49 protein-coding genes and 1 tRNA gene (1 of these 50 running past the window's edge) are annotated in these 57,671 nt (G+C 72.1%); 35 read left to right on the top strand and 15 right to left on the bottom strand.

What is annotated here, in order from left to right:
* A partial coding sequence (locus tag T328_RS03320; protein ID WP_496494317.1) for a transposase occupies positions 1–496 on the bottom strand: 496 nt, incomplete at its 3' end.
* Between the two features lie 301 nt (positions 497–797).
* On the opposite strand from T328_RS03320, the gene T328_RS03325 reads away from it, so the two are divergent.
* On the top strand, positions 798–1,100 hold the full coding sequence (locus T328_RS03325) for an SPW repeat protein (protein ID WP_496494318.1): 303 nt from the start codon (positions 798–800) through the stop codon (positions 1,098–1,100).
* 598 nt (positions 1,101–1,698) lie between these two features.
* On the opposite strand, the gene T328_RS03330 is transcribed toward T328_RS03325, so the two are convergent.
* Positions 1,699–1,782: transfer RNA gene (locus tag T328_RS03330), tRNA-Leu, on the bottom strand.
* 108 nt (positions 1,783–1,890) lie between these two features.
* On the opposite strand from T328_RS03330, the gene T328_RS03335 reads away from it, so the two are divergent.
* The 3 genes from T328_RS03335 (at position 1,891) to T328_RS03345 (ending at position 4,678) form a co-directional block, all read left to right on the top strand.
* Complete coding sequence (locus T328_RS03335) at positions 1,891–3,261, top strand: M20/M25/M40 family metallo-hydrolase (RefSeq protein WP_496494319.1); 1,371 nt, start codon at positions 1,891–1,893, stop codon at positions 3,259–3,261.
* A 183-nt stretch (positions 3,262–3,444) separates the two neighbouring features.
* The gene (locus tag T328_RS03340) at positions 3,445–3,678 is read left to right on the top strand and encodes a chaplin (RefSeq protein ID WP_496494320.1); all 234 of its coding nucleotides are present in this window, start codon (positions 3,445–3,447) and stop codon (positions 3,676–3,678) included.
* A gap of 139 nt (positions 3,679–3,817) precedes the next feature.
* Positions 3,818–4,678 carry a chaplin gene (locus T328_RS03345; protein WP_496494321.1) on the top strand — a complete coding sequence of 287 codons (861 nt, stop codon included), beginning with the start codon at positions 3,818–3,820 and terminating at the stop codon, positions 4,676–4,678.
* Between the two features lie 90 nt (positions 4,679–4,768).
* Here the strand turns inward: T328_RS03345 and T328_RS03350 are convergent, their stop codons facing one another.
* On the bottom strand, positions 4,769–4,957 hold the full coding sequence (locus T328_RS03350; protein WP_026276372.1) for a DUF5703 family protein: 189 nt from the start codon (positions 4,955–4,957) through the stop codon (positions 4,769–4,771).
* A gap of 47 nt (positions 4,958–5,004) precedes the next feature.
* Between T328_RS03350 and T328_RS03355 the strand changes: the two genes are divergently transcribed.
* Entirely contained in the window at positions 5,005–5,778 is a 774-nt protein-coding gene (locus T328_RS03355) for a hypothetical protein (RefSeq protein ID WP_496494322.1), read from the top strand.
* A 79-nt stretch (positions 5,779–5,857) separates the two neighbouring features.
* Here T328_RS03355 and T328_RS03360 read toward each other — a convergent pair whose 3' ends face one another.
* Positions 5,858–8,557, bottom strand: a complete 2,700-nt coding sequence (locus T328_RS03360; RefSeq protein WP_496494323.1) for a helix-hairpin-helix domain-containing protein — start codon at positions 8,555–8,557, stop codon at positions 5,858–5,860.
* Positions 8,558–8,808: 251 nt separating this feature from the next.
* Positions 8,809–9,816 (bottom strand): aldo/keto reductase, encoded by a 1,008-nt coding sequence (locus tag T328_RS03365; protein WP_496494324.1) that lies wholly within the window; start codon positions 9,814–9,816, stop codon positions 8,809–8,811.
* Positions 9,817–9,940: 124 nt separating this feature from the next.
* Between T328_RS03365 and T328_RS03370 the strand changes: the two genes are divergently transcribed.
* On the top strand, positions 9,941–10,990 hold the full coding sequence (locus T328_RS03370) for an LLM class F420-dependent oxidoreductase (RefSeq protein WP_496494325.1): 1,050 nt from the start codon (positions 9,941–9,943) through the stop codon (positions 10,988–10,990).
* A gap of 300 nt (positions 10,991–11,290) precedes the next feature.
* Positions 11,291–12,082 carry a ferritin-like domain-containing protein gene (locus tag T328_RS03375; RefSeq protein WP_496494326.1) on the top strand — a complete coding sequence of 264 codons (792 nt, stop codon included), beginning with the start codon at positions 11,291–11,293 and terminating at the stop codon, positions 12,080–12,082.
* A gap of 19 nt (positions 12,083–12,101) precedes the next feature.
* On the opposite strand, the gene corA is transcribed toward T328_RS03375, so the two are convergent.
* Positions 12,102–13,100, bottom strand: a complete 999-nt coding sequence (gene corA, locus T328_RS03380) for a magnesium/cobalt transporter CorA (protein ID WP_496494327.1) — start codon at positions 13,098–13,100, stop codon at positions 12,102–12,104.
* 56 nt (positions 13,101–13,156) lie between these two features.
* On the opposite strand from corA, the gene T328_RS03385 reads away from it, so the two are divergent.
* From T328_RS03385 to mshC, 4 genes are all read left to right on the top strand, one after another.
* Complete coding sequence (locus T328_RS03385; protein ID WP_496494328.1) at positions 13,157–13,873, top strand: histidine phosphatase family protein; 717 nt, start codon at positions 13,157–13,159, stop codon at positions 13,871–13,873.
* 85 nt (positions 13,874–13,958) lie between these two features.
* The gene (locus T328_RS03390) at positions 13,959–14,549 is read left to right on the top strand and encodes a DUF3090 domain-containing protein (protein ID WP_496494329.1); all 591 of its coding nucleotides are present in this window, start codon (positions 13,959–13,961) and stop codon (positions 14,547–14,549) included.
* On the top strand, positions 14,513–15,436 hold the full coding sequence (locus T328_RS03395; RefSeq protein WP_496494330.1) for an SCO1664 family protein: 924 nt from the start codon (positions 14,513–14,515) through the stop codon (positions 15,434–15,436). Before T328_RS03390 ends, T328_RS03395 begins: the two co-directional genes overlap by 37 nt.
* A 132-nt stretch (positions 15,437–15,568) precedes the next feature.
* Entirely contained in the window at positions 15,569–16,798 is a 1,230-nt protein-coding gene (mshC, locus tag T328_RS03400) for a cysteine--1-D-myo-inosityl 2-amino-2-deoxy-alpha-D-glucopyranoside ligase (RefSeq protein ID WP_496494331.1), read from the top strand.
* A gap of 22 nt (positions 16,799–16,820) precedes the next feature.
* On the opposite strand, the gene T328_RS03405 is transcribed toward mshC, so the two are convergent.
* Complete coding sequence (locus tag T328_RS03405) at positions 16,821–18,008, bottom strand: PAC2 family protein (protein WP_496494332.1); 1,188 nt, start codon at positions 18,006–18,008, stop codon at positions 16,821–16,823.
* Between the two features lie 261 nt (positions 18,009–18,269).
* Here T328_RS03405 and T328_RS03410 point away from each other — a divergent pair, with 261 nt between their 5' ends.
* From T328_RS03410 to T328_RS03435, 6 genes are read left to right on the top strand one after another with little or no spacing between them, the layout of a single operon-like run.
* The gene (locus tag T328_RS03410; RefSeq protein WP_496494333.1) at positions 18,270–19,679 is read left to right on the top strand and encodes an enolase C-terminal domain-like protein; all 1,410 of its coding nucleotides are present in this window, start codon (positions 18,270–18,272) and stop codon (positions 19,677–19,679) included.
* Positions 19,673–20,719 (top strand): sugar ABC transporter substrate-binding protein, encoded by a 1,047-nt coding sequence (locus T328_RS03415; protein WP_496494334.1) that lies wholly within the window; start codon positions 19,673–19,675, stop codon positions 20,717–20,719. Before T328_RS03410 ends, T328_RS03415 begins: the two co-directional genes overlap by 7 nt.
* A 3-nt stretch (positions 20,720–20,722) precedes the next feature.
* On the top strand, positions 20,723–22,369 hold the full coding sequence (locus tag T328_RS03420) for a sugar ABC transporter ATP-binding protein (protein ID WP_496494335.1): 1,647 nt from the start codon (positions 20,723–20,725) through the stop codon (positions 22,367–22,369).
* The gene (locus T328_RS03425) at positions 22,366–23,427 is read left to right on the top strand and encodes an ABC transporter permease (protein WP_496494336.1); all 1,062 of its coding nucleotides are present in this window, start codon (positions 22,366–22,368) and stop codon (positions 23,425–23,427) included. The genes T328_RS03420 and T328_RS03425 overlap by 4 nt, the downstream gene beginning before the upstream one ends.
* Positions 23,428–23,437: 10 nt before the next feature.
* Positions 23,438–24,403 carry an aldo/keto reductase gene (locus T328_RS03430; protein WP_496494337.1) on the top strand — a complete coding sequence of 322 codons (966 nt, stop codon included), beginning with the start codon at positions 23,438–23,440 and terminating at the stop codon, positions 24,401–24,403.
* A 2-nt stretch (positions 24,404–24,405) separates the two neighbouring features.
* Positions 24,406–25,233, top strand: coding sequence for an amidohydrolase family protein (locus T328_RS03435; protein ID WP_496494338.1), 828 nt, complete (start codon positions 24,406–24,408; stop codon positions 25,231–25,233).
* Positions 25,234–25,303: 70 nt separating this feature from the next.
* Here T328_RS03435 and T328_RS03440 read toward each other — a convergent pair whose 3' ends face one another.
* The 5 genes from T328_RS03440 to T328_RS03460 form a co-directional block, all read right to left on the bottom strand.
* Complete coding sequence (locus tag T328_RS03440) at positions 25,304–25,975, bottom strand: FadR/GntR family transcriptional regulator (RefSeq protein WP_496494339.1); 672 nt, start codon at positions 25,973–25,975, stop codon at positions 25,304–25,306.
* A gap of 285 nt (positions 25,976–26,260) precedes the next feature.
* Positions 26,261–27,883, bottom strand: a complete 1,623-nt coding sequence (locus T328_RS03445; protein ID WP_496494340.1) for a glycerol-3-phosphate dehydrogenase/oxidase — start codon at positions 27,881–27,883, stop codon at positions 26,261–26,263.
* 5 nt (positions 27,884–27,888) lie between these two features.
* Positions 27,889–29,415, bottom strand: a complete 1,527-nt coding sequence (glpK, locus tag T328_RS03450; RefSeq protein WP_496494341.1) for a glycerol kinase GlpK — start codon at positions 29,413–29,415, stop codon at positions 27,889–27,891.
* Between the two features lie 84 nt (positions 29,416–29,499).
* Positions 29,500–30,297, bottom strand: coding sequence for an MIP/aquaporin family protein (locus tag T328_RS03455; RefSeq protein WP_496494342.1), 798 nt, complete (start codon positions 30,295–30,297; stop codon positions 29,500–29,502).
* Positions 30,298–30,487: 190 nt separating this feature from the next.
* Complete coding sequence (locus T328_RS03460) at positions 30,488–31,252, bottom strand: IclR family transcriptional regulator (protein WP_496494343.1); 765 nt, start codon at positions 31,250–31,252, stop codon at positions 30,488–30,490.
* A gap of 257 nt (positions 31,253–31,509) precedes the next feature.
* On the opposite strand from T328_RS03460, the gene metH reads away from it, so the two are divergent.
* The 4 genes from metH (at position 31,510) to T328_RS03480 (ending at position 39,580) form a co-directional block, all read left to right on the top strand.
* Positions 31,510–35,070 carry a methionine synthase gene (gene metH, locus T328_RS03465; RefSeq protein ID WP_496494344.1) on the top strand — a complete coding sequence of 1,187 codons (3,561 nt, stop codon included), beginning with the start codon at positions 31,510–31,512 and terminating at the stop codon, positions 35,068–35,070.
* A gap of 167 nt (positions 35,071–35,237) precedes the next feature.
* Positions 35,238–35,975 carry an HAD family hydrolase gene (locus T328_RS03470; RefSeq protein WP_496494345.1) on the top strand — a complete coding sequence of 246 codons (738 nt, stop codon included), beginning with the start codon at positions 35,238–35,240 and terminating at the stop codon, positions 35,973–35,975.
* Positions 35,976–36,315: 340 nt separating this feature from the next.
* On the top strand, positions 36,316–37,920 hold the full coding sequence (locus tag T328_RS03475) for an ABC transporter substrate-binding protein (RefSeq protein ID WP_496494346.1): 1,605 nt from the start codon (positions 36,316–36,318) through the stop codon (positions 37,918–37,920).
* Between the two features lie 58 nt (positions 37,921–37,978).
* Positions 37,979–39,580 carry an ABC transporter substrate-binding protein gene (locus T328_RS03480; protein ID WP_496494347.1) on the top strand — a complete coding sequence of 534 codons (1,602 nt, stop codon included), beginning with the start codon at positions 37,979–37,981 and terminating at the stop codon, positions 39,578–39,580.
* 70 nt (positions 39,581–39,650) lie between these two features.
* Here T328_RS03480 and T328_RS03485 read toward each other — a convergent pair whose 3' ends face one another.
* Complete coding sequence (locus T328_RS03485; RefSeq protein ID WP_496494348.1) at positions 39,651–40,322, bottom strand: response regulator; 672 nt, start codon at positions 40,320–40,322, stop codon at positions 39,651–39,653.
* Positions 40,323–40,354: 32 nt separating this feature from the next.
* Positions 40,355–41,425: a RecB family exonuclease gene (locus T328_RS03490; RefSeq protein ID WP_496494349.1), complete on the bottom strand. Its 1,071-nt coding sequence runs from the start codon at positions 41,423–41,425 to the stop codon at positions 40,355–40,357.
* Between the two features lie 103 nt (positions 41,426–41,528).
* On the opposite strand from T328_RS03490, the gene T328_RS03495 reads away from it, so the two are divergent.
* From T328_RS03495 to prcA, 9 genes are all read left to right on the top strand, one after another.
* Positions 41,529–42,698 carry a site-2 protease family protein gene (locus T328_RS03495; protein ID WP_496494350.1) on the top strand — a complete coding sequence of 390 codons (1,170 nt, stop codon included), beginning with the start codon at positions 41,529–41,531 and terminating at the stop codon, positions 42,696–42,698.
* 27 nt (positions 42,699–42,725) lie between these two features.
* A complete protein-coding gene (locus T328_RS03500; RefSeq protein WP_496494351.1) occupies positions 42,726–43,631 on the top strand; it encodes a tRNA (adenine-N1)-methyltransferase in 906 nt (301 codons plus the stop codon).
* Between the two features lie 111 nt (positions 43,632–43,742).
* Positions 43,743–44,321, top strand: a complete 579-nt coding sequence (locus T328_RS03505) for a hypothetical protein (RefSeq protein WP_496494352.1) — start codon at positions 43,743–43,745, stop codon at positions 44,319–44,321.
* Positions 44,322–44,613: 292 nt separating this feature from the next.
* Positions 44,614–46,380, top strand: coding sequence for a proteasome ATPase (gene arc, locus T328_RS03510; protein ID WP_496494353.1), 1,767 nt, complete (start codon positions 44,614–44,616; stop codon positions 46,378–46,380).
* A 243-nt stretch (positions 46,381–46,623) separates the two neighbouring features.
* Complete coding sequence (gene dop / locus T328_RS03515; protein ID WP_496494354.1) at positions 46,624–48,135, top strand: depupylase/deamidase Dop; 1,512 nt, start codon at positions 46,624–46,626, stop codon at positions 48,133–48,135.
* 169 nt (positions 48,136–48,304) lie between these two features.
* A complete protein-coding gene (locus T328_RS03520; RefSeq protein WP_496494355.1) occupies positions 48,305–48,523 on the top strand; it encodes a ubiquitin-like protein Pup in 219 nt (72 codons plus the stop codon).
* 9 nt (positions 48,524–48,532) lie between these two features.
* Entirely contained in the window at positions 48,533–49,120 is a 588-nt protein-coding gene (locus T328_RS03525; RefSeq protein WP_496494356.1) for an endonuclease VII domain-containing protein, read from the top strand.
* Positions 49,072–49,917 carry a proteasome subunit beta gene (prcB, locus tag T328_RS03530; RefSeq protein WP_496494357.1) on the top strand — a complete coding sequence of 282 codons (846 nt, stop codon included), beginning with the start codon at positions 49,072–49,074 and terminating at the stop codon, positions 49,915–49,917. The genes T328_RS03525 and prcB overlap by 49 nt, the downstream gene beginning before the upstream one ends.
* A gap of 53 nt (positions 49,918–49,970) precedes the next feature.
* Complete coding sequence (gene prcA / locus T328_RS03535) at positions 49,971–50,843, top strand: proteasome subunit alpha (RefSeq protein ID WP_496494358.1); 873 nt, start codon at positions 49,971–49,973, stop codon at positions 50,841–50,843.
* A gap of 74 nt (positions 50,844–50,917) precedes the next feature.
* Here the strand turns inward: prcA and T328_RS03540 are convergent, their stop codons facing one another.
* On the bottom strand, positions 50,918–52,009 hold the full coding sequence (locus tag T328_RS03540) for a LacI family DNA-binding transcriptional regulator (protein WP_496494359.1): 1,092 nt from the start codon (positions 52,007–52,009) through the stop codon (positions 50,918–50,920).
* Between the two features lie 102 nt (positions 52,010–52,111).
* Between T328_RS03540 and T328_RS03545 the strand changes: the two genes are divergently transcribed.
* From T328_RS03545 to T328_RS03565, 5 genes are all read left to right on the top strand, one after another.
* Positions 52,112–53,362: an MFS transporter gene (locus T328_RS03545; protein WP_496494360.1), complete on the top strand. Its 1,251-nt coding sequence runs from the start codon at positions 52,112–52,114 to the stop codon at positions 53,360–53,362.
* A gap of 9 nt (positions 53,363–53,371) precedes the next feature.
* Complete coding sequence (gene pafA, locus T328_RS03550) at positions 53,372–54,733, top strand: Pup--protein ligase (protein WP_496494361.1); 1,362 nt, start codon at positions 53,372–53,374, stop codon at positions 54,731–54,733.
* A 127-nt stretch (positions 54,734–54,860) separates the two neighbouring features.
* Positions 54,861–55,844, top strand: a complete 984-nt coding sequence (locus T328_RS03555; RefSeq protein ID WP_496494883.1) for an FKBP-type peptidyl-prolyl cis-trans isomerase — start codon at positions 54,861–54,863, stop codon at positions 55,842–55,844.
* 264 nt (positions 55,845–56,108) lie between these two features.
* Positions 56,109–56,483, top strand: a complete 375-nt coding sequence (locus T328_RS03560; RefSeq protein ID WP_496494362.1) for an FKBP-type peptidyl-prolyl cis-trans isomerase — start codon at positions 56,109–56,111, stop codon at positions 56,481–56,483.
* Between the two features lie 196 nt (positions 56,484–56,679).
* A protein-coding gene (locus tag T328_RS03565) for a helix-turn-helix transcriptional regulator (protein ID WP_496494363.1) crosses the window boundary here: on the top strand, positions 56,680–57,671 show its 5' portion. 25 nt of this gene lie beyond the right edge of the window; the window shows 992 of its 1,017 coding nt (coding positions 1–992); its start codon is at positions 56,680–56,682; its stop codon lies off the right edge, out of view.

The raw sequence follows: 57,671 nt of genomic DNA on the forward strand, positions 1-57,671 counted from the left end.
TCTTCCAGGTCGCGGTGGCGTCCTGCTTGTCGGAGTGGGCCAGCACGAGCACCCCGTCCAGGTCCACGATCACCTGCCCTGCGGCATCCGGAGCCGCGTTCTTGGCCAGCCTCCAGACGCGCTCGCGGGCTCCGGCCCGCGCAGCCCGTATCGCGGCCAGGGCCTTCGGCCCAGCGGCGGCGAGGGTGTCGATGAGCCGGGAGACCGTCGGGTCAGAAGCGACTTGCCCGAACACGGCCGGCTCAGCCCGCAGCATCCCGGCATCCGCGAGGCAGTCCCCGCCCAGCGCGACCGCGAGCGCCACATCCAGCACGATCTTCCCCGGATCGTGCACCGCCCGCGGACGTCGCCACGGAGCCAGAGCACCCGATATCGCCTGGTCCAGCCCGGCCTTGCGGATTGTCTCCACCAGCAACACGGCCCCGGCCTGGGACACCACCCCGTGGCCACCGCCCTCAACGCGAACACGCGGATAGGACCCGATACGCTTCTTCACCTGGGAAGTGCCTCCGACAGCGGCAGGAACAAGGACCTCGATAATCCTTATTCTTGCTGGTCAGAGGCACTTCTCGCTTGCGTGACCACCTATCGGACAACCCACTTCATGAAAGCCCGAGGCTAGTTAGGAGGGCCCGCCCTCGGGAGTGGGTGCCCACTACACCACCCCGAAGGCCGGCGTTCGTCCCACCGGCGCATGTCCGGTCCCCTCGGTCACCGTGACCCGGGCGCCGACGCGCCCCGCACGTGACCGCCTGAGCCGATCGGGGAACTTCAGGGCACTGAGAGGCGCGAGCCGTATGTCCGACTTCTCGCATACCCGGTCTGACATCACCGGCCACCCCGACGTGGTCGAGATGCGGGAACGGTACGCCCGCGTGGCAGGAACCCGTCAGGCCGTCGTCGTCGACGGGCCGATTCTGCTGACCGGGCTCTACCTGGCCATCTCGCCGTGGGTCGGGCACTTTCACACGCAGCCCGACATCACAACGAACAACCTCATCGTCGGCATCACCATGGCCGTGATCGGCCTGGTGCTGGCGTCGGCGGGCGAGCAGATGCTCCGGCTGGCCTGGGCTGTCGCCCCATGGACGCTTGGTTGATCATTTCACCGTGGGTGGTGACCGCCGCCACAGCGCCTCCGCGCGCATCGTCTGGAACAACCGCTGGATCGCGCAGACGCTCAGCTCGTTCGGCAGGGCCACCCCGCTGACGTGCCTGCTCCGTCGCTGCCACACGGCCGCTCTGACCCCATTTCCTGTGCCTCGCCGCCGTGATCCTGCTCGTCGTGGCCATCGCCGCTTGCAGTCCGGTCATTCTCATCACGGCGATGGCCATCGCGTGCGTCTCGGCACTGCCGAGGCCAGCCCGACGACCCCGAGCAGTTCCTCACCGCGTACACCGCCCACTACGCGGAGGGCGTGACGGCCTTCCTGGAGAAGCGCCCGCCCCCTGACCACATCCGCCACGGACGGGGGAGTGACGTTGCGAGTTGCGGGGGTCAGGAGTTCCCATCCGGCGACAACCCCACCGATCGACTACCGAAGATCATCAGCAGGCCGCCACTCTTTGAGGTTGCGTCCTGGGAAGTGGTCTACGGGTTCCACCCGATCCGGGGGTTTGCTCCGGCGTCGGGGTGGGGCCTGCGGCTAGTGCGGGTCGAGGCCAAGCTCGATCCGCACGAGTTGGGGATAAGGTTTGTGTCCGAGGGGGGACTTGAACCCCCACGCCCTTTACGGGCACTAGCACCTCAAGCTAGCGCGTCTGCCATTCCGCCACCCGGACCGGTGGTCGCCGCACGGGCGTGGCCCGCTGCGACGCGGTACACCCTAGCAAACCCGCGGGCCCTCGCGATCACCCCGCGGGTTGGGTCAGGCGCCCCGGCGGGGCAGGATGGGGCGTGGACCCCGAACGTGCCAGGGAGGCATCGTGAGCCAGCCGGAGAGCGCCCGTGGCGGCACCGTCGAACGCGCGGAGAGCGAGGTCGTCGACCTCTGCCGCGAGCTGATCCGGATCGACACCAGCAACTACGGCGACCACTCCGGGCCGGGAGAGCGGGCGGCCGCGGAGTACGTGGCGGAGAAGCTGGCCGAGGTGGGGCTGGAGCCGGAGATCTTCGAGTCGCACCCCGGGCGGGCGTCAACCGTGGCGCGGATCGCGGGCGAGGACCCCTCGCGGCCCGCGCTGCTCATCCACGGCCACCTCGACGTCGTGCCGGCCAACGCCGCCGACTGGACCCACGACCCCTTCTCCGGAGAGGTCGCCGACGGCTGCGTGTGGGGGCGGGGGGCGGTGGACATGAAGGACATGGACGCCATGACCCTCGCCGTCGTACGCGAACGGCTGCGCACCGGGCGCAAGCCTCCGCGGGACGTCGTGCTCGCCTTCCTCGCCGACGAGGAGGCCGGCGGGCTCTACGGTGCCAGGCACCTCGTCGACACGAGGCCGGAGCTGTTCGAGGGCGTGACCGAGGCCATCGGGGAGGTGGGCGGCTTCTCGTTCTCCGTGAACGAGGACGTGCGGCTGTACCTCATCGAGACCGCGCAGAAGGGCATGCACTGGATGCGTCTGACGGTCGACGGCACCGCCGGGCACGGCTCGATGACCAACCGTGACAACGCGATCACCGAGCTGTCCGAGGCCGTGGCCCGGCTGGGGCGGCACGAGTTCCCCGTGCGGCTGACCAAGTCCGTACGCGGCTTCCTCGACGAGCTCGGCGACGCCCTCGGCGTCGAGCTGGACCCCGAGGACATGGACGCGACGCTCGCCCGGCTCGGCGGCATCGCGAAGATCATCGGTGCCACCCTCCGCAACACCGCCAACCCCACCATGCTCGGCTCCGGCTACAAGGTGAACGTCATCCCCGGGCAGGCCACGGCGCACGTGGACGGCCGCTTCCTGCCGGGGTACGAGGAGGAGTTCCTCGCCGACCTCGACCGCATCCTCGGCCCGCGCGTCCGGCGCGAGGACGTGCACGCCGACAAGGCGCTGGAGACGACCTTCGACGGGGCGCTGGTCGAGGCCATGGCGACGGCGCTGAAGGCGGAGGACCCGATCGCCCGCGCCGTGCCGTACTGCCTCTCCGGCGGTACCGACGCCAAGTCCTTCGACGACCTCGGCATCCGCTGCTTCGGCTTCGCGCCGCTGCAGCTGCCGCCGGAGCTGGACTTCGCCGGGATGTTCCACGGGGTCGACGAGCGGGTGCCGGTCGCGGGTCTGCAGTTCGGCGTCCGGGTCCTCGACCGGTTCCTCGACGCCTGCTGAGCTGGGGTTTCTCCCTGACGGAGGCCCGGTGGCGCGCGGGTGGCGTACGCGGCCGAATCGGCCGCCTGTGCCCATCGGACTGAATCGGGTGAACGGCACGATAAGTGCGTAGCTCGATACCTACCTCGTCGTTGCATTGGGTGCGGTCCGCTGCTGGGGCCGCACCGTCAACCAGGAGGAAGAATGATCAAGAAGGTTGTCGCCGCGGCGGCCGCCACGGGCGGTCTCGTGCTCGCGGGGGCAGGTGTCGCCGCCGCCGACGCGGGTGCTCAGGGCGCTGCCATGCAGTCCCCGGGCGTGCTGTCCGGCAACGTCGTGCAGGCCCCGATTCACATCCCCGTGAACGCCTGCGGCAACACCGTGAACTTCATCGGTCTGCTGAACCCCGCATTCGGCAACACCTGCGTCAACAAGTGACGTTGAACCTCCCGTAAGAATGTGACCGGACGGCCCCGGGGCGCAGCGGCGTCCCGGGGCCGGACGGGCTTTTCGGACGAGTGGGACGGGGACGGCCCGCCCACTCGCGTACCCAGAGCTCAGAAGGCAGGAAAGACCCATGCGACATGTCGCAAGGAAGGGCCTGTTCACCATCGCCGCCGCGGGCGGCATGCTGGTCGCCGCAGGCGCCTCCGCGCACGCCGACGCGGGCGCCGAGGGCCTCGCGCAGAACTCTCCCGGCATCGGCTCCGGCAACACGGTGCAGGCGCCGGTGCACGCGCCCGTGAACGCCTGTGGCAACACGGTGAACGCCGGCGGGCTGCTCAACCCCGCGTACGGAAACACGTGCATCAACGACGGCGGCGGTGCGAAAACCGGCGGCGTCGCGAAGACCGCCGGCGGCGAGGACAGCGGCGGCGGTGCGAAGACCGGTGGCGGTGCGAAGACCGACAGCGGCGCGAAGACCGACGACGGTCCGAGGACCGACGGTCCTGCGGACAGCGGCGGCCGTAGCGCCGGGAGCCGGACCGCCGGGAACACGACCGGTGGCGGGGCGCAGGCCCGGGGTGCTGCCGTGCAGTCCCCGGGTGTGCTCTCCGGCAACACCGTGCAGGTGCCCGTGGACGTACCGGTGAACGCATGCGGCAACTCCGCCAACATCGTGGGCGTCGGCAACGCCGCCTTCGGCAACGAGTGCGGGAACGGCACCACCCCCGACACCCGGAAGCCGCCCCGGCCCGAGGAGCCGCCGACGCGGGACACCCCCGAGCCGCCCGGCAACCCGGACCGGCCCGCCGAGCCCACGGACCGGAAGCACACCCCGCCGAAGCACGAGACGCAAGCGGGCGAGCCCGCCTCCGACGAGCAGCTGGCCGAGACCGGCTCCGGCATCCCGCTGGGGGTACTCGTCCCGGTCAGCGGCGGTGTGCTGCTGGCCGGCGCCGTCCTCTACCGCCGCGCACGCGCCTCGGCGGCCTGATCACGTCGGCTGACGGCAGGGGCGGGTCCGGCCGAGCCGGACCCGCCCCCTCGTCGTCTCCGCGCGTGCCCGCGCCGCCCACCGCCGGGCTCACCACGTCGCCCGTACCTGCCTGATGATCCGGCGCCGCAGCCGTGCCCTGCGGCTGCCGTCGGGGTAGAGGCGGAGCCGGTGCAACTCCCAGTGCCCGTACTCGGCTTGGTCGGTCAGGAGCCTCGCCGCGGCGGCCCGTGAGACTCCCCGCGGCACATACACATCACGAAACTCGTATTCCGGCATCGCATCCATTGTGCGGAAAGTGCCTCGCTCCGGATAGCGTCTGCACTATGTCTGATGCTGCGCAGCCTACGGCTGCCGAGGTACGCGCCGCCGCGTCGGCGCTGAAAGCCGCGATCGACCGTCACCTCGAAGCGGTCGAGCGCCGGTCGGGCGAGGAGGGCTCGGCCGTCTATGCCGCCTTCGAGGAGCTGGCAGCGGCAGCCGAGGCGTACGACGAGGTGCTGTACGAGGTCCACGACGAAGTGACCCCCTTCGAGATCCCCAGCAGCGACACGCTGCCCGCCTACACCGGGCCCGACGAGCCGGGGGCGCTCAGCGTGCTCATCCGCCGGGACTACACCGTGGCGGAGCCGCACCGGCTGCTGGCCCAGGCGCAGCGCATCGCCGACCTCGACCCGGACGTCGCGGACGGGGACGACTCCGACGAGCGGGAGGCCGTGGGCAGCAGCCTGACGGCCGCGGTCGGGGTGCTCTTCGGCGAGTTCGAACCGGACGAGATCGCCTCGCGGCACCGGGAGTTCGGCCTCTCGGAGGGCGATACCGCGGTGTGGGTGGCGGCGGCGGAGGAGCCGGCGGAGCCGGGGGAGTGGCTGTCGGCGCCGTTCGACCAGGTCGACCCGGAGCTGGTCATCTGCCGCTTCGACGTCAGCGCGTCGTTCGACGACGAGCTGGACTTCGACGCGGACGTCGAGGAGGACGAGGTGGACGAGGACGCCGAGGACGGCGACGGCGGGGAGCGGGAGGACGACGAGGCCGTCGACGCGCTCGACGACCTGGACGACGGCGAGGACGAGCTGGAGCGGGTGGACACCGGCCGCTGAGCGGGGCGCGGGGCCGGCCCTACGCCGGCCCCGCGCCGGCCCCGCGTCGTCCCGGACCGCGTCCGCCCGCGGGTCCGCGTCAGTCCCGGGTCTGGGCGTCGAGCAGGCCCCGCAGCCGCGTCGTACGCCGCGGGGCCGGCACCTCCGCGAGGCGCCGGGCCAGCACGGGTCCCGCGCCGTGCACCACGGACAGGTGCCGCTCGCCGCGGCTGAACGCCGTGTACGCCCACGCGCGGCTCAGCGCCGACTCCGCGTCCCCCGGCACGACGACCACCGCGGCGGGCCATCGCCGCCCCACCGCCTGGTGCGCGGTCAGCGCCCACCCGTGCCGCACGGCCTCGCCGACCCGGTCCGGCCGTACGACGACGGCGGTGCCGCCGCAGTCGAGGTGCAGCCCGGCGTCGTCACCCGAGGTGACCAGGCCCGGCACGGCGGTGCCGGGGGCGGGGACGTAGACGACGCGGTCGCCCGCGTCGAAGCCGCCGAACGCGCCGGGGCCGGGGTTGAGCCGCTCCTTGAGCGCGGCGTTCAGCACGCGGGTGCCGGCGGCGCCGCCGTGCCCCACGGCGATCACCTGCGTGGCCGCGGCGGGCACCCCGAGCGCGCGGGGCACGGAGTCCGCGACCAGCTGCACGGTCCGGTGAACCGCCTCGCCGGGGTCCTGCACCGGGACGATCACCACCTCCTTGCCGGGCGCCGCCACGGCCTGTAGCTCCCCGGCGCCGACGCCGGAGACCAGCTCGCCGATCGGGCCGGGGTCGGGGGTACGGGACGTCACCCGGGGGCAGACCCGCGCGGCGGCGACGTCGGCGAAGACCCGGCCGGGGCCGGCGGACTCCAGCAGCCCGGGGTCGCCGCTGAGGACCAGCCGGGCGCCGTCGGGCAGCGCCTCGACGAGGGCGGCGGCGACCTCGACGTCGAGCTGTGGGGCGTCCAGCACGGCCAGTACGTCGACGCCGAGCAGCCCGTCCGCGTCGCGCCCGGGCCCCTCCCGCCCGGAGAGCAGTCCCCGTACGGTCACGGCTCCGGCGGCGTGGCCGCCCGTCGGGGGCGGGGCGGTGGCGCCCGGTCCGCCGGCGGCGACCGCACCGGGTGCCGCGTCGTCCCGCGCCGGGCCGTCCTGTGCCGCCCCGTGCTCCGGACCGGCCGGCGGCGGTGTCGGGTCCCCGGGGCCGGCGGCCGGTCCGGCCGGGGACGCCGCGGCGAGCAGGGCGGCCAGGCGGGTGCGGCCGTCGTCGGTGTGGGCGGCGGCGTACGCGCGCAGCCCCAGGGCGCGGGCCGCGGCGACCAGCGCCGCCGGTTCCGCGCGGGCGGCTTCGCCGCCGGTGTGCAGCACGAGCCCGTTGCCCGCCGCGGCGCGGATCAGCTCCGCGGCGGAGGGCGACGGCGCGGCACCGGACACCGCCCCCCACGCCGCGGCGCCGACGGCGCGGACGGCCGTGTCGCTGTCCCGCGGGTCGTACGGACCGGGGGCACCGGCCGGCTCCGCCCCGGCGCCCCGAGGGCCGCCGGGGGCGTACGGCCCGGATGCCGTGCCGGCCGCTGTCCCGTACTCGTCCGTCCCGACGGGGCGTGCCCCGGTTTCCCGGCCCGTGGGGCCGCCCGCGTCGTGCGGCCCGGGCTCCGTGCCGGCCGGTGTCCCCTGCGCGCTCGTCCCGCCGGCCGCGCGGGCGCTCGCGTCGTACGCGCCGAGCTCGTCGCGGTCGCCGTCCGCTGAACCCGCCGGAGGCGAGAAGGTGTTCACGAGCCGGGACAGGCCGTCCGCGAGGCTCTCCTCCGCCATCGCGTAGCGCTCCAGGCCGAGCAACAGCCGTACGGGAGGCCCCTCCTCGCCGTCCTCGCCACCGTCCGGCGCCGGAGCGGACGCGGGTGGCTCCTCCCTCTCCTCGAAGACCAGCACGCCGCCCGTCGACGCCGCGTCGCGCAGCGCCTCCTCGGCGTTCGGCACCCCGTACCCCGACAGGGCCTCCGCCAGCGCCGGGAACTCCAGCGCGGTGTGCCCCCGCAGGGCGGCCTGCGTCAGCAGCCAGCCCACCAGCGCCTCGACCCGCCGCTCGTCTCCGGGCTCGGCGGACTCCAGCAGGCCGCGGGCGAACTCGTCGGCCTGCGAGGGCCGTACGCCCGGCACCGTGAGCAGCTGCCACGGGTCCGTACGCAGCACCTCCGCCGCGCCGTCGCCGAACTGCCCCGCGACCCGGGAGGCCAGTGCTTCGGGGGCGGCACCGCCGGCGAGTAGCTGCCGTACGGCGGCCACCGCCGCCGCGCTCGGCTCCGGCGGCCGGACCGGCTCCCCCTGCCCGACCCCGGCGCCGGCACCGACCCCGACTCCGGGCCGGGCCCCGACTCCGACCCCATCACCGGGCCCCGGTCCCGCCGTCGGCTCCGGACTCCGCGCGGGCCGGGGCGCGGGCGGGCGTGCCGGGGCGGGGAAGAACATGGCCGCGTCGCGCTCGCCCCGCTCCACCGCCCGTACCGCGGCCAACAGCTCCGCCGCCTTGCCGGTGAGCGCCGCGCCGCTGTCGACGGGCACGGCCGCCGCCCGTGGGCGGCCCTCGCTCCCACCACCGGCACCCTCATCGGTGCCACCGCCGCCCGCGCCCCCGTCGGCCGCCGCACCGTCTCCCGCCGCCGTGCCCTCGCCGGCTCCCGAGCCGGCCCCGGCCCCGGCCTCCGAACTCCCGCCGACCCCGTCGGTCCCGCCGAGCTCTCCGATCGCGCCGGCCCTGCCGGGCTCAGCGCTCGCGCTGGACTCCACGTCGTCGCCGGCCCCGCCAGTCACCCTGCCACCGCTCTCCGCGCTCGAACCGGACTCCCTGTCCTCGTCAGCCCCGCCAGCCCTCCGGCTCTCACCGGACTCCGAACCCGCCCCGGACTCCGCACCCCCGCCGCCCTCCCGGCCTCCGCTCCCGTCGGCCTCCGCGCCCCCGCCGGCGCGGCCCCCCGAAGCCGTCGCCCCCTGCCCCGTGCCGCCCCCCGCAGCCGCCTCCGCGGCACCCGCATCCGCGGCACCCGCGGTCTCCCGTGTGTCGTTCACAGCGTGCTCCAGTCCTGATCGGGATAGCGGTGCACGGGCGCCGACACGTCGTCCAGCGCCTGGCAGATCTCGTCAGGAAGCGTAAGACCCTCCACCGACAACGCCGCCGTCAGCTGCTCGGCGTTGCGCGCCCCCACCAGCGGCGCGGCCACCCCCGGCCGGTCCCGTACCCACGCCAGCGACACCTCCAGCGGCGTCACCGCCAGCCCGTCCGCCGCCGTGGCCACCGCGTCCACCACCCGGCTCGCCTCCTCGTCCAGGTACGGCGCGACGAACGGTGCCAGGTGCTCCGAGGCGCCCCGCGAGCCCGGTGGCGTGGCGTCGCGGTACTTGCCGGTCAGGACGCCGCGGCCGAGCGGCGACGACGGCAGCAGGGCCACGCCCAGGTCCAGCGCCGCCGGCAGCACCTCCCGCTCCACCCCGCGCTGCAGCAGCGAGTACTCCATCTGCGTCGACGCCAGCCGCGTCCGCCCGCCCACCGCGCCCGCGCCCCCGCCCGCGACGCCGGCCAGCTGCCAGGTGGCGGCCTTGGCGAGCTGCCAGCCGCAGAAGTTGCTCACGCCGGCGTAGCGTGCCCGGCCGCTCGCTATGGCGGTGTCGAGCGCCTGCAGGGTCTCGTCCAGCGGCGTGTACGGGTCGAAGGCGTGTACCTGCCACAGGTCGACGTAGTCGGTGCCCAGCCGCTCCAGCGAGGCGTCGAGCGCGTCGAGCAGGTGCCGCCGGGACGTGTCGAAGCGGCGGTCGGGGTCGGGCACGCTGCCCGCCTTGGTGGCGACGACGATGTCGCGCCGCGGCACGAGGCCGCCCAGCAGCCGCCCCAGCAGGTACTCCGCGCCGCCGTCGGCGTACACGTCGGCGGTGTCGACGAGCGTCCCGCCGGCCTCCCAGAACGTCTTCAGCAGTCCGGCCGCCTCGGCCTCTCCGGTGTCCCGCCCCCAAGTGAGGGTGCCCAGTCCCATGCGGGAGACGCGAAGGCCCGTGCGGCCGAGTTGCCTGTGCTCCATGGGCGTTGAGATTACTGGGGCCGGTGCGCTGCGTGGCGGGGACGGTCGCGCTAGAGTCGCACAGGTATATTACCCACCGGTACGAACACCTCGGCGTGGCACGCCGGAGAGCAGGGAGGCCCGCATGCGGCTCGGGATCAACCTCGGCTATTGGGGCGCCGGCATGGACGCCGACAACCTCGCCGTCGCACAGGAGGCCGACCGCCTCGGCTACGACGTGTGCTGGGCGGCCGAGGCGTACGGATCCGACGCCGCGACCGTGCTGACCTGGGTCGCCGCCAAGACCGAGCGCATCGACGTCGGCTCCGCGATCTTCCAGATCCCAGCCCGCGCCCCCGCCATGACCGCGATGACCGCCGCGACCCTCGACTCCCTCACCGAGGGTCGCTTCCGCCTCGGCATCGGGGTCTCCGGGCCGCAGGTCTCCGAGGGCTGGTACGGGGTCGGGTTCGGCAAGCCGCTCGCCCGCACCCGCGAGTACGTCGAGATCGTGCGCAAGGCGCTGGCGCGCGAGCGGCTGTCGTACGCGGGCGAGCACTGGACGCTGCCGCTGCCCGGAGGGCCGGGCAAGCCCATCAAGCTGACCGTGCACCCCGTGCGGGAGCACATCCCCGTCTACATCGCGGCCATCGGCCCGAAGAACCTGGAGCAGACCGGCGAGATCGCCGAGGGCGTCCTGCTCGTCTTCTACTCGCCGGAGCACGCGGAGGAGACCACGCTGCGCCACCTGCGCGCCGGGCGCGCGAAGGCGGGCAAGGACCTGGCGGGCTTCGAGGTCGTGCCCACGGTCCCCATGGCGGTGGGAGACGACGTCGCCGCGCTCGCCGACGTCTTCCGCCCGTACACCGCCCTCTACGTCGGCGGCATGGGCAGCGCCGAGCAGAACTTCTACAACCGCCTCGCCGTGCGCATGGGGTACGAGCGCGAGGCCGCCGAGATCCAGTCCGCGTACCTCGCTGGCGACAAGGCCGCCGCGGCAGCCGCCGTGCCGCAGGAGCTGATCGACGCGACCACGCTGATCGGGCCGGTGGAGCGGATCGCGGACCGGATGCGGGCGTACGCCGAGGCGGGGGTGACGTCGCTGTCGCTGGCGCCGTCCGGGTTCACGCGGGAGGAGCGCATCGCCGGCGTACGCGCCGGGGTGGAGGCGCTGGAGCGCGCCGGCCTCGTCTGAGCCCCCGAGCCCTCCGAGCCCCTGCCGCGCCGAGCCCCTGCCGCGCCGAGCCCCTGCCGCGCCGAGCCCCTGCCGCGCCGAACCTCTGCCCAGCCGGGCCCGCCCCCGGGCAGCGCCGCGGCCGTGGTGGGGGCTCGGGGTCCTACCCGCCACGGCCGTCACCCCACCCAACGCGCCGACCCCGCATCGGTTACGGGATCGCCCGGATGGCGGATGGCGCGTACCGCGGTGTTGCGTCAGTCGCATCCGCGTCATTCACTCGAATACGGGTGTATTCCGGCGGAGAAAGGCGACGGTGACATGCTCTCGGCCAAGGACGTGTACAGGGAGATCCTCGACAACGACGACACCTTCCGACTGTTCTGCTCCATCGCCGCCGCCGGCGAGGCCCAGGGCGGCTGGGAGAACGCCCGCATCTCCGTCCTCGTCCCCGACTCGTACCGCGCGCTCGCCCCCAAGGTGGCCCGGCACGGCGCCGACGAGGACAAGCACGGCCGCATCTTCAACGCCCTCATGAAGAAGCGCGGCCTGGAGCCGGTGGAGGTCCCCGGCGAGACCGACTACACGATGCTGCTTGAGGGCATCGGCATCGGCCTCGCCCACGACCAGCTGCGCCGCGATCGGCAGCTCACCGAGGCCGACATCATCACCTACCTCGCGCACAGCCGGGTCACCGAGCAGCGGGCGTCGGACCAGATGCGGATGCTCCTCAGGCACTTCGGGGACGACCCGGACGTCGGCCGCGCGGTGCGGATGATCTCCCACGACGAGGACAACCACCTCGCGTACTGCCACGAGGAACTGCTCGGCATGGCCGCGAAGGGCCACGGTCAGCGCGTACGGGAGACGCTCCGCGAGGCGGCGGCGGCGGAGATCCGGGTGTACCGGGACGTGAGCCACGCGGTGATGGAGCACATGGGGCGGATCCTGAACTGGCCGCGGAGCAGGCGCATGCTGCTGTCCACGGGCATCGAGGGCGTGTACGCGTACGAACGCGCCGGCGGCTGGCGGCGCATGGTCTCGCTGCGGATGCCGGAGCGCCGTAACGCCCTCGGCGGGCCGCCGCCGCGCACCACGGCCGAGTTCGCCTGACGCGAACATCCGGCGCCGCTCAGCGGTCCCGGCCGCCCAGCCAGCCGCGCCGGCGGAAGAACACGTACAGCCACAGCACCACCGACACCATCAGCACCAGCACCGCCGGATACCCCAGCGTCCAGTGCAGCTCCGGCATGTGGTCGAAGTTCATGCCGTAGACAGAGCCGATGACGGTCGGCGCCGCGGCCATGGCGGCGTACGCGGAGATCTTGCGCATGTCGTCGTTCTGCCGCACCCCCACCCGCGCCAGGTGCGCGGCGAGGATGTCGGACAGCAGCCGGTCGAGGGTCTCGACGTGCTCGTTGACGCGCGAGAGATGGTCGCCGACGTCGCGGAAGAACGGCCGCGACTCCTCGTTGACGAACGGCAGCCCTGCCCCCGTCAGCCGCGTGATCGGCTCGACCAGCGGGCCGGTGGCGCGGCGGAACTCCAGCGCCTGCCGCTTGAAGTCGTAGATCCGCCCCGGCGAACTCCCCGTGTCGCTGCCGCTCGGCTGGAAGACCTTCGCCTCCAGCTCCTCCAGGTCGGTGTGGAAGTCGTCCGCCACGTCGAGGTAGTTGTCCACGATCGCGTCGCACACCGCGTACACCACCGCCGTCGGCCCGTGCGCCAGGACGTCCGGCTGCCCCTCCAGCCGGGCCCGCACCTCGCCGAGCGGGTTCGCCCGGCCGTGCCGCACGGTGACCACGAAGGAGTCGCCGACGAAGATGTTGATCTCGCTGACGGTGACGGTGTCGGTGCTGTCGTCGTACAGCACGGGCTTGAGGACCAGGAACAGCGCCGCGTCGTACACCTCCAGCTTCGGCCGCTGGTGCGCGGTCACCGCGTCCTCCGCCGCGAGCGGGTGCAGCCCGAGCCCGCCGGTGACCGCGTCGAACTCCTCGCGCGTCGGCTCGAAGAGCCCGATCCAGCAGAAGGCGTCCGGCTCGGCGCGTGCCCGCACGAGCACGTCCGGGACGGCCGCGGGCGCGGGCACCCGCCGACCGTTCCGGTAGAGCGCGCAGTCGACGATCACGCCGTCATTCTTTCCCGGGCCGTGCGCGCTGTCGCGCAGGACGTACGCTGGCTGCCATGCCCACCCTCCTACTGATCCGGCACGCCCGGTCCACGGCCAACGTGGACGGCGTGCTCGCCGGCCGCGGCCCGGGCGTCGGGCTGGACGAGCGCGGCACCGAGCAGGCCGCCGCGCTGCCCGCCCGGCTGGCCGGCCTGGCGCCCGCCGCCGTGATCAGCAGCCCGCTCGAACGCTGCCGCGAGACGCTGAAGCCGCTGCTGGCCGCCCGCCCGGAGCTGCCCGTGCACGTCGACGAGCGGCTCAACGAGTGCGACTACGGCGAGTGGACCGGCGCGAAGCTCGCCGAGCTGGCGCAGGACCCGCTGATGGACACCGTCCAGCAGCACCCGTCGGCGGCCGGGTTCCCCGGCGGCGAGACCCTGCGCGCGATGCAGGCGCGCGCCGTGGAGGCGGTGCGGGAGTGGAACGCCACCGTGGCCGCCGAGCACGGCCCGGAGGCGCTGTACGTCATGTGCAGCCACGGCGACGTCATCAAGTCCGTGGTGGCGGACGCCCTGGGGATGCACCTGGACCTCTTCCAGCGCATCGCCGTCGGCCCCGCCTCCGTCACCGCGATCCGGTACACCCCGCTGCGCCCCTTCGTGCTGCGCCTCGGCGACACCGGCCGGCTCGACGGCCTCGCGCCGCCGCCCGCCGCGGGCGGGCCGGAGCCGGCCGCTGAAGCGGCACAGGAGAGCGCCGCGGAGGTGGGCGGCGGTGCCGGAGCCGGTTGATCCACGATGATCAGCTCGCGCAGTAGGGTGGTCGGATCGGTCCCGCAGCGGATCCAGTTCAGGAGTCGAGTAATCGGAGCAGCACGTGCCGCGTGAGGTGTACTTCTACGACCCGCCGGACCGCTTCGTGGCCGGCACGGTCGGGCTGCCGGGGCGCCGTACCTTCTTCCTGCAGGCGTCCAAGTCCGGCCGCACCACCAGCGTCGCCCTGGAGAAGGCGCAGGTGGCCGCGCTCGCCCAGCGGATCGACGAGCTTCTCGACGAGGTGGTACGACGCAGCGGCGGCACCAGCGAGGTGCCCGCCGTGGCGCCCGCCGAGCTGGCCGACACCGCGCCCCTGGACGCCCCCATCGAGGAGGAGTTCCGGGTCGGCACGATGGCGCTGGCGTGGGACGCGGAGGGCGAGCGGATGGTCGTCGAAGCGCAGGCGCTGGTCGAGTTGGACGCCGACTCCGACGAGGACCTGGCGGCGGCCGAGGAGGCGCTGCTGCAGGACGACGAGAACGGTCCGCCGATGCTGCGCGTACGCCTCACCGGGCAGATGGCGCGCGCCTTCGCCAAGCGGGCCAACGACGTGGTGAACGCCGGCCGCCCGCCCTGTCCGCTGTGCAGCCTGCCGCTCGACCCGGAGGGACACGTATGTCCGCGCCAGAACGGATACCGCCGGGGAGAGTGAGCCCGCTCTCCCTGGCGTCCGACGAGGCCCGCGCGCTGCTCACCGGCGGCGAGCTGACCGTCGCCGGGCGCATCCGCGGCGCGTCGAACGCGGTCCTGTTCTGCACCGTCGCCCACGCCGGGCGCACCGCGGAGTGCGTGTACAAGCCGGTCGCGGGGGAGCGCCCGCTGTGGGACTTCCCCGACGGGACGCTGGCGCAGCGCGAGGTGGCGGCGTACGAGGTCTCGGAGGCCACCGGCTGGGAGCTGGTGCCGCCCACCGTGCTGCGGGAGGGGCCGTTCGGCGAGGGCATGTGCCAGCTGTGGATCCCGTCCGCGGACGGGGACGGGGACGGGGACGGCGCTCCGGACGGCCCGGATGGAGCTGACAGCGCGGACGGCCCGGACGGCGCGGGGGAGACCGGCGCCGACCTGCTCGCCCTCGTCGACGGCGACGAGCCGGGCCCCGGCTGGAAGGCCGTCGGCTACGCCGAGACCGGCGGCAGCCGCCCCGCGCTGCTCGTGCACGCCGACGACGTACGGCTCCGCCGCCTCGCCGTCCTCGACGCCGTGATCAACAACGGCGACCGCAAGGGCGGCCACCTGCTGCCCGCGCCGGGCGGCCGGCTCTACGCCATCGACCACGGCGTGACGTTCCACACCGACGACAAGCTCCGCACCCTGCTGTGGGGCTGGGCCGGCGAGGCGCTGCCCGCCGAGGCCGTCGCCGTGCTGCGCCGGCTCGCGGACGGCCTCGCCGCCGACGGGCCGCTGGCCGCCCGGCTGGCGCCGCTGATCACCCCGGCCGAGGTGGCCGCGCTGCGCGCCCGCGTCGCCGCGCTGTTGGCCTCCGGGCGGCATCCGGAGCCGAGCGGCGAGTGGCCGGCGATCCCCTGGCCGCCGGTCTGAGCCCGGCCCGGCCGTCCCGCGCCGCCGGCGCCCGGGCGTAATGCGTACGAAACCGTCTCACCCCTGTCCGAAACCGCAAGCTCACACCGCCCCGGTCGTTTGGCCAGGCCACCGGCGGTTACGCTCGTTTACATGCATGCCTGGCCCGCTCCCGAGGTCCCGGTGCTCCCCGGCACTGGCCCCGACCTCCGCCTCCACGACACCGCGACCGGAGGGCTCGTCACCCTCGACCCCGGACCGGAGGCCCGCATCTACGTCTGCGGCATCACCCCCTACGACGCCACCCACATGGGGCACGCGGCCACGTACACCGCGTTCGACCTCGTGCAGCGCGTCTGGCTGGACAACAAGCGGCAGGTCCACTACGTGCAGAACGTCACCGACGTCGACGACCCGCTGCTGGTGCGGGCCGCCGAGACGGGCGAGGAGTGGACCGCGCTCGCCGACCGCGAGACGGACCTGTACCGCGACGACATGACCGCGCTGCGGAACCTCCCGCCCCGCGAGTTCGTCGGCGCGGTGGAGGCGATACCGGGCATCGTGCCCCTCGTCGAGCGGCTGCGCGACGCCGGTGCCGCGTACGAACTCGACGGCGACGTCTACTTCTCGGTCGAGTCCGACCCCCACTTCGGGTCCGTCTCCGGGCTCGACGCCGCCACCATGCGGGAGCTGTTCGCCGAACGCGGCGGCGACCCCGAACGCCCCGGCAAGAAGAACCCACTCGACCCGCTGCTGTGGAGCGCCGCCCGCGAGGGCGAGCCGAGCTGGGACGGCGGCACCCTCGGCCGCGGGCGGCCCGGCTGGCACATCGAGTGCGTCGCGATCTCGCTGGACCACCTCGGCATGGGCTTCGACGTGCAGGGCGGCGGCAGCGACCTGATCTTCCCGCACCACGAGATGGGCGCGTCCCACGCGCAGGTGCTGACCGGCGAGTACCCCTTCGCCAAGGCGTACGTGCACTCCGGTCTCGTCGCGCTGGACGGCGAGAAGATGTCCAAGTCCAGGGGCAACCTGGTCTTCGTCTCCCAGCTCCGCCGCGACGGCGTCGACCCCGTGGCCGTACGGCTCGCGCTGCTCGCCAACCACTACCGCACGGACTGGCATTGGACCGCCTCCGGGCTGGAGCGGGCGGAGGAGCGGCTGGCCCGCTGGCGCGCCGCCGTCTCCCGTCCGGAGGGGCCGGCCGCGGAGGCGCTCGTGGCGGAGGTCCGCGAGGCGCTGGCGAACGACCTGGACTCGCCCGCGGCGCTGGCCGCCGTCGACCGCTGGGCGGCGCTGCAGCGCGTCGAGGGCGGTACGGACACGGGCGCGCCCGGCGTGGTCTCACGGGCGGTGGACGCGCTGCTGGGCGTGGCGCTGTAGCGGCCCGGGCGGCGGGGCCGCGTCAGTCCTTGCCGCCGGCCTCGCCGTCGCGGCCCGGCTTGTCGCCGTCGCCGGCGGCGGGGCGGTCGGCGCCGTCGTCGGCACCGGAACCGTCCGCGTCACCGCTACCGGCGCCGTGGCTGTCGTCCCCGGTGTCGCCGTCGTCCTCGTCGGCGTGGTCCTCGTCGGCGCGGCCGGGGCCGTCGTTCTTCGCCTCCGCAGCGTCCGCGTCTTCGTCCCCGTCTTCGTCCCCGCCCTCTCCCTCTTCTTCGCCTTCCTCGCCGCCGTGCTCCTCCGGCGCGGGGAGGTCCGGGAAGGGCTGCGGTCCGGAGAGGTCGCGCAGGTACGGGCCGGGGCCGGTGTCCCGGCGGCGCAGGTAGCGCTCGAACTCGCGGGCGATCGCCTCGCCGGACGCCTCCGGCAGCTCCGCGGTGTCGCGCGCCTCCTCCAGCGTCTGCACGTACTCCGCGACCTCGGTGTCCTCGGCGGCCAGCTGGTCCACGCCCAGCTGCCAGGCCCGCGCGTCGTCGGGCAGTTCGCCGAGCGGGATGCGCACGTCGATCAGGTCGTCGAGCCGGTTGAGCAGCGCCAGGGTGGCCTTCGGGTTCGGCGGCTGGGACACGTAGTGCGGCACGGCGGCCCAGAGGCTGGCGGTCGGCACGCCCGCGTGCGTACACGCCTCCTGCAGGATGCCGACGATTCCCGTCGGGCCCTCGTAGCGGGTCTCCTCCAGGTCCATCGACTCGGCCAGCTCCGGGTCGGAGGTCACGCCGGTCACCGGCACCGGCCGGGTGTGCGGGGTGTCGCCGAGGAGCGCGCCGAGCAGGACCACCAGCTCGACGCCCAACTCGTGGGCGAAGCCGAGGATCTCGTTGCAGAACGAGCGCCAGCGCATGCTGGGCTCGATGCCGCGGACGAACACGAGGTCCCGCGGGTGGCCCTTGCCGTCGGCGTCGGCGATGCGTACCGCGGACAGCTGCGTCGTCGGCCAGGTGACCTTCCGTACGCCGCCGTGGAGGGTGACGGTGGGCCGGTTGACCTGGAAGTCGTAGTAGTCCTCGGCGTCGAGTGACGCGAAGACCTCGCCCTTCCACTCCCGGTCGAGGTGGCCGACCGCGGAGGAGGCGGCGTCACCGGCGTCGTTCCACCCTTCGAAGGCGCAGATCATCACCGGATCGACCAGCTCGGGCAGCCCCTCCAGCTCGATCACCCAGCGCCTCCTTCCGGCGGTTACGGCCCCTGTGGCCACGTGCTCCGAGACCTGCGGCCCCCAGCCTAAGGCTTCCCCGCCGACGCGCCGTATCCCGTGCGGTACGAGGACCGATTCATCCGAGGTGTGCACCTTAAGGAGGGTTGGCGGCGCGTCAGTGCGGATAAATCACTCACGGCCTCTGGACGTTGGCAAGCACACCCGGCTATACATCGGATGACTGATGAAAGATCCGATGTTCCAGACGCGAGGGAAGCCTGCATGCGACCGACTGTCACCGATTTGGACGTCTCCGACATCCGCTTCCCCACCTCACTGGAGCTCGACGGGTCGGATGCCATGCACCCCGATCCCGACTACTCGGCCGCGTACGTCGTGCTCCGCACCGACGCGCCCGGCGTCGAGGGCCACGGCTTCTGCTTCACGATCGGCCGCGGCAACGACGTCACCGCCGCCGCCATCCGCGCCCTCGCGCCCTACGTCGTCGGCCGCCCCGCGCCGCGTACCGCCGCCGACCTGGCCGACCTGTGCGCGTCCCTCACCCGCGACTCCCAACTGCGCTGGCTCGGCCCGGAGAAGGGCGTGATGCACATGGCCGCCGGCGCCGTGGTGAACGCGGCGTGGGACCTGGCCGCCGGGCAGGCGGGGCTGCCGGTGTGGGAGTTCCTGGCCGGCATGACCCCGGAGGAGCTGGTCTCCCTCGTCGACTTCCGCTACCTCTCCGACGCCCTCACCCCGGACGAGGCCCTCGCCCTGCTGCGCGCCGCCGAGCCCGGCCGCGCCGAGCGGGCCGCCCGGCTGCGCGCCGAGGGCTACCCCGCGTACACCACCACCCCCGGCTGGCTCGGCTACTCCGACGACAAGCTCGTCCAGCTCTCCAAGGCCGCCGTCGCCGAGGGCTTCGGCCAGATCAAGCTGAAGGTCGGCGACGACCTCGACGCCGACGTCCGCCGGCTGCGGCTCGCCCGCGAGGCCGTCGGCCCGGACGTGCGCATCGCCGTGGACGCCAACCAGCGCTGGGACGTCGCCGAGGCCGTGCGCTGGATGACCGCCCTGGCCCCGTACGAGCCGCACTGGATCGAGGAGCCCACCAGCCCCGACGACGTCCTCGGCCACGCCGCCGTACGCGCCGGGCAGCCGGTGAAGGTCGCGACCGGCGAACACGTCGCCAACCGCGTGATGTTCAAGCAGCTGCTCCAGGCCGGCGCCGTCGACTTCGTCCAGATCGACGCCGCCCGGGTGGCCGGCGTCAACGAGAACCTGGCCATCCTGCTGCTCGCCGCCAAGCACGGCGTCCCGGTCTGCCCGCACGCCGGCGGGGTCGGGCTGTGCGAGCTGGTGCAGCACCTGGCCATGTTCGACTACGTCGCCGTCTCCGGCACCCGCGCGGACCGCGTCATCGAGTACGTCGACCACCTGCACGAGCACTTCGCCGACCCGGCCGTGGTCGTGGACGGCCGCTACCGCGCGCCCGAGGCCCCCGGCTTCTCCGCGCGGATGCGCCCCGAGTCGCTCGCCGCGCACCGCTACCCCGACGGCCCGGTCTGGCAGGCGGTCGCCGAGCAGGCCGCCCTGCCGACCGGACCGCAGGCCGCATCCCCAGCCGCTTCCCCAGCCGAAAATCCGAGCCGCACACCCGAGACGACCGACGGGACGGGACTCCCATGCTGACTCGCAGCCTTCGCACGACCGCCGTCACGGCCTGCGCCACACTCCTCGCCATAACCCCGCTGGCGGCCTGCAACCGCGGCAACGACGCGGCCGGCGGCGACGGCCAGGTCGGCATCGACATGCCGCGCACCGACACCGACTTCTGGAACTCCTACCACCAGTACCTGAACAAGGGCGTCTCGGACGGCGTGGTCGACGCCCTGCCGATCACCAACTCCCAGAACGACATCGGCAAGCTGGTCGCCAACGTGCAGGCGTTCACCGACCAGGGCGCCGACGCCGTCATCATGGCGCCGCAGGACACCGGCGCCGTCGCCTCCACGCTGGAGCGGCTGGCGGAGGAGGACATCCCCGTCGTCAGCGTCGACACCCGCCCCGACAAGGGCGAGGTCTACATGGTCGTACGGGCCGACAACGAGGCGTACGGCCTCAAGGCCTGCGAATACCTGGGCGAGAAGCTGAAGGGCAAGGGCAAGGTCGTGGAGTTCCAGGGCGACCTGGCCTCCATCAACGGCCGCGACCGCTCGGTGGCGTTCAAGAAGTGCATGGACGAGAAGTACCCCGACATCGAGGTCTTCGAGCTGCCGACCGAGTGGAAGGGCGACGTCGCCTCCGCCAAGCTGCAGGGCGTCCTGGCCAAGGAGAAGAACATCGACGGCATCTACATGCAGGCCGGCGGCGCCTTCCTGCAGCCCACCCTCGCGCTGCTGGAGCAGAAGAACCTGCTCAAGCCCGCCGGCGAGGAGGACCACATCACAATCGTCTCCAACGACGGGATCCCCGAGGAGCTGGACGCCATCCGCTCCGGGAAGATCGACGCCACCGTCTCCCAGCCCGCCGACCTCTACGCCGAGTACGCCCTCTTCTACGCCCAGCAGGCGCTGAAGGGCAAGGAGTTCAAGCCCGGCAAGACCGACCACGGCTCGGAGATCGTGAAGATCCCGAACGGCTTGGAGGACCAGCTGCCCGCCCCGCTGGTCACCAAGGAGAACGTCGACGACCCGGAGCTGTGGGCCAACCAGCTCGAAAAGCAGGGCTGAGCGGTGCCCACGGCGCCCCCCGCCGTACGCGCCGACGGCGTCGTCAAGCGCTTCGGCCCCACGCTCGCGCTCGACGGCGTGCACCTGGAGGTCGCGCCCGGCGAGGCGCACGCCCTCGTCGGCCGCAACGGCGCCGGGAAGTCGACCCTCGTCTCCGTGCTCACCGGCATGGAGCGCCCCGACGCGGGCACGGTCACCTTCTCCGGCGAGCCCGCGCCGCCGTTCGGCGACACGGCGGCGTGGCGCGCCAGGGTCGCCTGCGTCTACCAGAAGCTCATGATCGTGCCGGACCTCACGGTCGCCGAGAACCTCTTCCTCAACCGCTTCACCGGCACCGGCCGCATCAACTGGCGCCGGCTGCGCACGCACGCCCGCGAGCTGCTGGCCGCGTACGGGGTGGAGGTGGACCCCGCCGCGCGGGCGAAGGACCTCGGCGTCGAGCAGCGGCAGTTCGTGGAAATCGCGAGAGCCCTCAGCTTCGGCGCCCGGCTGATCATCCTCGACGAGCCCACCGCCCGGCTCGACGCCGGCGGCATCGACCGGCTCTTCGACAAGCTGCGCGAGCTGCAGCGGCAGGGCGTCGCCTTTCTGTTCATCTCCCACCACCTGCAGGAGGTCTACGAACTCTGCGACACCGTCACCGTCTTCCGCGACGCCCGGCACATCCTCACCGCGCCGGTCTCCGGGCTGCCGAAGGAGGACCTGGTCGAGGCGATGACCGGCGAGGGTGCGCCCGCCGGCGGTCCGGCGAAGGCGTCGCCCAGCGCCATGATCCCGGGCCAGGCGGCGGCGCCCACGGGCACCGCCCCGCCGGCCGCGGACGCCGCCGGCGCGGTGCCCGTACTGCAGGCGCGGGCGCTGGCCGTGGCGGGCGCGTACGAGCCGCTGGACCTGGCCCTGCGCGCCGGCGAGGTCGTCGGCCTCGCCGGCGCCGCCGCCAGCGGCAACACCGCGATCGGCGAGACCCTCGTCGGCATGCGGGCGCCCGACGGCGGCGGGGTCGAGGTGCGCGGCGCCGCCGTACGCACCGGCAGCGTGCCGCACGCGCTGGAGGCCGGCATCGGGTACATACCGGAGGACCGGCACCGGCAGGGCCTCGTGCCCGGCCGCAGCGTCGCCGAGAACGCCACCCTCACCGTCGCCGACCAGCTCGGCCCGTACGGCACCGTGCTGCCCTCGCGCACCCGCCGGTTCGCCCAGCGCATGATCGAGTCGCTGGACATCAAGACCTCCGGACCCGCCCAGGACGTCGACGGGCTGTCCGGCGGCAACCAGCAGAAGGTCGTCATCGCCCGGGCGCTCGCCCGGGACCCGGGGGTGCTGGTGGCGATCAAGCCGACCGCGGGCGTGGACGTGAAGTCCAAGGACGCGCTGCTGGGCGTCGTCCGGCGGGTGGCCGAGAGCGGCAGTGCCGCCGTCATCGTCTCCGACGAACTGGACGACCTGCGCGTCTGCGACCGCGTGCTGGCGCTCTTCCACGGGCGCGTGGTCGCGGAGTTCGGCGGTGGCTGGACCGACCGGGAGCTGGTCGCCGCCATGGAGGGGATCGACCCCGGTCACCAAGAGCAGCAGGAGCAGCAGGAGCAGCGGCAACACCACAACAGCCAGCCCGACCAGCAGGACCAGCCGGAAAAGGGGCAGCAAGCATGACACGGCCTACGTCGACAGCGCGGCCGGCCGCCGCGGCCGAGGGCGGAGCGGTGGTGGAGAAGAAGCCGCAGCTGCAACTCGGCGGCCTGGAGATCGATCTCGGCCGCTGGCGCGACTTCTCGCTCGTACCCGTCATCTTCGTGCTCGGCGTGATCGGGTTCATCGTCTCGCCCGCGTTCCTCACCTCCGACAACCTCATCGGCGTCGTCCAGCAGTCCACCGAACTCGGGCTGCTGGTGCTGGCGCAGGCGCTGATCCTCATCAGCGGCCGGATGGACCTGTCGCTGGAGTCGACGATCGGCGTCGCGCCGGTGATCGCGCTCTGGCTCGTCCTGCCCGCCGAGGGCGGCCGGTTCACCGGCATCGAGCTGCTGCCGTCCGGCACGTCGGTCTTCCTGTGCATCCTCGTCGGCGCCGTGATCGGCTTGTTCAACGGCTTCCTCATCCTCAAGCTCAGAGTCAACGGCTTCATCGCCACGCTCGGCATGCTCGTCATGCTGCGCGGCCTGCACGAGGGCATCACGGGCGGCAAGTCCATCATCGAGGTGCCCGAGTCCTTCGCGTACCTCGGCAAGGAGAGCTGGCTCGGCGTGCCCGCCGCCGTCTACGTCTGCCTCGGGCTGTACGCCGTCGGCGGCCTGATGCTGGGCTACCTGCGGCACGGGCGGGCGCTGTACGCCATCGGCGGCAACCCGGAGGCGGCGCGCGCCGCGGGCATCCGGGTGGACCGCATCACGTGGATCGTGCTCGCCATCGGCGGCATGCTCGCGGCCTTCGCCGGCGTGCTCTACACCGGCCACTACGGCTCGGTCTCCGCCGGCCAGGGCAAGGACATGATCTTCCAGGTGTTCGCCGCGGCGGTCATCGGCGGCATCAGCCTGCGCGGCGGGCGCGGCACCCTCTTCGGCGCGCTGACCGGCGTGCTGACCCTCCAGCTCGTCATCAACGTGATGACGCTCGCGGGCGTCCCGGCGGAGTGGACGAAGTTCCTCAACGGGGCGATCATCATCGTGGCCCTGGTCATTTCCCGGTTCGTCAGCGGCGAGAAACAGGACTGAGAGGCGGCGGATGCGCCCCATACCCAGGCTCGGCCTCGGCTGCGCCAACCTCGGCAACCTCTACCGGGCGATGCCGGACGCCACGGCGGCCGAGATCGTCGAGAACGCGTTCGCGCACGGCTACGGCTACTTCGACACCGCACCGCACTACGGCGTCGGGCTGTCGGAGGAGCGCCTCGGCCGCGCGTTCGCGGGCCGGCCGCGGGACTCGTACACCGTGTCCACCAAGGTCGGCAGGCGGCTGCGGCCGCTGGGCCCCGGCGAGACCGAGCCCGCCCACGACTTCGTCGACACCCCGGCCCGCGGCCGGGTGTGGGACCTGACCCGGGACGGGATCCGGGCGACGCTGGAGTCGTCGCTGGCTCGGCTGGGGCTCGACCGCGTGGAGATCGCGTACCTCCACGACGTCGAGAACCACCTGCCGCAGGTGTACGAGACCGCATTCGCGGCGCTCGCGGAGCTGAAGGAGGAGAAGGTCGTCGGCGCCATCGGCTTCGGCATGAACTTCAGCGACCACCTCGGCCGGCTCGTCGCCGACCTCGACGTCGACGTGGTGCTGTGCGCCGGCCGCTGGACGCTGCTGGAGCGCAGCGCGTACGACGACCTGCTGCCGGTCTGCGAGCGGCGCGGCACCTCCGTGGTCGTGGGCGGCGTCTACAACACCGGACTGCTCGCCGACCCGCGGCCGGGCGGACGCTTCCACTACGGCGAGGCGCCGGCCGAGGTGGTGGCGCGGGCGCAGGGGATCGCCCAGGTGTGCCGCGAGTTCGGGGTGCCGCTGAAGGCGGCGGCGCTGCGCTACCCGTTCGCGCACCCGGCGGTGGTCTCGGTCGTCCCCGGCGCCTCCCGGCCGGGGGACGTCAAGGAGAACGCGGAGATGTTCGGGTACGACATCCCCGACGGGCTCTGGCCCGCGCTCGTCGAACGCGGGCTGCTCGACGCCGACCTGCCGCTGCCGGTGTCCGCGGGAGGCTGACCGTGCCGCGCATCGACGCCCACCATCACCTCTGGGACCTGACCCGCCGCCCGCAGCCGTGGATGGACGGCGCCTGGGCGGACCCGATCCGGCGCACGTACACGCTGGACGACCTGCGGCCGCATCTCGCCGAGCACGGGATCGACGGCACGGTGGCGGTGCAGTCCTCGGCCTCGTACGAGGAGACGCTGGAGCTGTGCCGCGAACCGAGCCCGCCCGTGGACCTGGTCTGCGGCTGGCTCGACCTGACCTCGTCCGCGCTGGACGCGGACACGTTCGCCCGCCAGCCGCCGCGGTTCACGGCGCTGCGGCACCAGGTGCAGGACGAGCCCGACCCGCGGTGGCTCGAACGCCCGGGGGTGTTGCGGGCGTTGGCGCTCGCGGGCGCCGCGGAGTTCACGTTTGACCTGCTGGTCACCCCGCGCGAGCTGCCCGCCGCCATCGCCGCGGCGCGCGCGGTGCCGCAGACCCGGTTCGTGCTCGACCACGCCGGCAAGCCGCCGATCGCGGCGGGGGAGTGGCAGCCGTGGGCGGACCTGGTCGCGGAGCTGGCCCGGCTGCCGCACGTCAGCTGCAAACTGTCCGGCCTGGTCACGCAGGCGGACTGGGAGAACTGGCGGCCGGCGGATGTGCTGCCGTACGCCCGGCACGTGATCGACGTCTTCGGGCCGGACCGGATCCTGTTCGGCTCGGACTGGCCGGTGTGCACGCTGGCCGCGGACTACGGCCGGGTGGTCGAGCTGGCCGAGGAGGCGGCGGCGGACCTCACGGCGGCGGAGCGGGAGGCGGTCTTCGGCGGCAACGCGCGCCGGGTCTACGTCCCGGACTGACGCGCGGGCCGCGCAGGGGCGGGCCACCCGGGTCGGGCGGCCCCCGCGCCGGGGCCGGCGGCGGCCGGCGTCACAGCGTCCGGCGCAGCCACTGCTCCACGCTCGCGATGTGCACCGTCGCCCACGAGCGCGCCGCCTCCGCGTCCCGGCTGCGCATGGCGTCGAGGATCGCCCGGTGCTCGGTGAGCGTGCGCCGTATCGCGTCCTCCTGCGTCAGGCCGCGCCAGATCCTGGCCCGGGCCGTCGGCCCCGACAGGCCCTCCAGCAGCGAGCTGAGCACGGAGTTCCCCGACGCCTGCACGATCCGGCGGTGGAACTCCAGGTCGGCGCGGACCAGTTCCTCCACCGACGGGTCCGGGCCCAGCTCGGCCAGCTCCGCCTCCAGCGCGTCCAGCTCGGGTTCGGGGATGCCGGTGCAGGCCAGCGCCGTGGCGGCGGGCTCCAGGATGCGGCGTACGGCCAGCAGCTCCAGCACGGTGTCGTCGCGGTGGAAGTCGACGACGAAGCTCATCGCCTCCAGCAGCAGCTGGGAGTCGAGGCTCGTGACGTACGTGCCGTCGCCCTGCCGTACGTCGAGGATGCGTATCAGCGCGAGCGCGCGCACCGCCTCGCGCAGCGAGTTGCGGGACAGGCCGAGTTCGGCCGCCAGCTCGCTCTCCTTGGGCAGCCGGTCGCCCGGCCGGAGCTTCCCGGAGACGATCATGCCCTTGATCTTTTCGATCGCCTCGTCCGTGACCGCCATCTCGCCGCCCTTCCCGGCACAGACATCCGATGTCTGTGCGCCTCCATTATGACCTGCGCAGGGGCACGAGTCCCCAGGGATCACATGGAATCTCGCCGGAGGCGGAAAGGGGCGGCGAGAGGCACCTCGTGGTGCTTCTCGCCCGGTCCGCAGGCGTGGGGTGCGGGGGCGCAGCCCACGAGGAAGCGGGAAGGGGCGGGGACCGGGCGCCCCACCCCGCGCCCGGCCGGCTCGCGCCCGCACGCCACCCGCGCTACGCCACCCGCGCGAGCCTTCCTTCCCCGCTCAGTCCTGCTTGCGCGCGAGCAGCTCCCGCACCCGGGCCCGTACCCCGTCGGTGTCCAGGCCGCGGATCGTCACCGTCGTGCGGCGGCGCAGCACGTCGTCCTCCGTCTCGGCCCACTCGTGGTCGCGGGCGTAGACCACCTGCGCCCAGATCTCGGGGCCGTCCGGGTGGATGCGCTCGCCCAGGTCCGGGTTCTCGTTGACCAGGCGGGCGATGTCGAAGGACAGCGAGCCGTAGTGCGTGGCCAGCTGACGGGCGGTGTCGGGGGCCATGCGGTGGCCGGGGTCGCGGTCGACGAGGAGCCGGTGCGCGACGGCGTTCGGGTTGGCCACGCCCGGCAGCGGGGTGTGCCGCACCAGGGACTTCACCGGCTGCATGTCCTCGGCGATCGCGCCGCCGTGCTCCTTGGCGAGCTTGCGCAGCACCATCCGGCCGATGTGCCGGTACGTCGTCCACTTGCCGCCCGCCACCGACAGCATCCCGCCGGAGCCCTCGGTGACGACCGTCTCCCGCTTGGCCTGCTCCGTGCCGCCGGGGCCGCCCGGCAGCACCCGCAGCCCGGCGAAGGCGTACGTCATGTGGTCGCGGGACAGGTCCTCGTCGCGCACCGACAGCGACGCCTCGTCGAGGATCTGCGCGATGTCCGCGTCGGTCGGGCGCACGTCGGCCGGGTCGCCCTCGTACATCTCGTCCGTGGTGCCCAGCAGCAGCTGGTCCTCCCACGGCAGCGCGAAGGTGACGCGGTACTTGTCCACCCACGTCGACATCGCGGCGTGCCACGGCGACCGCCGCTTGAGCACGATGTGCGCGCCCTTGGAGAGCCGGATCGACGGTGCCGCGGCCGGGTCCTCCAAGTGCCGCAGGTGGTCCACCCACGGCCCGGTGGCGTTGAGCACCAGCCGGGCGTCCACGCCGAACTCGGCGCCGCTCAGCCGGTCCCGCAGCTCCGCGCCCGTCACCTGGCTGTGGGTGAAACGCAGCCCGGTGACCTCGGCGTGGTTGAGGACGACGGCGCCGGCGCCGACCGCGGCCCGTACCGTCATCACCGCCATCCGCGAGTCGTTCATCTGGTGGTCGCCGAAGACCGCGACCGCCTTGAGCCCCTCCGTGCGCAGCGCGGGGATGTCCCGGGCCGCGCGGGAGGGGGTGATGAGGTGCCCGACGCCGTCGCGGAAGGCGGACAGTGCGGAGTACGCGAGAACACCGGCGCCGAGCTTGGCGGCGCCGTGCGGGCCGCCCTTGTAGAGCGGCAGGTAGAAGGGGAGCGGGTTGACCAGGTGCGGCGCTACGTCGCGGGCCAGCACCCGGCGCTCGTGGTGGTTCTCGGCCACCAGCTTCACGGCACCGTTCTGCAGGTAGCGGATGCCGCCGTGGACGAGTTTGGAGGACGCGGACGAGGTGGCGCCGGCGAAGTCGCCGGCGTCCACCATCGCCACCCGCAGTCCCGACTGCGCGGCGTGCCAGGCAACCGAGGTGCCCAGTATCCCGCCGCCGATGACCAGGAGGTCGTACGTCGCCCGGTCGAGCAGATCCCGCGTCTCCGCGCGGCCCAGGGTGCGGCCGGCAGTCGGGTGCGTCCCGAGCGCGGGTATCGCCGCCGGGACGGTCTGCGGGAGGGTCATCGTCGCTACTCCTTGTCTTCGATCCAGCCCATGGAGCGCTGGACGGCCTTGTGCCAGTCTTTGTATTCGCGTTCGCGGGTGGCCTCATCCATGCGGGGGGTCCATTCCGCGGCCCGGCGCCAGTTGGCGCGCAGGGTGTCGGTGTCGGGCCAGTACCCGACTGCCAGACCGGCCGCGTACGCCGCGCCCAGACACGTGGTCTCCGCGACCAGCGGACGCACCACGGGGGCGTTGAGGACGTCGGCGAGGGTCTGCATCAGGAGGTTGTTGGCGGTCATGCCGCCGTCGACCTTCAGCGCCGCCAGCTCGACCCCGGAGTCCTTGAACATGGCGTCGACGATCTCGCGGGTCTGCCAGGCGGTGGCCTCCAGCACCGCACGCGCCAGATGTGCCTTGGTCACATACCGCGTCAGCCCGGCGATGACGCCGCGAGCGTCATCACGCCAGTACGGCGCGAACAGCCCGGAGAACGCCGGAACGAAGTAGGCCCCGCCGTTGTCCTCCACACTCAGCGCCAACGTCTCGATCTCCGCGGCGGTGGAGATGATGCCCATCTGATCCCGCATCCACTGCACCAGCGCACCGGTGATCGCGATCGACCCTTCCAGCGCGTAGACGGCAGGTTGGTCACCGATGCGGTAGCCGACCGTGGTGATCAGGCCGTTCTCGGAGTGAACAGGCTCGCCGGCGGTGTTCATCAGCAAGAACGTGCCGGTACCGTAGGTGGACTTCGCCTCACCGGTGGCGAAGCAGGTCTGGCCGAACAGCGCAGCCTGCTGATCACCCAGCGCCGAAGCCACCGGAATACCGGTCAGGCTGCCGGAGGCGGCGTGGCCGTAGACCTCCGCGGAGGAGCGGATTTCGGGCAGGACCGCGGTGGGCACGCCCATGGCCTGGCAGATGCTCTCGTCCCAGTCGAGGGTTTCGAGGTTCATGAGCATGGTGCGGGAGGCGTTGGTGACGTCGGTGACGTGGTGGCCGCGTCCGGGGCCGCCGGTGAGGTTCCAGATGACCCAGGAGTCCATGGTGCCGAACAGGATGTCGCCGGCCTCGGCGCGCTCGCGCAGGCCGGGGTTGTGGTCCAGCAGCCAGCGGATCTTGGGGCCGGCGAAGTAGGAGGCCAGCGGCAGGCCGGTGGCGCTGCGGAAGCGGTCCTGGCCTTCGCTGCCGCCGAGTTCGCGGCACAGCTCGGCGGTGCGGGTGTCCTGCCAGACGATGGCGTTGGCGACGGGTTCGCCGGTGTGCTTGTCCCACAGCACGGTGGTCTCGCGCTGGTTGGTGATGCCGATGGCTTTGACGTCGGCGGAAGTGATGCCGGCTTTGGCGACGGCGCCGTCGACGACCTGCTGGACGTTGCGCCAGATCTCGTTGGCGTTGTGCTCCACCCAGCCGGGCCTGGGGAAGATCTGCTCGTGTTCCTTCTGGTCCACCGACACGATCCGGCCATCGGTGTCGAACACGATGCACCGGCTCGAAGTCGTCCCCTGATCGATGGCCGCAATGAACGGGCCTGCGGTGTGTGCGTCGGTCATGTCGCTCCGTACGTCGTTGTTTCGGCTTGGGTCGGGGTGGCGCCCTGCGCCGTCCCGACCGGCGGGCGGACGGGACGTGCGGGCTCAGGCGAAGGCGACTTCGTAGAGTCCGCCGGCGAGGGCGCCGCCGATCAGCGGGCCGATGACGGGGACCCACGCGTACGTCCAGTCCGAGCCGCCCTTGTTGGGCAGCGGCAGCAGGGCGTGGACGATGCGCGGCCCGAGGTCGCGCGCGGGATTGATGGCGTACCCGGTGGGGCCACCGAGGGAGAGACCGATGCTGACCACGACCAGGGCGGTGATCAGCACGCCGAGGGTGCCGAGGCCGTTGCCCTCGTCGTTGAGGCCCTGGGTGAGGATCGCGATGACGAGGACGAAGGTGGCGATGATCTCGGTCATCACGTTCTGCACGGTGTTACGGATCTCGGGGCCGGTGGAGAAGATGCCGAGCACCGGGCCGGCGCCCTTCTCGTGGGCCTCGATCGCCTTGGCGTCCGCGCCCTCGAGATGGCCGACCACTTCCCTGTCGGTGAGGTGGTCGTGGAACTGGCCGTAGTACGCGAGCCACACGAACGTCGCACCGATGACGGCGCCGAGCATCTCGGAGACGACGTACAACGGTACGTCGCCCCAGTCGGTGGTGCCCTCGATCGCGAGGCCGAGCGTCACCGCCGGGTTGAGGTGGGCACCGGAGACGCCGGCGGCGACGTAAGCGCCGGTCAGGACCGCGAGACCCCAGCCGAAGGCGACCGCGACCCAGCCCGCTTTGAAAGCCTTGGACTTCTTGAAGGTGATGGCGGCGACCACGCCACCACCGAGAACGATCAGCAAGGCCGTTCCCACGACCTCACCGGTGAAGATATCCCAGTTGGACGGGTCCATCCTGCGACTCCTTTGTCCTGGGTGGTCCGTATGTGGAGACCGGTCCATCCCTGTAACACCATACGACAAAAATGTCGTTAGGCGTTCGGCAATGCCGACCGGTGCACGGCAGTGTTCCGCCACGTCACAGGCGCGTCAAGGCCCGGCGACGGGAAAACGAAGAATCGGCGAAGCGCGGCGCCCGCCGCGCTCAGAAACGCCCGGCGCCCAGGTCCCGGGCCACCGCCCGGGCGCAGTCGCGCACCGCGGCCACCAGCTCGGGCCGCAGCTCGCCGCCGGGGCAGACGCGCTCCACCGCCCCGGTGACGCCCACCGCGCCCACGGGCATCCCGCGGCGGTCGCGTACGGGGGCGGCGACGGAGGCGATGCCGTCCCAGGTCTCCTCGACGTCCGAGCCCCAGCCGCGGGCCTGGGTCAGCTCCAGGATCTGTTCGAACTCGGCCGTATCGGTGACGGTGGCGGGTGTGAGCGCCTTGCGGTCACCCTCCGTGGCCTCCGCGTGCGCCACCGGGTCCACGGCGCACAGGACCTTGCCCAGCGCCGTGCTGTGCAGCGGCTGCATGGCGCCTATCTCCAGCACCTGCCGGCTGTCGTCGGGCCGGAAGACGTGGTGGACGATCAGCACGCCCTGGTGGTGCAGCACGCCGAGGTGCACGCTCTCGCCGCTGGCACGGGCCAGGTCGTCGGTCCAGGGCAGGGCGCGGGCTCGCAGCTCGTGCACGTCGAGGTAGCTGTTGCCCAGGCGCAGCAGCTCGGCGCCCAGCTGGTAGCGCCCGGAGACCGGGTCCTGCTCGACGAAGCCCTCCTGCTGCAGCGTGCGCAGGATGCCGTGTGCCGTGCCCTTGGCGAGGCCCAGCGTCGAGGCGACATCCGACAGGCCCAGGCGCCGCTCTCCTCCGGCCAGCAGGCGCAGCACCGCAGCCGCTCGCTCGAGCGACTGGATGTTCCGTGCCACGGAAGGTCCTCCTCCACGAGACCCGCAGTTCGACAATGCTGAACAGTATCGGTCATTGTCACGCCGCAGGGGGGTGGTCGGGGAAGACCCCGGAAGTGTCGATCCTGCACGAGCCCGCCGGAAAACTCCGCACAGCGGCATCGTCCGGGTCGTGGGACGGCCCGCGCCGCACCGGCCGCGGCGATACCCTGGGCCCGTGCACCGGTCCTCGCGGGCCGCGCATAGCCGACAGCCGTCGCACACGAGGGAGTATCCCTATGGCCTCGCAGCCGTCCCAGTCCGCAGCCAGCCAGCAGACCCGCGCCGACGCGCTCCGGGAGGCCCTCGCCACCCGCGTGGTCGTCGCCGACGGCGCCATGGGCACCATGCTCCAGGCCCAGGAGCCCACGCTGGCGGACTTCGAGCAACTCGAAGGCTGCAACGAGATCCTCAACGTCACCCGCCCCGACATCGTGCGCTCGGTGCACGACGAGTACTTCGCGGCCGGTGTCGACTGCGTGGAGACCAACACGTTCGGCGCCAACCACGCCGCCCTCGGCGAGTACGACATCGCGGACCGGATCTTCGAGCTCTCCGAGGCCGGCGTTCGCATCGCCCGCGAGTCCGCCGACGAGCACGCCGCCGGCGACGGCCGGCAGCGCTGGGTCCTCGGCTCCATGGGCCCCGGCACGAAGCTGCCCACGCTGGGCCACATCGGGTACGGCACGCTGCGTGACGCGTACCAGCAGAACGCCGAGGGCATGATCGCCGGCGGCGCCGACGCGCTGCTCGTCGAGACCACCCAGGACCTGCTGCAGACCAAGTCCGCCGTCCTCGGCGCCCGCCGCGCACTGGCCGCCACCGGCGCCGACCTGCCGCTCATCTGCTCGGTGACCGTCGAGACCACCGGCGCCATGCTGCTCGGCAGCGAGATCGGCGCCGCCCTTACCGCGCTGGAGCCGCTGGGCATCGACATGATCGGGCTGAACTGCGCCACCGGCCCGGCCGAGATGAGCGAGCACCTGCGCTACCTCGCCCGGCACTCCCGGGTGCCGCTGTCCTGCATGCCCAACGCCGGCCTCCCGGTCCTCGGCAGGGACGGCGCCCACTACCCCCTCACCCCCGGCGAACTGGCGGACGCCCAGGAGACGTTCGTGCGCGAGTACGGCCTGTCCCTGGTCGGCGGCTGCTGCGGCACCACCCCCGAGCACCTGCGGCAGCTGGTCGAGCGGGTACGGGACCTGGAACCGGCCGAGCGCGCCCCCCGGCCCGAGCCGGGGGCGGCGTCGCTGTACCAGACGGTGCCGTTCCGCCAGGATACCTCGTACCTGGCGATCGGTGAGCGCACCAACGCCAACGGCTCGAAGAAGTTCCGTACCGCCATGCTCGAAGGCCGCTGGGACGACTGCGTGGAGATGGCCCGCGACCAGATCCGCGAGGGCGCCCACATGCTCGACCTCTGCGTCGACTACGTCGGCCGCGACGGCGCCGCCGACATGGCCGAGCTGGCCGGCCGCTTCGCCACCGCCTCCACGCTGCCGATCGTGCTGGACTCCACCGAGGTCGAGGTGATCCGCGCCGGGCTGGAGAAGCTCGGCGGCCGGGCCGTCATCAACTCCGTCAACTACGAGGACGGCGACGGCCCCGAGTCGCGCTTCGCCCGCGTCGCGACGCTCGCCCGGGAGCACGGCGCCGCGCTGATGGCGCTGACCATCGACGAGGAGGGGCAGGCGCGCACCGCCGAGCACAAGGTCGCCATCGCCGAGCGGCTGATCGACGACCTCACCGGCAACTGGGGCATCCACGAGTCCGACATCCTCATCGACTGCCTGACGTTCACCATCTGCACCGGCCAGGAGGAGTCCCGCGGCGACGGCCTCGCCACCATCGAGGCCATCCGCGAACTCAAGCGCCGCCACCCCGACGTGCAGACGACGCTCGGCCTGTCGAACATCTCCTTCGGCCTCAACCCGGCCGCCCGGGTCGTGCTCAACTCCGTCTTCCTCGACGAGTGCGTGAAGGCCGGTCTCGACTCCGCCATCGTGCACGCCAGCAAGATCCTGCCGATCGCCCGGCTGGAGGAGGAGCAGGTCCAGGTCTGCCTGGACCTCATCCACGACCGGCGCCGCCCGGCGCGGGGCGACGAGCCCGCGTACGACCCGCTGCAGCGCCTTCTGGAGCTGTTCGAGGGCGTCGACACCAAGTCGATGAAGGCCGGCAAGGCCGAGGAGCTGGCCGCGCTGCCGCTGGCGGAGCGGCTGAAGCGGCGGATCATCGACGGCGAGAAGAACGGACTGGAGGCCGACCTCGACGCCGCGCTCGCCGAGCGGCCGGCCCTGGACATCGTCAACGAGACGCTGCTCGACGGCATGAAGGTGGTCGGCGAGCTGTTCGGCTCCGGGCAGATGCAGCTCCCGTTCGTGCTGCAGTCCGCCGAGGTGATGAAGACCGCGGTGGCCTATCTGGAGCCGCACATGGAGAAGGTCGAGGACGGCGCGGGGGGCTCCGGCAAGGGCACGATCGTGCTGGCCACGGTGCGCGGCGACGTGCACGACATCGGCAAGAACCTCGTCGACATCATCCTGTCCAACAACGGCTACAACGTGGTCAACCTCGGTATCAAGCAGCCGGTTTCCGCCATCCTGGAGGCCGCGGAGGAGCACGCGGCGGACGTGATCGGGATGTCCGGGCTGCTGGTGAAGTCCACGGTGATCATGAAGGAGAACCTGGAGGAGCTCAACCAGCGCCGGCTGGCCTCCCGTTACCCGGTGATCCTCGGCGGCGCCGCGCTCACCCGCGCGTACGTCGAGCAGGACCTGCACGAGGTCTACGAGGGCGAGGTCCGCTACGCCCGCGACGCCTTCGAGGGGCTGCGGCTCATGGACGCCCTCATCGGCGTCAAGCGCGGCGTCCCCGGCGCCGAGCTGCCCGAGCTGCGCCCCCGCCGGGTACGCGCGAGCACCCCCGCGCCCGCCGCGGGAACTGCGGGCTCCGCTGACGACGGTGCCGCCCGCGCCCGCTCCGACGTGGCGACCGACAACCCCGTGCCCGCCCCGCCGTTCTGGGGCACCCGGGTCGTCAAGGGCATCCAGCAGGCCGACTACGCCTCCTGGCTGGACGAGGGCGCGCTGTTCAAGGGGCAGTGGGGGCTGAAGGCGGCGCGCGGCGGCGACGGCCCGTCGTACGAGGAACTGGTCGCCGCCGAGGGCCGGCCGCGGCTGCGCGGGCTGCTGGACCGGCTGCAGACCGACAACCTCCTGGAGGCGGCCGTCGTCTACGGCTACTTCCCCTGCGTCTCCAAGGGCGACGACCTGATCGTCCTGGGCGAGGACGGCAGCGAGCGCACCCGCTTCTCCTTCCCGCGGCAGCGGCGCGGGCGGCGGCTGTGCCTGGCGGACTTCTTCCGGCCGGAGGACTCCGGCGAGACGGACGTCGTCGGGTTCCAGATCGTCACCGTCGGCTCGAAGATCGGCGAGGCCACGGCCGAGCTGTTCGCCGCCGATTCGTACCGCGAGTACCTGGAGCTGCACGGGCTCTCCGTGCAGCTCGCCGAGGCGCTGGCGGAGTACTGGCACGCGCGGGTACGCGCCGAGCTGGGCTACGCCGGCGAGGACCCGGCACAGGTCGAGGACATGTTCGCGCTGAAGTACCGCGGCGCCCGGTTCTCGCTCGGCTACGGCGCCTGCCCGGACCTGGAGGACCGGGCGAAGATCGCCGAGCTGCTGGGGCCGGAGCGTATCGGCGTGAAGCTCTCCGAGGAGTTCCAGCTGCACCCCGAGCAGTCCACGGACGCGATCGTCATCCACCACCCCGAGGCGAAGTACTTCAACGCCCGCTGACCCGCTGACCCGCGCCCGCCGGCCCGTACCGGACCCGGCCGCGTCCGAAGAGTGCCCGAACGGTGTCGCCGGGCGCTTTTCGGACAGTCGGCCTACACTGGTCGGTCCGGAACAGGCCGGTCGCCTCTGGCGGCCGGCCTTTGCGCCCCTTCGAGGGAGGTGAGCGGATGACCGGCAGCATCCCCGCTGAAGGCACCCGAACGGCCGAGGGCACCGCCCCGGTCCGCCGGGTGCGCTCGACCCGCGGGACCACGCCGCAGGCCGTGCTGCTCGACATGGACGGCACTCTGGTCGACACCGAGGGCTTCTGGTGGGCCGCCGAGGTCTCGGTCTTCGCCGAGTTCGGCCACGAGCTGAACGAGGAGCAGCGCCGGGTCGTCGTCGGCGGCCCGATGTCGCGCAGCGCCGCGTACCTCATCGCCTCGACCGGCGCCGACATCGCGCTGCCCGAGCTGACCACCCGGCTCAACACCCGCTTCGAGGAGCTGGTCGACGGCAACGTGCCCCTCATGCCCGGCGCCCGGCGGCTGCTCACCGAACTCGCCGCGCACGACGTGCCCACGGCGCTGGTCTCCGCCTCCCACCGGCGCATCATCGACCGGGTGCTCCGCTCGCTGGGCCCCGAGTTCTTCCACCTCTCCGTGGCCGGCGACGAGATCCCGCGGACGAAGCCCCACCCCGACCCGTACCTGCACGCCGCCGCCGCCCTCGGCGCCGACCCGCGGCGCTGCGCCGTGGTGGAGGACACCCTCACCGGTGTGACGGCGGCGGAGGCGGCCGGCTGCGCGGTCGTGGCGGTGCCGTCGGTGACGCCGATCGAGCCCGCGCAGGGACGGCACCTCGTGCGCTCCCTCACGGAAGTCGATCTCCCCTTTCTCCGCTCCGTAGTCGAGCGCCTCCAGTGAGAAAGCGACGGAGAAACTCCGCGCGGCGGCGCATGTATTTTGCGTGACGAAAGTCATTACCCCATTGCGGCTTCCGGGCGCGGATTCAACAGGGTGAGCTTTCTCACGTGAAGAGTTCTCGACAGGTGCCCTGGACTGTGCTGCCGGGGGCCCGGCCGTCTCCCGTCGCGCCCCTCTATGTCAGGTTTGGTTGGTGTTCGCGGCCATTGTTCCCGCGTCCGGTTATCGGAAGGAAGCCGGGCGTAATCTCCGCGTGATTCCTTCTCAACTTCCCTGCGGCCCGGCCTGGCTGGGTGCTCCGGCTAATCTCTCCGGGGAAGCCCGAGGGAGAAAGTAGACCATGATTCGTAAGTCGTACGTGCTGCCCGCGCTGCTGGGCATGCTCGCCCCGGTTCTCGCCTCCTGCGGCATGGTGGGGGACTCCGGCGGAGACGGCGACGCGATCGTGGTGGGCACAACCGACCGGCTGGAGCTGACCGAGGAGAACCCCGCCCCGCTCGACCCGGCCACGGCGTACGACATCAACTCCTGGAACGTCCTGCAGAACACCTTCCAGACGCTGATGCGGATGCCGCGTACGGGCTCGGAGCCCGAACCGGACGCCGCGGAGCGGTGCGTCTTCGCCGACCGGCTCAGCGAGCAGTACCGCTGCACGCTCCGCGACGGCCTGAAATTCACCAACGGCCACGACCTGACGGCCGAGGACGTCAAGTTCTCGATCGAGCGGATGCTGGAAATCAAGAACCCCAACGGCCCGTTCCCGCTGCTCGCCAACGTCGACACCGTGGAGACCCCCGACGCGCTGACCGTGGTCTTCCACCTCAAGACGCCGGACGCGACGTTCCCCCTCAAGCTCGCCACCCCCGCCGCGGCCATCGTCGACAGCGAGGTCTACGAGAAGGACAAGCTCTACAAGGGCTTCGAGATCGCCGGCTCCGGCCCGTACAGCCTGAAGGTGGAGCACGAGAACGACGTCGCCACCAAGGCCGTCTACACCGGCAACGACGACTACAAGGGCGAGGTCGAGCCGCAGAACGACGCGGTCGAGGTGCATTACTTCGACACCTCCAAGCACATGGAGGACGCCATCTCCGGCGGCGACATCGACGTGATGGGCCGCAGCCTGAAGCCGGAGCAGATCAACCGCCTCGACGAGGGCGCCGACAGCGACATCAGCCTCTTCGAGACGCCCGGCGCGGAGATCGCCTACCTCGTCTTCGACGTGCGGAACCCGACCGTCGAGGACGTCGCCGTACGCCGGGCGACGGCCGAGGTGATCGACAGGACGAAGCTCGCGCGGGACGTCTACCAGCGCACCGTCGACCCGCTGTTCGCGATGATCCCGCGCGGCATCATCGGCCACAACACCGCGTTCCACGACGCCTACGGCGACCGTCCGGACGTCGACAGCGCCCGCGAACTGCTGCGGGAGGCAGGCGTCGAGACGCCGGTCCAGCTCACCCTGAACTACACCAGCGACCACTACGGCGAGACGACGAAGGCAGAGTTCGAGGAGCTGCGCGACCAGCTCAACCGGTCCGGCCTCTTCGACGTCACCGTCAAGGGCGACACCTGGGAGACGTACAAGAAGAGCTACGCGGAGAACCGGTACGCCGTCTACGGCCTGCACTGGTACCCCGACTTCCCCGACCCCGACACGTTCACCGCGCCGTTCGTCGGCGAGGAGAACTTCACCTTCAACAACTACGAGAGCTCCGTCGTCGAGGACCTGATCCCGCGGACCCGCCAGGAGGCGCAGCGGGAACGTACGACGGACAGCTTCGAGCGGGTCCAGGACGTCCTCGCCAGCGACGTCCCGTACCTCCCGCTTTGGCAGGGCAAGCAGTACATCGCGGCGCGCGACACCGTCACGGGGGCGGAATGGGCGCTCAACTCGTCGTCGACGCTGCAGCTGTGGGAGCTGCGGCGCGGGCTGAGCGAGTAGGGGCCACCGGCGGTACCGCGCCGGGCAGTGAACCGACCCGAGCGAAGGACCCACACACGTGAAGAAGGCTGTCCAGCGGCTCGCCCCACCCGTCGGTGCCGCCATGGCCACCGTACTGCTCGCCGCCGGCTGCGGCTCGGACTCCGGACCGGGGGCCGGCTCCGGTGACGCGGTCGTGATGGGGATGACCGACAAGGTCACCGCCATCGATCCCGCCGCGGGCTACGACGTCGGCTCCTGGCTGGTGTTCAACAACGTCTTCCAGTCCCTGCTGAGCTTCCCCAAGGGCGCCACCGAGCCCGAACCGGAGGCGGCGAAGGACTGCGCCTTCGACGACGCCGACAGCCGCGTCTACACCTGCACCCTGCAGGACGGGCTGAAGTTCTCCAACGGCTCGGAACTCACCTCCGAGGATGTGAAGTTCTCCTTCGAACGCACCCTCGGCATCAACGACCCCGCGGGCCCCGCCATCCTCCTCGACTCGGTCGGCAATATCGAGACGCCCGACGAGCTGACCGTCACCTTCCGGCTGGACTACCCCGACGCGACCTTCCCCATGAAGATCGCCTCCGGCGCCGGATCGATCGTGGACAGCGACTCCTACCCGCGGGACAAGCTGCGCGAGGACGGCAAGGCCGTCGGCTCCGGCCCGTACAAGCTGGACTCCTACCAGGAGGGCAGGGAGGCGGAGTTCACCGTCAACTCCGGCTACAAGGGCACCGCGACGGTGCAGAACTCCGGGATGACGCTGCGGCTTTACGGCGGCTCCGGCGGCGACGACACGCTGAAGCAGGACCTGGAGAACGGCGACATCGACCTGGCCTACCGCGGCCTGGCGATGAAGGACATCGCCGAGCTGCAGGACCAGGCCGGCGCCGGCCAGAAGATCCAGCTCGTCGAGGGCACCAGCGCCGAGGTGCAGCACCTGGTCTTCAACATGGACGATCCGGTCGCCGGCAACCCGGCGGTGCGCAAGGCGTTCGCGTACCTCATCGACCGCAACGCGCTGGTCAGCGAGGTCTACGAGGGCACCGCGGAGGAGCTGTACTCGATCGTCCCGGCCGGCATCACCGGCCACAACACCGCCTTCTACGACACCTACGGCGACCGGCCCGACCCGGCCAGGGCCGAGCGGGTGCTGCGGCAGGCGGGCATCGACGAGAAGGTGCGGGTCACGCTGCACGCCACGCCCGAGCGCTACGGGCCCGGCACGGTGCCGTCCTTCGAGCTGATCGCCGAGCAGCTCAACGCCAGCGGCCTGTTCGAGGCGGACGTGGAGTCCGTGCCGCTGGAGGAGTTCGAGAAGGCCATCGAGCAGGGCGAGTACGGCGTGTACGTCAAGGGCTGGGTGCCGGACTACCCGGACCCGGACAACTTCACCTCGCCGTTCTTCGGCGAGGGCAACGTGCTGGCCAACAACTACGACCCGGGCCGGATCACCAGCGAGCTGATCCCGGCGACCGCCGCGCAGTCGCAGCGTACGGCCACGGTGGACGCCTACGGCGAGCTGCAGGACATCGTCGCCGACCAGGTGCCGGTGATACCGCTGTGGCAGGGCAAGCAGTATGCGGCCGCCCGGGAGAACATCCTCGGCCTGGAATGGACGCTGGACGCCTCGACGGTCTTCCGGTTCTGGGAGATATCGAAAGGCTCGGAGTGACCGTCACCCCGGCCTGCCCCGTGCCGCCCCGGTGAGCGGAGCCCGTCGCGACGAAGGGCTCCCGGTCCCCTCAGGACCCGCCGGGGCGCACCAGTCGGCTCTCGTACGCGTACACCGCGGCCTGCACCCGGTCGCGCAGGCCCAGCTTGGTCAGCACATGGCCCACGTGGGTCTTCACGGTCGTCTCGCTGACGAACAGGTCGGCGGCGATCTCGGCGTTCGACAGCCCCCGGGCCACCAGCTTCAGCACCTCGACCTCGCGCTCGGTGAGCGTGTCCAGCGAGTCCGGGACGTCTTTCTCGCCCGTCGGCAGCTTGGTCGCGAACTTGTCGAGCAGCCGTTTGGTGATGCTCGGGGCGAGCATCGCGTCCCCCGCGGCGACCACGCGGATCGCCTGCACCAGCTCGCCGGCCGGCGCGTCCTTGAGCAGGAAGCCACTGGCCCCGGCGCGCAGCGCCTCCACCACGTACTCGTCGAGGTCGAAGGTCGTCAGCACCAGCACCTTCGCGGGGCCGTCCCGGCCCGCGCCGGTGATTTGCCGGGTGGCCTCCACGCCGTCCATGCGGGGCATCCGGATGTCCATCAGCACCACGTCCGGCTGCAGCGCCCGGACCTGGTCGAGCGCCTGCAGCCCGTCGCCGGCCTCGCCGACGACAGCGATGTCCTGCTCCGCCTCCAGGATCATGCGGAAGCCGGTGCGCAGCAGCGGCTGGTCGTCGACGAGCAGGACGCGGATGGCCACAGGGTCTCCTCTACCTCTGCCGGACCGAACTGTCAGGCGGTGTCCATTCTGCCCTGCGCGCCGTCCCCGTCCCCGGCCGGGCGGGGCTGGGGCAGGGCGGGGTCCGGCGGCACCCCGCCGCCGAGCGGATACGGCGGCGGGGTGCCGCCGAAGGCCGGGCAGGCGGCCTGGAAGTCGCACCAGCCGCACAGCCGGCCGGGCTTGGGCCGCCAGTCGCCGCTCTCCGTCGCGCGCTGGATCGCCTGCCACAGCGCGTGCACCTTGCGCTCCACGCCGCGCAGGTCGGCCTCGTCCGGGTCGTACGTCAACACGTCACCGCTGCCCAGGTAGACCAGCTGCAGCCGGCGCGGGACGCTGCCGCGCAGCCGCCACAGCACCAGCGCGTAGAACTTGATCTGGAAGAGGGCGTCCGCGGCGTACTCCGGCGGGGGCGCCTTACCGGTCTTGTAGTCCACGACGCGGACCTCGCCGGTCGGCGCCACGTCGACCCGGTCGATGACGCCGCGCAGCTTCAGCCCGGAGGCCAGCATGGTCTCCACGAACAGCTCCCGCTCCGCGGGCTCCAGCCGCGCCGGGTCCTCCAGCGTGAACCACCGCTCGACGAGCTGCTCGGCCCCGGCCAGCCACGCCGCCAGCCGCTCCGCGGCCCCCTCCGCACCGCCGTCCCCGCCTCCGCCCCCGTCGCCCGCATCCGCTGCCTTCGCGGCCTCGCCGCCGTCCCCGGCGTCTCCCGCGTCTCCCGCGTCGCCCTCCGCGAACAGCTCCGCCAGCTCCGGCCGGGCCGCGAGCATCCGCTCCCACGCCGGCGCCACCAGCGCCCGCGCCCGCGGCGGCGTACGCTCGGCAGCAGGATCGTCGAAGAGCCGCTCCAGCACCGCGTGCACCAGCGTCCCCCGGGCCGCGGAGGCGCGCGGCTTCTCCGGCAACCTGTCGATCACCCGGAAGCGGTACATCAACGGGCAGGTCATGAAGTCGGCCGCGCGGGAGGGAGACAGCGCCTGGGGCGGCGCCGGGGCCCGTGGAGCGTCCGGCCCGGCGTCCCCTCCGGGCTGCGGCGGGGCGGGGTCCGCGGGGGGGTTCCCGGTGTCGGTGCGGGTACTCATGGTGTACGACCCTAGGGCCCACCACCGACATCCGGCGGCATAGCATGCAGGCCAGACCGGCGGGCAGGAAACGGGGCGCCGCGAACGGGCAGGAGTGGGAGTCGTGAGCGAGGAGCGCAGGGGCGATCGGCCCCGCCGCCGCGGCGGCATCCTCATGGGCCGCCCCTTCGGCGTGCCCGTGTACGTCGCCCCGAGCTGGTTCCTCGTCGCCGCGCTCATCACCTGGGTCTTCGGCGGCCAGCTGGAGCGGATCCTGCCCGAGCTGGGCGCCCTGCGGTACGTCATCGCGCTGTTCTTCGCCGTCGCGTTCTACGCCTCCGTGCTCGTACACGAACTGGCCCACACCCGCGTCGCGATCCACTACAAGCTGCCCGTACGCCGCATCCAGCTGCAGTTCTTCGGCGGCGTCTCGGAGATCGAGAAGGAGTCGGAGACCCCGGGCCGTGAGTTCTGGCTCGCGTTCGCCGGCCCGCTGCTCTCGCTGGTCCTCGCCGGCGGCTTCTTCGGCGCCCTGCAGCTCGTCGAGGAGGACACGGTGCCCGCCGTGCTGCTCGCGGCGCTGATGATCTCTAACCTCATCGTGGCCGTCTTCAACCTGCTGCCCGGCCTGCCGCTGGACGGCGGCCGGATGCTGCGCGCCGTGGTGTGGAAGGTCAGCGGGAAGCCCATGACCGGCACGGTCGTCGCCGCCTGGGTGGGCCGTGCGCTGGCCGTGGCCACGCTCATCGGGCTGCCGCTGTTCACCCACTCCCGGGCGTCCGACCCCGGCAGCTTCGACACCGTCACCGACGCCCTGCTGGCGGCGATCCTGGCCGCTATCATCTGGACCGGCGCCGGCAACAGCCTGCGCATGGCCCGGCTGCGCGAGCGGCTGCCCGAGCTGCGCGCCCGCGCGCTCACCCGCAGGGCGGCGCCCGTCACCGCCGACACCCCGCTGTCCGAGGCGCTGCGCCGGGCCGACGCGGCCGGCGCCCGCGCCCTCGTGGTCGTCGACGGCCGCGGCGACCCCACCGGCGTCGTACGGGGCGCGGCCATCGCCCAGACGCCGGCCCACCGCCGCCCCTGGGTGGCCGTCAGCGCGCTCTCGCAGGACCTCACGGACGAGATGAAGGTCTCCGCGGAGCTGACCGGCGAGCAACTGCTGGAGCACCTGCGCGAGAGCCCGCACAGCGAGTACCTCGTCGTGGAGGAGACCGGCCACATCTACGGCGTGCTCGCCACCGCCGACGTCGAGCGCGCCTTCGTCGCCGCGATGGCCCGCCCGCAGTCCTGACCCCCGCAGGCCGATAGGGTGAGCGGCATGTCCGAGCCGACCGGTGCCGCCCGCCGCCGCGGGCCCTTCCAGGTCGGGGACCAGGTACAGCTCACCGACCCCAAGGGCCGCCACTACACGTTCACGCTCGAAGCCGGGAAGTCCTTCCACACCCACAAGGGCTCCTTCCCGCACGACGAGCTGATCGACGCCCCCGAGGGAACCGTCGTGCGCACCACGGGCAACGTCCCGTACCTCGCGCTGCGCCCCCTGCTCCCCGACTACGTCCTGTCCATGCCGCGCGGAGCGGCCGTCGTCTACCCCAAGGACGCCGGCCAGATCCTGGCGTTCGCCGACGTCTTCCCCGGCGCGCGCGTGGTCGAGGCGGGCGTCGGCTCCGGGTCGCTGACCAGCTTCCTGCTACGCGCCGTCGGCGACAGCGGCATGCTGCACTCGTACGAGCGCCGCGCGGACTTCGCCGACGTCGCCCGGCAGAACGTCGAGCGCTACTTCGGCGGCCCGCACCCCGCCTGGCGGCTGACCGTCGGCGACCTGCAGGACAACCTCTCCGACACCGACGTGGACCGCGTCATCCTCGACATGCTCGCGCCCTGGGAGTGCCTGGACGCCGTCGCCAAGGCCCTGGTGCCCGGCGGCATCCTCTGCGCGTACGTCGCCACCACCACCCAGCTCGCCCGAACCGTCGAGTCCATCCGCGAGCACGGCAACTTCAACGAACCGCAGGCGTGGGAGACCATGCTGCGCAACTGGCACGTCGAGGGCCTGGCCGTACGCCCCGACCACCGCATGATCGGCCACACCGGCTTCCTGCTCACCGCCCGCAGGCTCGCCGACGGCGTCGAGCCGCCGCTGCGCCGCAGGCGGCCCGCGAAGGGGGCGTACGGGGAGGATTACACCGGCCCCGGCGGCCAGCGGGCCGACGGGGCGGGCTGAGGCGGCAGAGAAGTGGGCACAGAAGCGGCACGGGACGTTCCGCGGGCGGCCGGTGTGTGACACCATGCTGCCCTCTCCATGGCCCTCCCAGCCCTCCCAGGAGCCTCACCCGTGCAGCCTCTGCCCGGCGCCGACCTCCCGCACACCCACCCCCGCGCGGTGCACTGGATCGCCACCGCGGCCGCCATGGCCGGCGTCATCGCCCTCGCCGCGCTCATCCAACCCCCGACCGAGGCCGCCGGCAACGACGACAAGGGCGACCACGCGGGCAGACCCGCCCCCGGCCCGGACCCGGACACCGCCACCTACCCCGTGGACTGCGCCGGCACCGAGCCCGAGGTCTTCAAACACGGCTCCGCGGACTTCGACGCCGACGGCCGCGCCGAGACCGTGGCCGTGGTCCGCTGCCAGGCCGCCGCCGGCACCCCGCCCAGCGGGATGTACGTCCTCTCCGGCGCCGCCAAGCCCGGACGGTCACCGCGCGTGACCGAAACCCTCCTCGACCCCGCCGAGGGGATGAGCGTCGGGGAATTCGCTGTCCGCGAAAACGATATTTCGGCCACCCTCCTCGGCTACTCCTCGCCCGACGTCCCCCGCAGCAAGCCGGACAAGCAGCGCAACGTGACCTGGAACTGGGAGAACGGCCGCTTCCGCCTCACCGCCGAGCCCGTGCCCGGCACCCAGGTCTGAGCCCCCGCCGCCGCCCCCGCCACACCGCACCACCCGCCGGTCCCCGGAGCAAGCCGGGGACCGGTCGTCGTTCCGCTGCAATTCCAGGCACCCTTGGCGGGTGTTGAACGTTGTAGACGAAACAAATGGCTGCTTTCCGATGTTGCTGGATGGGTAATTGCCTGGCGTGAGGACGGGCGCACGGGTGAAGATCGGATGCACCCCGACCGTCTTTGTGATCTAGGGGTTTCAAGTGGGACGCGGCCAGGTAGGGTCAGGAAGCGTCCAGCTCCCCTTGGAGGAGGTGAGGACCGTGGCAGCCCACGACGACGACACCAACCGCGGCATCCGGCCGGGTCGAGGGTCCGAAGACCCTGCCGGCCAGGTCGCCTACCTTGAGCAGGAGATCGCCGTCCTGCGACGAAAGCTCGCCGACTCGCCGCGTCACACGAGGATCCTCGAAGAGCGCATCGTCGAGTTGCAGACCAACCTCGCCGGAGTGTCCGCGCAGAACGAGCGCCTCGCCAACACTCTCCGTGAGGCCCGCGACCAGATCGTGGCCCTCAAGGAAGAGGTCGACCGGCTGGCCCAGCCACCCGCCGGCTTCGGCGTCTTCCTGGAGGCAAACGACGACGGCACGGCGGACATCTTCACCGGCGGCCGCAAGCTGCGGGTGAACGTCAGCCCCAGCGTGGAGCTGGAAGAGCTCCGCCGCGGCCAGGAGCTGATGCTCAACGAGGCGCTGAACGTGGTCGAGGCCATGGAGTTCGAACGCTCCGGAGACATCGTCACCCTCAAGGAGATCCTGGAGGACGGCGAGCGCGCCCTCGTCATGGGCCACACCGACGAGGAGAAGGTGGTGCGGCTCGCCGAGCCGCTGCTGCACACCACCATCCGCGCCGGAGACGCCCTGCTGCTCGAACCCCGCTCCGGATACGTCTACGAGGTCATCCCCAAGAGCGAGGTCGAGGAGCTGGTCCTCGAAGAGGTCCCCGACATCGACTACACCAAGATCGGCGGTTTGGGCAACCAGATCGAGCTGATCAGAGACGCCGTCGAGCTGCCCTACCTCCACCCGGACCTCTTCAAGGAGCACGAGCTGCGGCCCCCGAAGGGCGTGCTGCTCTACGGCCCGCCCGGCTGCGGCAAGACGCTGATCGCCAAAGCGGTGGCCAATTCCCTCGCCAAGAAGGTCGCCGAGCACACCGGCCGCCCCGCGGGCAAGAGCTACTTCCTGAACATCAAGGGCCCCGAACTGCTCAACAAGTACGTCGGCGAGACCGAGCGGCACATCCGCCTGGTCTTCCAGCGGGCCCGCGAGAAGGCCAGCGAGGGCACCCCCGTCATCGTCTTCTTCGACGAGATGGACTCCCTCTTCCGCACCCGCGGCTCCGGCGTCAGCTCGGACGTGGAGAACACCATCGTCCCGCAGCTGCTCTCCGAGATCGACGGCGTGGAAGGCCTGGAGAACGTCATCGTCATCGGCGCCTCGAACCGCGAAGACATGATCGACCCCGCGATCCTGCGCCCCGGCCGGCTCGACGTGAAGATCAAGATCGAGCGCCCGGACGCCGAGGCCGCGAAGGACATCTTCTCGAAGTACCTGACCCGGACCCTGCCGCTGCACGCCGAGGACATGTCGGAGCACGGCGGCTCGCCGGAGGCCACGGTCGACGCGATGATCCAGTCCGTCGTCGAACAGATGTACGCCGAGTCCGAGGAGAACAGGTTCCTGGAGGTCACGTACGCCAACGGGGACAAGGAAGTCCTGTACTTCAAGGACTTCAACTCCGGCGCAATGATCGAGAACATCGTGGACCGTGCCAAGAAGATGGCCATCAAGGCGTTCCTCGACCACAACCAGAAGGGTCTGCGCGTCTCCCACCTGCTCGCCGCCTGCGTCGACGAGTTCAAGGAGAACGAGGACCTCCCCAACACGACCAACCCCGACGACTGGGCCAGGATCTCCGGAAAGAAGGGGGAACGGATCGTGTTCATCCGCACCCTCGTCACCGGAAAGCAGGGCGCCGACACGGGCCGGTCGATCGACACGGTCGCCAACACCGGTCAGTACCTGTAAATGCGGCAATCCGGCTGCGGGGGCACCACACGGCCGCCCGCAGCCGGACACGTATTTCCACGGGTACGAACGGACCGGAGCAAAGACTGTAATGATCTCCCCACCGCCGCTAAGGCGTTCTAGGCTCTTCCCTACCGGCGCGTCGCACAGCGCATCGCCGCAGCAGGGACCACGCGTGCCGCAGACGCAGCGGTACATGAGTGCCGTCCAGGGCCGGGGCCGGCACCGGGCAAGGAGGGCCGCATGACCGTACGGCGAGTAATGGGCATCGAAACGGAGTACGGAATCTCCGTTCCGGGCCACCCGAACGCCAATGCCATGCTCACCTCATCCCAGGTCGTCAACGCGTACGCCGCGGCGATGCACCGGGCGCGGCGCGCCCGCTGGGACTTCGAGGAGGAGAACCCGCTGCGGGACGCCCGCGGCTTCGACCTCGCCCGCGAGGCCGCCGACGCCAGCCAGCTGACAGACGAAGACATCGGCCTCGCCAACGTCATCCTCACCAACGGCGCACGGCTCTACGTAGACCACGCCCACCCCGAGTACAGCGCACCCGAGGTCACCAACCCCCGCGACGCCGTCCTATGGGACAAAGCCGGCGAACGCATCATGGCCGAAGCCGCCGAACGCGCGGCCCAGCTGCCCGGCGCACAGCCGATCCACCTCTACAAGAACAACACCGACAACAAGGGCGCCTCCTACGGCTGCCACGAGAACTACCTGATGAAGCGGGAAACCCCCTTCTCGGACATCGTGCGCCACCTGACGCCCTTCTTCGTCTCCCGTCAGGTCTTCGCCGGCGCCGGCCGCGTCGGCATCGGCCAAGACGGCAACGAACACGGCTTCCAGCTCAGCCAGCGCGCCGACTACTTCGAAGTCGAGGTCGGCCTGGAAACCACGCTCAAGCGCCCCATCATCAACACCCGCGACGAACCCCACGCCGACGCCGAAAAATACCGCCGACTGCACGTCATCATCGGCGACGCCAACCTCTCGGAGATCTCCACATACCTCAAGCTCGGCACCACCGCCCTGGTGCTGTCGATGATCGAGGACGGCTTCATCGCCGTCGACCTGGCCGTCGACCAGCCGGTACGGACACTGCACCAGGTCTCCCACGACCCCACGCTGCGCCACCAGGTCGTACTGCGCAGCGGGCGCACGCTCACCGCCGTGCAGCTCCAGATGGAGTACTGCGAGCTGGCCCGCAAGTACGTCGAGGAGCGCTTCGGCGCCGACGCGGACGACCAGACCAAAGACGTGCTGACCCGATGGGAGGACACCCTCAACCGACTGGAGGCCGACCCCATGAGCCTGGCCGGCGAGCTGGACTGGCTGGCCAAGCTGGAGCTGCTGGAGGGCTACCGCCGCCGCGACGGCCTGGACTGGGACGCGGCCCGCCTCGCCCTGGTCGACCTGCAGTACGCCGACGTACGCCCCGAGAAGGGCCTGTACAACCGCCTGGCCGCGCGCGGCCGCGTCAAGCGGCTGCTGGCCGAGGACGACGTCGTACGGGCCGTGAAGAACCCCCCGGAGGACACCCGGGCGTACTTCCGCGGCCGCTGCCTGGAGCAGTACGCGGACGACGTCGCCGCAGCCTCCTGGGACTCGGTCATCTTCGACCTCCCCGGCCGTGACTCGCTGCAGCGGGTGCCGACCCTGGAACCCCTCCGGGGTACCCGCAACCACGTCAAGGAGCTGCTGGACCGCTGCCGCACGGCGGAGGAGCTGGTACGGGTCCTCTCCGGCGGCTGAGCGACTGAGCCGGGACGGACCGGGCTAAAGGTGGCGCGGAGGGGAATCATCCGGGTGGCCTTCGAGCGTTGAGAGAGCACGGGGCCGATGTCGGGCCCAGCTTGTAGGGTCGGATCTTGCAGGGCGACGCAGTCAGGACCATCGGGCGACACCGAGCGGGGTGAGGGATATGGCGACCAAGGACAGCGGCGGTGGTCAGCAGAAGGCCACGCGGTCCCAGGAAGAGGTCGAGGAGCAGGCGCAGGACGCCGAGGTCTCCGAGGACCTGAAGGAACGGCAGGAGAAGCTGTCCGAGGACGTGGACTCGTTTCTCGACGAAATCGATGATGTGCTCGAAGAGAACGCCGAGGACTTCGTGCGCAGTTTCGTTCAGAAGGGTGGACAGTAGTTCACGGACATGAACGAGAAGCGCTGTTCACGATGCAAACGATCTCTACCGCGAGAAGCTTTCGCCCGCCACGCAGACAACCGTGACGGGCTCCAGGACTACTGCAAGTCGTGCAGCCGGGAGTACTACAAGGCGTGGGACGCCAAGAAGCGACGAGAGAGGCGAGCGCTCAAGTATCCTCCCGTGCCACCTGGCCACAAGAGGTGTCGCGGGTGCGGTGAGGTGAAGCCGCACCGCGAGTGGCACAAGAACGCGACCGCCTCCGACGGATTGTCGACGCGCTGCAAGGCGTGTAGGGCCGTTGCGGGCCGGGCTGGCCACCTCAAGAGGCAGTACGGCATGACGGAAGCCGAACGTGATGAGCTGATCGCGTCGCAGATGGGCGTGTGTCTCGTCTGCCTCTCGGCTCCGGCTGTGCACGTAGACCACGACCACGAGACCGGTAAGGTCCGTGGCGTACTGTGCTTCAGCTGCAACGCAGCCCTAGGGCAGTTCAAGGACCGGCCGGACGTCATAAGGCGTGCCGCCGCATACGTGGAAGGAACCGTGTGGAAGCCACCCCTCGGAGCACCGGGCGCCTGCCAGCCGCCTTCCTGACCCCGGGCTCGTCCTCGTTCATGGACTTCCTGGGTGTGCACGCCCCGGCGGCCCTGCCGGGCAACCGGGAACTGCCGCCCGTGAAGGGCGCCGTCGAGGCGCCGCACGGCACTACCATCGTGGCCGTGGCCTTCCCCGGCGGGGTTGTGCTCGCCGGTGACCGCCGCGCCACGATGGGGAACATGATCGCTCAGCGCGACATCGAGAAGGTCTTCCCCGCCGACGAGTACTCGGCCATCGGCATCGCCGGCACCGCGGGGGTCGCGGTCGAGATGGTGCGGCTGTTCCAGCTGGAGCTGGAGCACTTCGAGAAGGTCGAGGGGGCGCAGCTCTCTCTGGAGGGCAAGGCCAACAGGCTGTCCACGATGATCCGGTCCAATCTCGGTATGGCCATGCAGGGGCTGGCGGTGTTGCCGCTCTTCGCCGGCTGGGATCCCGCGCGTGAGAAGGGCCGTATCTTCTCGTACGACGTGACGGGCGGCCGGACTGAGGAGCGCGGTTTCGCGTCTGTGGGCTCCGGGTCGGTGTTCGCCCGCGGTGCGCTGAAGAAGCTGTTCACCGACGAGCTGACGGAGGAGCAGGCCGCCACCGTCGTCGTCCAGGCGCTGTATGACGCGGCGGACGACGACTCCGCCACCGGCGGGCCTGACATGACCCGACGTATTTTCCCCATTGTCACGTCCATCACCGACGAGGGCTTCCGCAGGCTCGCCGACGACGAGGTCTCCGAGATCGCCCGCGCGGTGGTCGACGGCAGATTGGAGCAGCCGGACGGCCCGCGGGCGTCGGTGCTCTGACGCGCGCGGCCCCACGAGATTTCCCCACCGAGCAGAGAGGGACGGATAAGCCGGTGTCGACACCGTTCTACGTCTCACCCCAGCAGGCCATGGCGGACCGCGCGGAGTACGCCCGCAAGGGCATCGCGCGTGGGCGCAGCGTGGTCGTGCTGCAGTACAGCGACGGCATCCTGTTCGTCGCGGAGAACCCGTCCCGGGCCCTGCACAAGGTCAGTGAGATCTACGACAGGATCGCCTTCGCCGCCGTCGGCAAGTACAACGAGTTCGAGAACCTGCGTATCGGCGGTGTTCGCTACGCGGATCTGCGCGGGTACACGTACGACCGTGAGGACGTCACCGCCCGCGGTCTCGCCAACGTCTACGCCCAGACTCTCGGCACCATCTTCTCCAGCGGCGCTGAGAAGCCGTACGAGGTGGAGCTGATCGTCGCGGAGGTGGGGGAGACCCCCGCTGACGACCAGATTTTCCGGCTGCCGCACGATGGGTCGATCGTCGACGAGCACGGGTCGGTCGCTGTCGGTGGCAATGCCGATCAGATCAGCAGCTATCTCGATCAGCGGCACCGTGAGGGTATGACGCTGGCGGAGGGGCTGAAGCTGGCGGCGGAGTCGCTCGCCCGGGACAACAACGGCGGCGAGCGGGAGCTGACGTCGAAGCAGCTGGAGGTCGCGGTTCTCGACCGGAACCGGGCGCAGCAGCGGAAGTTCCGGCGGATCCTCGGCACGCAGCTCTCCCGGCTGCTGGAGGAGGACGGGGACGGCGGCGCGGGCGGCTCCGGTGCCGGGGCGGCGGAGGACGAGGAGGGCGTGGAAGAAACCGCGGACGCCTCGGACGCCCCGGAGACCACGGACGCCCCGGAGGACACGGACGCCGGGGACGGCGCCGCGAAGGAGCCGGGAGGCGGCTCCGGCAAGAAGAAGAAGTAGAAGCAGCGGTACGGCGTCGACCGGGCGGGCCCTGTGAGGGCCCGCCCGTCGTCGTGTCCGCGCCCGGCGGCCCGCTACGCGCCCCGCGCAGGTGCCGTCGAGTCGCGGACCGTCAGCCGGGCCGGGACCGTCGTGCCGCCTGCCCGGCGGCCCGCCAGGGCGTCGAGCAGCGCCGTCATCCCGGCCGCGCCCACGGTGTCGGCCGGTAGCCGTACGGTGGTCAGTTCCGGCTCTACGGCGGTGGCCAGTGCCAGGTCGTCGAAGCCGGTGACCGACACGTCGTGCGGCACCCGCAGCCCGAGGCGCCGTACGGCCTTGCAGGCGCCCGCGGCGAGGAGGTCGTCGTCGCATACCAGCGCTGTGGGCCGGTCCGCCGGAGGCCCCGTGAGTGCCCGCTGTGCCGCCGTCAGCCCGCCCGCGACGGACAGCTCCGCGCGTTCGGTGCGCAGCCGGGCGCCCGGCATGGCGACGAGGGCGTCGGCGAGGGCCCGGCCGCGGGCGGCGAAGGTCCAGGAGTCGATGCCGGCGGCGATGTGGGTGATGCGCCGGTGGCCGAGCTCCAGCAGGTGCCGGACGACCTGGCGCATGCCGTCGGCGACGTCGGCGTTGACGGTGGCGACCGCGCCGGCGTCGGCGGGGTCGCTGTCGAGCATGACGAGCGGGAGTCCGCCGCCGCGCAGTGCCCGTACGGCGTCGGTGGCCATGGAGGAGGCGATGACGCCGTCGACGGCGGTGTGGGCGGCGGCGAACGGGTCGGGGGCGGGTCCGATGCCTTCGGGGGAGGGGTAGAGCACGACGCCGAAGTCGTGGGCGGCGGCGGCGCGCGCGGCGCCGGTGTGCACTCCGGCGAAGAACTCGTTGGTGAGTGCGGGGACGACGAGCAGGGCGGTGCGGGTGCCGCCGGTGCGCAGGGTGCGGGCGGCGGCGTTGGGGCGGTAGCCCAGTTCGCGGGCGGCGGCGCGGACGGCGTCGGCCTTGGCGGCGGAGACTCGGCCGCGCCACTTGTCGCCGAGGACGAGTGAGACGGCCGCCTGTGAGACGCCTGCGGCGCGGGCGACGTCGCGGCTGGTGACGGCGCTGCCGCGGGCCGTGGCCGGCGGCTGTGGAGCCGTGCTGCCCGCTCCCGGCGGCCCGCCGCGCCCTCGGTCCCCGTGCCTGCTCCGCATGCTGCCTCCTTGTCCCGTTCCCGGACCGTGGGGTCGACCCTCGCTCGTGTTACGTATAACCTACGGCGTTATACGTAACACGCCAGCGTTTCGGGAGGGACCGTGCTGCGGGGATACGCCGAGTTGCTGCGCGTCCGGTATGTCGGCCGGCTGCTCACCGGCACGCTGATCGGCCGGTTGCCCAACGCCGCCGCCGCCTTCGCCATCGTGCTGTTCGTCCGCGCCGAAGGCGGCTCGTACACCCTCGGCGGCATCCTCTCCGGCGGCTACGGCCTGGCCACCGCCGTCGGGCAGCCGCTGCTCGGCCGGGCCGTCGACCTCCGCGGCCAGCCGCGGGTGCTGCTGCCCAGCGCCCTGCTGTCCGCCGCCGGCATGGCCCTCTTCGCCGTCGTGGGCATCGAGCCGCTGCCGCTGGCCTGCGCCGCGGTCCTGGTCGCCGGGCTGTTCACACCGCCGTTGGAGGGCGCGCTGCGGGCGCTGTGGCCCAGCGTGCTGAAGCGCCCCGACCGCGTGCACGGCGCGTACGCCCTGGACGCCGTCGCGCAGGAGGTGATGTTCGCCGTCGCGCCGCTGATCGTCACCGTGCTGGCCGGCACCGCCTCCGAGGCCGCCGCGCTGCTCGTGCTGAACGCCCTGGGCGTGCTGGGCGCCCTGTGGGTCGTCCTCTCGCCGCCCGCCCGCCGGTGGCGCTCGGAGCCCCGCGAGGCGCACTGGCTGGGCGCCCTGCGCGCGCCCGGGCTGCAGGTGGTCCTCGGCGCGTTCTTCTTCGTCGGCGTCGCCCTCGGCGGTACGGCCGTCGCCTCCGTCGCGTACGCCGACGCCCGCGGCGGCGACGCCATCGGCGGCTACCTCCTCTCCGCGCTCGGCGCCGGCGCCCTGGTCGGCGGCGTCGTCTACGGCGCCCGGCAGTGGCCGGGCCGGGCCGAGCGCCGGCTGCAGCTGCTCCTGGCCGGCCTGGCGGTCGGCTACCTGCCGCTGACGCTCACCCCCGGCCCCGCCGCGATGACGCTGCTCTCCGGCGTCGCGGGCCTGTTCCTCGCTCCGGCGCTCGCCTGCTCCTTCGTCGTCATCGACCGGCACGCGCCGCGCGGCACGGCCACGGAGGCGTTCTCCTGGCTGGTGACGACCTTCGGCTTCGGCGCCGCGGCCGGCACCGCGGTCACCGGCCCCGCCGTCGAGTACGGCGGCGAGACCGGCGGCTTTGCGGTCGTCGGGTTCGGCGGGGCGGCGGCGCTGCTGGTGCTGACCGGCTTCGTGCGGATTCTGGCGCGAACCGGTCACCCGCGACCGGCGGTCGAAAAAGATCGAATCGGCGGAGCTGCACCCGGTTTCGAAACTGAGCGACAGGCGTAATGTTCAGTCATGGACCGCCGCATCTTCGGGCTTGAGAACGAGTACGGCGTCACCTGCACGTTCCGAGGGCAGCGCCGCCTGTCCCCGGACGAGGTGGCGCGCTATCTCTTCCGCCGAGTCGTCTCCTGGGGCCGCAGCAGCAACGTCTTCCTGCGCAACGGCGCACGGCTGTACCTGGACGTCGGCTCGCACCCCGAATACGCAACTCCCGAGTGTGACAACGTCATCGAACTGGTCACCCACGACAAGGCGGGCGAGCGCATCCTCGAGGGCCTCCTCGTGGACGCCGAACGCCGGCTCCACGAGGAGGGCATCGCCGGCGACGTCTACCTCTTCAAGAACAACACCGACTCCGCCGGCAACTCCTACGGCTGCCACGAGAACTACCTGGTGGCCCGGCACGGCGAATTCTCCCGGCTCGCCGACATCCTCATCCCGTTCCTCGTCACCAGGCAGCTGATCTGCGGCGCCGGAAAGGTGCTGCAGACGCCGCGCGGCGCGGTCTACTGCGTCAGCCAGCGCGCGGAGCACATCTGGGAGGGCGTCAGCTCCGCCACGACCCGCTCCCGGCCCATCATCAACACCCGCGACGAGCCGCACGCCGACGCCGAGCGCTACCGCCGGCTGCACGTCATCGTCGGCGACTCCAACATGTCCGAGACGACCATGCTGCTCAAGGTCGGCGCCACCGACCTCGTGCTGCGCATGATCGAGGCCGGCACCGTGATGCGCGACCTGACCCTGGAGAACCCGATCCGGGCCATCCGCGAGGTCAGCCACGACATGACCGGGCAGCGCAAGGTGCGCCTGGCCAGCGGGCGTGAGGCGTCCGCGCTGGAGGTGCAGCAGGAGTACTACGAGAAGGCCGTGGACTTCTGCGAGCGCCGCGGCATCCGCACCGGCACCGTCGAGCGCGTCCTGGAACTCTGGGGGCGCACCCTGGAGGCAATCCGCTCCCAGGACCTCGCCAAGGTCGGCACGGAGATCGACTGGATCATGAAGCACCAGCTGATCGAGCGCTACCGGGCGAAGAACAACATCACCCTCTCCCACCCCCGGATCGCGCAGATAGACCTCGCATATCACGACATCCACCGCCGCCGCGGGCTTTACTACCTGCTGGAGAAGCGCGGCCAGGCGGCCCGGATCTGCAACGACCTGAAGATCTTCGAGGCCAAGTCGGTCCCGCCGCAGACCACCCGGGCCAGGCTCCGCGGTGACTTCATCCGCCGGGCCCAGGAGCAGCGCCGGGACTTCACCGTGGACTGGGTGCACCTGAAGCTGAACGACCAGGCGCAGCGCACCGTGCTGTGCAAGGACCCGTTCCGCTCCGTGGACGACCGGGTGGAAAAGCTGATCGCCGGAATGTAGGCGGGGCGCGCGATGCCCGCGGGACAGAGGGGTTGACGGGGATCCGGGCGCGAAGGCCGTAGAGTGGCCGGAGCTGCCCGGACCCCCTACCCGAGTTGGACCCATGACACCTCGCAAAATGACCCGCATGGGGGCGGCGCTCGTCGTGCCCGCCCTGCTGTTCGCCGCAGCCTGCGGCTCCGACGACTCCTCGGACTCGGACAACGGGGGCGGCAAGGCCGCCGCCGTGACGAAGGTCACCGGCGACTTCGGCAAGGAGCCGAAGATGAACGTTCCGGATGACGCCAAGGCGTCCGACGAGGTCGTCGTCAAGACCCTCACCGAGGGCGACGGGGACAAGGTCGGCAAGGGCGACCAGGTCCGGCTGGACTTCGCCGGCAAGGCCATGAAGGACGGCCAGGACCTGGGCAGCACCTGGGCCCAGCCCGCCGCCCAGGGCGGCCAGCAGAGCGCCGACGGCCCGCGCCAGCAGGTGATCGGGAAGGTCGGCGAGCCGAACCAGATGCTGCCCCCGCAGGTGCTCGACTCCGTCGGCGGCCACACCGTGGGCAGCCGCCTGCTGGTCGAGGGCACCGCCGGCGCGCTGGTGGGCGAGAACCTCAACCCCGAGTCGGGCATCGGGAAGAGCGACGGCCTCGTCTGGGTCATCGACGTCGTCGGCGCCGGGAAGGTCGACGCCAAGGCCGAGCTGAAGGGCGAGTCCGCCGAGCCGCGCGACGGCATGCCGGAGATCGAGGTCCCCGCGGGCAAGGCCGCGAAGATCACCATCCCGGACGGCGCGGACGCCCCGAAGGAGCTGCAGGAGCAGGTCCTCATCAAGGGCAAGGGCGCCGAGGTCAAGGCCGGCCAGGGGCTCATCGCCCAGTACACCGGCTACGCCTGGGAGGACGGCAAGAAGTTCGACTCCTCCTGGGACAACGCCGGCGCGACCGCCTTCCAGATCGGGACCGGCTCGGTCGTCGAGGGCTGGGACAAGGCGCTCGTGGGCAAGAAGATCGGCGACCGGGTGCTGGTGGTCATCCCGCCGGAGCTGGGCTACGGCAAGTCCCAGGGCCACGAGCTGGAGAAGAAGACGCTGGTCTTCGTCGTCGACATCCTCGGCACGGTCTGACCTGCGGCCCGCGCGGCTCGAAGCCCGGCGGCACCGCCTGTGCCCTCGCGGCGGATACCGCCCGTGTGCGAAGCACCGGGGGACCGCCGCGGGGGGAGTCCGGTGTCGTTCACCGCGCGCGCCGCGCGTCGCGGGCCTCGGGGAGGTGCCGCCGGACAGGCCGTCCTCGCCACGCCCCCGGGAGGCGGCGGGACCGCCGGCCGCGGGTGTCTGCGAGACTTGGCAGCCCAGTCACCGTCACTCATGCGCGAGGAGTGTTCTTCCGTGAGCATCGACAAGCCCGAGGTCGACTTCCCCGAGGGCCCGGCGCCGGCCGACCTGGAGGTCCAGGATCTGTGGGAGGGCGAAGGACCCGAGGCGAAGGCCGGTGACACCGTCTCCGTCCACTACGTCGGGGTCGCCTTCTCCAGTGGCGAGGAGTTCGACGCCAGCTGGAACCGCGGCAAGCCGCTGCAGTTCCAGCTGGGTGCCGGCCAGGTCATCCCCGGCTGGGACCAGGGCGTGGCAGGCATGAAGGTCGGCGGCCGGCGCCGGCTGACCATCCCGCCGCACCTGGCCTACGGTCAGGCCGGCGCCGGCGGCGGCCGTATCAAGCCGGGCGAGACGCTGATCTTCGTCTGCGACCTGGTCGCGGTCTGAACGCCGCCGTCCGCACGTAGCACAGCGCAAGGGTCCGTCGACCCTGGGCCCTCGCCGTACGGCGAGGGCCTTCGCTTTGGCCGCCGGGCCCGGGCGGAGTACGGTCGTCATCTGCGAACACCAGCGACACGTGCGGACGACGGTCGCCGGCGGCGGCCGTGCGCCGCCCCGGACGCGCACTAAGGAGACCCCCTCGATGGCGATCGCCAAGGCGGAGCGGCTGATGTGCCTGGCGCTGTGCCTGCTCGGCACGGGCCGGCCGCTCAGCAAGCGTGAGCTGCGCACGTCCATCGAGGCCTACGTGGAAGCCTTCGGACCCGGTCGCGGGACGGCGTTCGGCTCCGACACCTCCGGTGAGGACGCCTTCAACCGGATGTTCGAGCGCGACAAGGACGACCTGCGCGAGCTGGGCATGGTCATCGACACCGTCGAGAGCCTGGACGGCGAGCCGGGCTATCTGGCGCGCCGGGACCACAACCGGCTGCCGCCCGTCACCCTCGACGCCGAGGAAGCCGCCGCGCTCGGGGTCGCCGCGAAGGTCTGGCAGCAGGCCCGGCTGGCCGGCGCGGCCAGTGGCGCGCTGCAGAAGCTGCGCGCCGCCGGGATGCCGCTCGCCGGGTCCGCCGACGGCCCCGGGGCCGGCGCGGTGGAGCAGGCCAGCGCGCTGGAGCCGCGGATTCCGGTACGCGAGGCGGCGTTCGAGCCGCTGATGCTCGCCTGCCGCGACCGGCGGCCCGTCGTCTTCCCGTACCGCAAGGCCAACGCGGCCCGCCCGGAGGATCGGCACGTCGAGCCGTGGCAGCTGGAGTGCTGGCGCGGCCACTGGTACCTCGTCGGCCACGACCGCGGCCGGGACGCCGAGCGCGTCTTCCGGCTCTCCCGCATCACCGGCCGGGTCCGCAACCGCGGCCGCGGCTTCACGGCCGAGGTGCCGGACCGCGTGACCGTACGTGAGACCGTCGAGCGCTGGGCCGGCGAGAGCGCCGACCGCTCGGCCCTGATCCGGCTGCGCGCCGGCGCCGGCTACCCGCTGCGCGCCCGTGCGTACGGCATCCGCGAGGCCGTGCTCCCCGGCTGGGACGACCTGGAGATCCCGTACGGGCACGGACTGGACGCCTGGCTGGTGGAGTTCGGGCCCGACGTGGTCGTCCTGGAGCCCGCCGAGCTGCGGGCCGACGTCATCGACCG

This window comes from Streptomyces sp. CNX435 (genome assembly GCF_059570575.1).

What these genes read in the sequence shown, in the direction of transcription:
- T328_RS03325 (WP_496494318.1), top strand. Translation starts at nt 798, where the DNA reads ATGTCCGACTTCTCGCATACCCGGTCTGACATCACCGGCCACCCCGAC.
- T328_RS03335 (WP_496494319.1), top strand. Translation starts at nt 1,891, where the DNA reads ATGGGGCGTGGACCCCGAACGTGCCAGGGAGGCATCGTGAGCCAGCCG.
- T328_RS03340 (WP_496494320.1), top strand. Translation starts at nt 3,445, where the DNA reads ATGATCAAGAAGGTTGTCGCCGCGGCGGCCGCCACGGGCGGTCTCGTG.
- T328_RS03345 (WP_496494321.1), top strand. Translation starts at nt 3,818, where the DNA reads ATGCGACATGTCGCAAGGAAGGGCCTGTTCACCATCGCCGCCGCGGGC.
- T328_RS03350 (WP_026276372.1), bottom strand. Translation starts at nt 4,957, where the DNA reads ATGCCGGAATACGAGTTTCGTGATGTGTATGTGCCGCGGGGAGTCTCA.
- T328_RS03355 (WP_496494322.1), top strand. Translation starts at nt 5,005, where the DNA reads ATGTCTGATGCTGCGCAGCCTACGGCTGCCGAGGTACGCGCCGCCGCG.
- T328_RS03365 (WP_496494324.1), bottom strand. Translation starts at nt 9,816, where the DNA reads ATGGAGCACAGGCAACTCGGCCGCACGGGCCTTCGCGTCTCCCGCATG.
- T328_RS03370 (WP_496494325.1), top strand. Translation starts at nt 9,941, where the DNA reads ATGCGGCTCGGGATCAACCTCGGCTATTGGGGCGCCGGCATGGACGCC.
- T328_RS03375 (WP_496494326.1), top strand. Translation starts at nt 11,291, where the DNA reads ATGCTCTCGGCCAAGGACGTGTACAGGGAGATCCTCGACAACGACGAC.
- T328_RS03385 (WP_496494328.1), top strand. Translation starts at nt 13,157, where the DNA reads ATGCCCACCCTCCTACTGATCCGGCACGCCCGGTCCACGGCCAACGTG.
- T328_RS03395 (WP_496494330.1), top strand. Translation starts at nt 14,513, where the DNA reads ATGTCCGCGCCAGAACGGATACCGCCGGGGAGAGTGAGCCCGCTCTCC.
- mshC (WP_496494331.1), top strand. Translation starts at nt 15,569, where the DNA reads ATGCATGCCTGGCCCGCTCCCGAGGTCCCGGTGCTCCCCGGCACTGGC.
- T328_RS03410 (WP_496494333.1), top strand. Translation starts at nt 18,270, where the DNA reads ATGCGACCGACTGTCACCGATTTGGACGTCTCCGACATCCGCTTCCCC.
- T328_RS03415 (WP_496494334.1), top strand. Translation starts at nt 19,673, where the DNA reads ATGCTGACTCGCAGCCTTCGCACGACCGCCGTCACGGCCTGCGCCACA.
- T328_RS03425 (WP_496494336.1), top strand. Translation starts at nt 22,366, where the DNA reads ATGACACGGCCTACGTCGACAGCGCGGCCGGCCGCCGCGGCCGAGGGC.
- T328_RS03430 (WP_496494337.1), top strand. Translation starts at nt 23,438, where the DNA reads ATGCGCCCCATACCCAGGCTCGGCCTCGGCTGCGCCAACCTCGGCAAC.
- T328_RS03440 (WP_496494339.1), bottom strand. Translation starts at nt 25,975, where the DNA reads ATGGCGGTCACGGACGAGGCGATCGAAAAGATCAAGGGCATGATCGTC.
- T328_RS03445 (WP_496494340.1), bottom strand. Translation starts at nt 27,883, where the DNA reads ATGACCCTCCCGCAGACCGTCCCGGCGGCGATACCCGCGCTCGGGACG.
- glpK (WP_496494341.1), bottom strand. Translation starts at nt 29,415, where the DNA reads ATGACCGACGCACACACCGCAGGCCCGTTCATTGCGGCCATCGATCAG.
- T328_RS03455 (WP_496494342.1), bottom strand. Translation starts at nt 30,297, where the DNA reads ATGGACCCGTCCAACTGGGATATCTTCACCGGTGAGGTCGTGGGAACG.
- metH (WP_496494344.1), top strand. Translation starts at nt 31,510, where the DNA reads ATGGCCTCGCAGCCGTCCCAGTCCGCAGCCAGCCAGCAGACCCGCGCC.
- T328_RS03470 (WP_496494345.1), top strand. Translation starts at nt 35,238, where the DNA reads ATGACCGGCAGCATCCCCGCTGAAGGCACCCGAACGGCCGAGGGCACC.
- T328_RS03475 (WP_496494346.1), top strand. Translation starts at nt 36,316, where the DNA reads ATGATTCGTAAGTCGTACGTGCTGCCCGCGCTGCTGGGCATGCTCGCC.
- T328_RS03490 (WP_496494349.1), bottom strand. Translation starts at nt 41,425, where the DNA reads ATGAGTACCCGCACCGACACCGGGAACCCCCCCGCGGACCCCGCCCCG.
- T328_RS03500 (WP_496494351.1), top strand. Translation starts at nt 42,726, where the DNA reads ATGTCCGAGCCGACCGGTGCCGCCCGCCGCCGCGGGCCCTTCCAGGTC.
- dop (WP_496494354.1), top strand. Translation starts at nt 46,624, where the DNA reads ATGACCGTACGGCGAGTAATGGGCATCGAAACGGAGTACGGAATCTCC.
- T328_RS03520 (WP_496494355.1), top strand. Translation starts at nt 48,305, where the DNA reads ATGGCGACCAAGGACAGCGGCGGTGGTCAGCAGAAGGCCACGCGGTCC.
- T328_RS03525 (WP_496494356.1), top strand. Translation starts at nt 48,533, where the DNA reads ATGAACGAGAAGCGCTGTTCACGATGCAAACGATCTCTACCGCGAGAA.
- T328_RS03540 (WP_496494359.1), bottom strand. Translation starts at nt 52,009, where the DNA reads ATGCGGAGCAGGCACGGGGACCGAGGGCGCGGCGGGCCGCCGGGAGCG.
- pafA (WP_496494361.1), top strand. Translation starts at nt 53,372, where the DNA reads ATGGACCGCCGCATCTTCGGGCTTGAGAACGAGTACGGCGTCACCTGC.
- T328_RS03555 (WP_496494883.1), top strand. Translation starts at nt 54,861, where the DNA reads ATGGGGGCGGCGCTCGTCGTGCCCGCCCTGCTGTTCGCCGCAGCCTGC.